Source organism: Streptomyces sp. NPDC049887, from assembly GCF_040656535.1.
Classification (GTDB): Bacteria; Actinomycetota; Actinomycetes; order Streptomycetales; family Streptomycetaceae; genus Streptomyces.
In genome coordinates this window covers 1-57671 of record NZ_JBFAMM010000024.1, presented here as the reverse complement: position 1 = coordinate 57671, position 57671 = coordinate 1, and the positions used below count along the sequence as shown (strand labels likewise).

Here is a 57671-nt window from a genome sequence, read left to right as displayed (position 1 = left end):
CCCCCGGACGGGAAAGCCGCATGTCGTACGGATTCCTGGCGATGCCCGGAGGATCCCGGACATCGACTCACCCCTTGTCCACAGAACAGTTGCCGTGGGCGGCGTGACGGCCGCGACACACGTGCCCCGGACGCACGGACACCTGGGCGTTCCGGGCGAACACGATGCCGCCGCCGCGGCCCCGGCCCGGCTCGGGCGGAACCGGGCACGGGCCGTTGCTCGTTGCAACTGATATGCAGTTACCTTTGAAACGTACGGATCCGCGCGGTTGTTCAATCGCCCGGCGGGACGATCCACGGCCATACGCATCGCCCGCGAGCGCGCCCCTCGCGGGAGTTGGGCGTCGTAGGTTGGGAACATGACGGCCACCGCATCGCAGGAAGCGTTCCTCCGGGCCTTTCACGCCGAGCGTCCAGCGGTGACGGCGGAGGCGTTCGAGGGCGGCCGCGCCCCGGACGGCCGGTCCAGCTACGAGATCCTGTGCCATCGGGTGGCCGGAAGCAGACGCGTTCTGGACCTCGGATGCGGCGACGGCCTGCTGCTGGAGCACCTGGCGCGCGGTGAGGGGAGGCGGCTCGCGGGAGTCGACCTCTCACCGGAGTCACTGGCCCTGGCGCGGCGCCGACCGTCGCTGTCCGGGGCGCGGTTGGAGGAGGGCCGGGCGCAGAGTCTCCCTTTCGACGACGACAGCTTCGACGCCTGCGTCTCGCACATGGCGCTGATGCTGATGGCCGAGGTCGATCAGGTGGCGGCCGAGGTCGCCCGGGTGCTGTCGCCCGGCGGCGTGCTGGCGTGCGTCCTGGGCGGCGGGGCCGTCGGCGGCGAGGCGTACGGGCGTTTCATCGCCATGTTGCGGTCCTTCGTCGAGGCAGCGCCCCCTTCCCGGCGCATCCCGGCACTCGGGGACAGCAGGACGCGCAGTCGCGACGGGCTCGACGGCATCCTGGGGCCGGCGGGCTTCACCGCGACGCACTGGGAGACCGTCCCCATCGATCTCGGCGGTTCGGCCGACGAGGTGTGGGAGGTCGTGTCCCGGATGTACGACCTCGGCCCGCTGGACCGGGCCGCCGTGGAGCGTCTGCGTGCGGGTTTCATGACCGAGGCGAAGGAGATGGCGGGTCCGGACGGGCGCGTGCCCTGCGGGTTCAGGATCCATGTCGCGACGGCTCGACTGCGCTGAGGCGCGGCTGGGGCCGCCCGCCGTGGGGAACCGGAGCCCGGTCTCACCGCTCCCGCGGCCGGGCGCGCGCGCCCGGGCCGTGTTCCTCGTTCCCCGGGGCGGGCGGCCGCACGGCCTCCGCACCGGGCACGGAGTGCAGGACCCGGGCCACGAGCAGCGCCACGTCGTCGTGGTCACCGGGAGGGCGCAGGGTGCGAAGCAGCACATCGCAGGTGTCGTCCGGAGAGCGCTCGGGGTCGTCCAGGAGGGCGAGCAGGTTGTCCAGGCACGCGTCGATGGGCTGGTCCCGCCTCTCGACCAGACCGTCGGTGTACAGGACGAGCTGGTCGCCCGGGTCGAGGGCGACCGTGGCGGCGTGGAAGTCGCCCCCTCCGACTCCCAGCGGGGTGCCGGTGGGCAGATCGAGCAGTTCCCGTGTCCCGTCGGCATGGAGGAGGGCGGCGGGCAGATGGCCGGCCTGGGACATGTGGCACTGGCCGGTGCGGGGGTCGTAGGCCGCGTAGACGCAGGTGGCGATGGTCTCCTGCGCGAGCTCCTCGGTGATGCGGTCGAGGTGACCGAGCACCTCCGCGGGGTCGAGGTCGAGACAGGCGAGAGTGCGGGTGGCGGTTCGGAGCTGCCCCATGGTGGCGGCGGCGCTCACGCCGCTCCCCATGACGTCACCGACGACGAGGGCGGTCTTGTCGCCGCCGAGCGCGATGACGTCGAACCAGTCCCCGCCGATCTCCACCGCGGCTCGGGCGGGCCGGTAGCGGGACGCGACCGCCAGGCCCGGTCGCGGCGGCGGTGCGAGGGGCAGCAGGCTGCGCTGGAGGGCGAGCACCGTGCGTCGTTGCTCCTGTACGGCGCGGTGCCGCTCGGTGACGTCCACGCTCGACGTCACCACGCCCAGCACCGTTCCGTTGGGGGCTTCGAGCCGGTGGAAGGAGATCGACCAGGCGTGCTCGTTCTCCGGGTCCGCCGGGGTCCTGCCGACGGTGTACTGGTCCAGGACCGGGGTGCCGGTCACCAGCACCTGGCGCATCGTCGCCGCGAAGGACGCGTCCAGGAACGGCAGCACCTCGTGGACGTGCCGGCCCACGTGCTCGGCGGCAGGAACGCCGTTCATGCGCTCCTCGGCGGGGTTCACCGAGATGTAGCGGAGGTCGGTGTCCAGCACACCCAGTCCGATCGGCGACTGCGACACCAGGCGGGCGGAGAGGGCCAGGTCCCGTTCGACCCGCCGGAGCGTCGTCTGGTCGGCGGCCAGCCCCAGGACGTAGAAGTCGCCCTGGTCGTCCATGAGCCGCATGTTGCGGAACTCCACCAGCCGAGAACCGCCGTCCTTGTGCCGTACCGGAAAGGCGCCGGCCCAGCTGTCCCCGCCCTCCATGACCTGCGCGAAGATGCCCAGCACGGATTCCAGGTCCTCCTCGTGGACCATCAGCCGGCCGGCGAACCGGCCCAGGGCCTCCTCGGCGCTGTAGCCGAACAGGCTCTCCGCCTGGGGGCTCCAGAGATCGATCCTTCCGTCGGCGTCGAGCAGCACGGCCGCCACACCCAGCAGGTCGAGCAGCCCGCCGGAGGCGGTCGGAGCCAGCTCCCCCGCCGTGGGATCGGTCCAGGACCTGGTCGCGCACATACCAGTCCTCCTCACTGCCCGCACCGCGACCTGCGCACCGGAGTGCGGCGCGGCCCCGGCCCGGGGCCACTCGGCCGCAGCCCCATCGTCCCCCTGATGGGGGCACCCCTGCAGCCTCTCGGCCGGGGCCGTCCGCTCAGCCGCGTCCCGTGACGCTCTCCCGCGCGGCGCACCGGGGACGTGCACGCGACGCGGCCTCCCCGCCACCTTCGGCACCCGGGCGGGCGGGGCACGCGGCGTCCCGGCGCTCGCCGCCGCGGGGCCCGGTTCCGCGTCGGCCGGCTGCGGCCGGTGCCCGGGGCCGCCCGCCGCGACCGGCCCCGGGACGCCACCGCGCTCGGGCCTCCTTAGTACGGACCCGTACGGCCGACATGTCATCGGCGGTGTGCCCGAGCTCCGGGGCACCCTGTGCGAGACTCGGGAGCTACGGCACCACGAAGCGACCGGTGAGGTCCGGGCCTGGGAGCAGCGGGCCCGAGCCCGTCCCACGGAGCCCGGGCCGGGGCGGGAGTCGACCCGGGCGCCGCAGCCGATGCCCGGGCCGGGGCCGCCGAGGAGGGACAGCCATGCGGGTCGCGCTCTTCGTCACCTGCGTCAACGACACGCTCTTCCCGGGCACCGGCCGGGCCGTCGTCACCCTCCTGGAGCGGCTCGGTGCGAAGGTGGACTTCCCACCGGCGCAGACCTGCTGCGGGCAGCCGCAGTTCAACACCGGCTACCGGCACCAGACCGAACCGCTGGTGCGCCGCTACGTCACCGCGTTCGACGCCTACGACTACGTCGTCACGCCCTCCGGCTCCTGCGCCGCCATGGTCCGCGACAACTACCCGCGCATCGGGGCGAAGGCCGCCGCCGAGGGCCGCGGCCGGGAGCTCGCCGAGGCCGCTGCCCGCGCGGTGCCGAAGACGTACGAGCTGACCGAGTTCCTGGTCGACGTGCTCCAGGTCGTGGACGTCGGCGCGTACTACCCGCACACCGTCACCTACCACCCCACGTGCCACGGGCTGCGGATGCTCGGCCTCGGCGACCGGCCGCGCCGGCTGCTGGAGCGGGTGGAGGGCCTGGAGCTGCGCGAGCTGCCCGGCGCCGAGGAATGCTGCGGCTTCGGCGGCACCTTCGCCGTCAAGAACGCCGCCGTCTCGGCGGCGATGGGGGCCGACAAGGCCCGCAACATCGCCTCGACGGGCGCTGACGCGGTGTGCACCGTCGACAACTCCTGCCAGATGCACATCGGCGGCACGCTCACCCGCCTCGGGTCGGCGGTCCGCCCGGTACACATCGCCGAAATCCTCGCGAGCACGCGCAAGGACCCTCGATGAGCGGCGGCACGTATCTCGGCATGCCCGCCTTCCCCGAGGCCGCGGCCCGCTCCACCCGGAACGCCACCCTGCGAGGCAATCTGCGCCACGCGACGCGCACCATCCGCGACAAACGTGCCGTGGCCGTCGCCGAACTCGACGACTGGCAGCGGTTGCGTGCCGCCGGCGCCGCGATCAAGACCCGCACGCTGCGCCACCTCGACCACTATCTGGAGCAGGTGGAGCGCGCGGTGACGGCTGCGGGTGGCCACGTCCACTGGGCGGCCGACGCCGCCGAGGCGAACGACATCGTCACCCGGCTCGTCCGCGCCACCGGCGAGACCGAGGTCGTCAAGGTCAAATCGATGACCACACAGGAGATCGGGCTCAACGACGCGCTGGCGGAGGCCGGGATCACCGCCTGCGAGACCGACCTCGCCGAGCTGATCGTGCAGCTCGGCGACGACCTCCCGTCGCACATCCTCGTCCCCGCCATCCACCGCAACCGCTCCGAGATCCGCGACATCTTCCGCGAGAGGATGGCCGACTGGGGCCGGCCCGCCCCGGACGGGCTGACCGACCGGCCCGCCGACCTCGCCGAGGCGGCCCGGCTGCACCTGAGGGAGAAGTTCCTGCGCGCCAAGGTCGCCGTCTCGGGCGCCAACTTCATGGTCGCCGAGACCGGCACCCTCGTGGTGGTCGAGTCGGAGGGCAACGGGCGGATGTGCCTCACGCTCCCCGAGACACTGATCTCCGTCGTCGGCATCGAGAAGGTCGTACCGACATGGCGGGACCTGGAGGTGTTCCTGCAGCTGCTCCCCCGCTCCTCCACGGCCGAGCGGATGAATCCGTACACCAGCATGTGGACGGGCACCACCGACGGCGACGGCCCGCGCGCGTTCCACCTCGTACTGCTCGACAACGGCCGCACCGACGCCCTCGCCGACCCGGTGGGACGCCAGGCGCTGCGCTGCATCCGCTGCTCGGCCTGCCTCAACGTCTGCCCGGTGTACGAGCGGGCCGGCGGCCATGCCTACGGATCCGCCTACCCGGGCCCTATCGGCGCCGTCCTCACGCCCCAACTGCGCGGCACGGACAGCGAGCTGGACGCCTCGCTGCCGTACGCCTCGTCGCTGTGCGGCGCCTGCTACGAGGTGTGCCCGGTCGCCATCGACATCCCGGAGGTGCTGGTGCACCTGCGGGAACGGGTCGTCGAGGGCGGCCCGGTGACCCGCGGCGGAAGGAAGGTCGTCATCCGCCCGGCGAAGGGCCACGCCGCCGAGCGTGCCGCGATGCGCGCCGCCCGCTGGACGTTCGACCACCCGGGCGTGCTGCGCGCGGCCCAGCGGCTCGCCGCGCGCACCCGTCGGCTGCACCCGGAGCACCTGCCGGGGCCCGGCCGGGCCTGGACGGACACCCGGGCGGTGCCGGAGGTGCCGGCCGAGCCGTTCCGCGACTGGTGGCAGCGCACCCGGGGGAAGGGCGCCGAGTGAGCAGCAGGGACACGGTGCTCGGCCGGGTCCGCCGCGCCCTGGCGGACGTACCGCGGGGGGAACGGCCCGGTGACGTGCCGGTCGCCCGCGACTACCTGCGCGTCCACGGCACACGCACGCCCGAGCAGAGGGCGGACCTGCTCGCCGAGAACCTGGCGGACTACCGGGCGCTCGTGCACCGCTGTTCAGCGGACGGGCTGGCGGGGCACCTCGCCCGGCTGCTGGCGGAGCGCGGGTCCGCGTCGGTGCTGGTGCCCGACGGTCTGCCACCGCGGTGGCTGGCGGCCGCGGACCCCGTGCGGATCGCCGACCGGGCGCTGGGCACTCCGCGGGAGCTCGACGCGGTGGACAGCGTCGTCACCGGCTGCGCCGTCGCCATCGCCGAGACCGGCACGATCGTGCTGGACGGCGGCCCGGCGCAGGGCCGACGCCGCATCACGCTCGTACCGGACCACCACATCTGTGTCGTACGGGTCCCGGAGCAGGTGGTCGACTCGGTGCCGCAGGCTCTCGGGCGGCTGGACCCGTCCCGTCCGCTGACGTGGATCAGCGGCCCGTCGGCGACGAGCGACATCGAGCTGGACCGGGTCGAGGGCGTCCACGGGCCCCGGACCCTGGAAGTGGTCCTCGTGGCGGACTGAGCCCGGACCCCGCCCGGGCCGTGCCGGTCGTCCGGCACCGGGCTCGACGTCGTCGAGGCGCGGTGTCGGACGCCCCGGACCGGCCGGCTGCCCTGCGCCTTGCCCCCTCTGGCTACTCGTGAGTTCCTCACGGTTCCTTGGTGGCAGTTGTGACTGTCGGGGCCCCTCTGGCCCGTGTCAGTGTTTGGGGCGTCGAAACCGGCCACAGGGGGGACGAGATGAACAAGGGGTACGCCGTCTACTGCGACGCCGACCGGACGTTCTACGACGCCCCCCACCGGCTCGCCGAGGACGGTGAAGGACCGGGCAGGCTGTACGAGGCGGCGCGGCGCGGGGCACCCGCGGGCTGGCAACGGCACCGCAAGGGCGACTGGCTCGCGTACCGTCCGATCGACAGCCACCTGCCCGCGCAGGGCTGGAAGATCCACGTCTCGGCCTGCCTCGACAACGCGGAGAAGGTGCTCGCCCAGGTCTGGGACTACTGCGTGCCCAGGGACATCGCCTTCAAGTTCGTACCGAGCCGGCATCTGCTGCACATCCGCAACGCCAAGTACGCGGACCGGGCGGGGAGCGGCAAGTTCATCACCGTCTACCCCGCCGACGACGCGCAGTGCCGGACCGTCGCCGAGGACCTCGACGCCCTCCTGGCCGGGGAGCCCGGACCGTACATCCTGAGTGATCTGCGCTGGGGAGCCGGGCCCGTCTTCGTGCGGTACGGGAGCTTCACGGAGCGCCACTGCCGCGACGACCAGGGGGAGTTACGGCCCGCCGTCGAGGACGGCTCGGGGCGGCTCGTCCCGGATGTCAGGGGGCCCTCCTTCCACGTGCCGGAGTGGGTCACGCTGCCCGGTTTCCTCCGCCCGCACGCGGCGGCACGGGCGGCCACCACCACCGACGGCATCCCCTACACCGTCGAACGTGCCCTGCACTTCTCCAACGGCGGCGGCGTCTACGTCGGCCGGGACGACCGGACGGGCAGACGGGTCGTGCTCAAGGAGGGCCGGCCGCACGCCGGGCTGGCGGCCGACGGCGCGGACGCGGTGACGCGGCTGGAACGGGAGAAGGACGCGCTGGAGCGCCTGTCCGGGCTCGACTGCACACCGGAGGTGCTGGACTGGTTCACGCTCGGTGACCATCGCTTCCTCGTCCTGGAGCACATCGAGGGCCGGCCGCTCAACAGCTTCTTCGCCCGACGCCATCCACTGATCGAGGAGAACCCGGGCGACCGCGCCCTCACCGCCTACACGGAGTGGGCGCTGCGCATCCACCGGCTGGTGGAGGACGCGGTGGCACGGGTCCACGAGCGGGGAGTGGTCTTCAACGACCTGCACCTGTTCAACATCATGGTCTCCGAGGACGAGTCGTCCGTGGTGCTGCTGGACTTCGAGGCGGCCGCGCCGATCGGTGAGAACCGCCGGCAGGTCATCGCCAACCCCGGTTTCGTGGCTCCCGCGGACCGCAGGGGCGCCGATGTCGACCGGTACGCCCTCGCCTGCCTGCGTCTCGCCCTGTTCCTTCCGCTGACCAGCCTGTTCGCCGTGGACCGGGCGAAGGCGGCCCATCTGGCGGACATCGTGGCCGAGAACTTCCCCGTGGACCGTGCCTTTTTGGACGCGGCCGTCGCGGAGATCACCCGCGGCCTCCCGCCCGCCCCGGGCTCCGGAAGCCCCTCCACGGCGCCGCCCGGGAACCAGGCCGTGACGTCGACCGCGGAACCGGCCGAGGCCCCTCCCGCTGGACCCTCCGCGGAACCGGCCGCGGTGCCCCGCGCGAAACCGGCCGGGACGCACGCGCCGGAATACCTTCCCGTCGAGCCGGGCGACTGGCCGAACAGCCGCGACTCGATGACGGAGGCCATCCGCGCCTCTGCCCGCTTCGGGCGGGAGGACCGCTGTCTGCCCGGGGACATAGCCCAGTTCGCCGGTCCCCTGGGCGGCGCCTGCTTCGCCCATGGCACGGCCGGAGTGCTGTACGCGCTGGCCGAGACCGGCTGCGGAGCCTGGCCCGAGGCCGAGGAGTGGCTGCTGCGCACCGTGCGCCGCCCGGCGTCCGGCACCCCTCTCGGCTTCTACGACGGGCTCACCGGCATCGCCTGGACGCTGGACCGCCTCGGGCACCGGGCGGCGGCCATGGACCTGGTGGACCTCGTCCTCGCCGAGGACTGGACGGCCATGGGGCCGGATCTGCACAGCGGTCTCGCGGGTATCGGCCTCGCTCTCGACGCGCTCGCCGAGTCCACCGGCGAGAGTTCGCTGCGGGACGCCGCGCTCCGCTGCGGCCGGCTCGTCGCCCGTGCCGCGGCGGCGGACGACCCCCGGCCCGCCCGGCACCGGGCCGGGCTGCTCCACGGCGCCTCCGGCCCGGCCCTGCTGCATCTTCGCCTGTACGAACGGACCGGCGATCGGGCCCTGCTCGGCCTCGCCGCCGATGCGTTGCATCGCGATCTGGACCGCTGCGTCCACGGCGCGGGCGGAGCGCTCCAGGTCGACGAGGGCTGGCGCACCATGCCCTATCTCGGTGCGGGCAGCGCGGGCATCGGCATGGTGCTCGACGACTGGCTCGTGCACGGCGACGACGACCGCTTCACCCGGGCGCGGCAGGAGATCGTACGAGCCGCGCAGGCGAAGTTCTACGCGCAGCCCGGCCTCTTCCGGGGCGCCGCCGGCATGGTGCTTCACCTGAGCCGGACGGCCGCGTCCGGGCCCGGCACCTCACGGGCCGACCTGGCTCGGCAGATCGGTGTCCTGTCCTGGCACGCCCTGCCGTACGAGGGCCGTCTCGCCTTCCCCGGCGAGCAGATGATGCGGCTCTCCATGGATCTCGCCACGGGAACGGCGGGCTGTCTGCTGGCCCTCGGCGCCGCGCTGGACGACGCCCCGGTGCAACTGCCCTTCCTTCCGCCCGTTCCGCCCGGCCGTGCGAACGGCCCCCAGAGCTGACCTCCGGTCATCGGAGGTCATGGCAAGGCACATTCCGTCCCCAAGAGAGGAAAACCATCATGTCGCTTCTCGACCTGCAGAGCATGGAGACCCCCAAGGACGAGCTCACGGACGAGATCGCCACCGGCGGCGGCAGCCGCGCGAGCCTGCTGCTCTGCGGCGACAGCAGCCTGAGCGTCACCACCTGCAACTGACCCGGTCGTCGCGCGGGCAGTCCGTGCGACGCCGGTGACACAGTCCGAACGGTCCCGGGCGGTTCCTTCGCCCGGGACCTTCCGGCTCGGACGACGAGGGAGCGCCCATGACCACCCAACGTCCGGCGGCCGTGGCCGGTGAACGCACCCGTGGCGTCGACGGGCCGTCCGGGTCCGGCGACGCCGCCCGCTCGCTGCTGACCGGCGCGGTCCGGGCATCCGCCGGACGGACCGCGGCGCTCGTCGTGACGGGCCTGCTCTCGGCGGGCGCCGCCATCGCCCTGCCCGCCCTGCTGGGCCGCTCACTGGACCTCGTCCTCGCCGGCGCGGCGGAGGCCGGACCGTGGCTGGCGCTCTGCGCGGCACTCGTCGTCGCGGACATCCTGTGCGACGCCGCCTCCGCGTACCTCACCGGCACGCTCACCGCGGTCTCCGCCGCGCGCATCCGCCGCCGTGCCCTGGGCCGGGTGCTCGCCGCCGGGCCCAGGGCGGCCGGGCGGTTCACCGGCGGGGACCTCGTGACCCGGCTGACGGCGAACGCGACGGAGGCCGCCGCGGCACCCGCGACCGCCGCGGCCGCCGTACCGGCCCTGGTACTGCCGTTCGGCGCACTGATCGCGCTCGCCGTGACCGATCTGTGGACGGGTGCCGTCTTCGTGGCGGGAGCCCCGCTGCTGCTGCTGCTCGTCCGCGCGTTCACCCGCGAGACCTCCGCCGGGGTGGCCGAGTACCAGCGGGTCCAGGGGAACATCGCCGCCCGTCTGGTCGAGGCACTCTCCGGAGCCCGCACCGTCGCCGCCGCCGGCACATGGGAGCGGGAACGCGCGCGCATACTGGCCCCACTGCCGGAACTCGCCGCCAGGGGGCGGCACATGTGGCATGTCTACGGCCGCGCCGTCGCCCGCGGCGCGGTGCTGCTGCCCTTGCTGGAGACCGGAGTGCTCGCGGTCGGCGGGCTGCGCGTGGCGGCAGGGGACATGAGCGTCGGCGAACTGCTGGCGGCACTCCGCTACGCGGCCCTGGCCGCGGGCGTCGGTGCCGTCGTCGGGCAGCTGTCGGGCCTGCTGCGCGGCCGGGCCGCGGCGCGGCGCACCGCCGAGGCAATGGCCGCACCCGTCGTCGCGTACGGAACACGGGGGCTTCCCGCCGACGGTCCGGGTCGGCTGGAGTTCCGCGATGTCTCGGTGGTGCGCGACGGCCGGACCGTGCTGAGGGGCGTCGACCTGGTCGTGCCGGGTGGTGCCACACTGGCCCTGGTGGGCCGGTCGGGCTCGGGCAAGACGGCCCTGGCCCGGCTTCCCGGACGTCTGGACGACCCGGACACCGGCACCGTCTTCCTGGACGGCGTCCCCGTGGCGGAGGTCGAACGCGAAGTCCTGCGCCGGGAGGTGGCGTACGCGTTCGAGCGGCCCGCCTTGTTCGGCACGACCGTCCGGGAGGCCATCGCCTTCGGACCCGGCGAACCGCCCGCGTCCGAGGTCGTCGCCGCCGCCCGGGCGGCGGGCGCGGACGCCTTCGTGCACCGGCTGCCGGACGGCTACGCCACACCGCTGACCCGTGCCCCGCTCTCCGGCGGCGAGGCTCAAAGACTCGGTCTCGCAAGGGCCTTCGCCCATGCCGGACGACTACTCGTCCTCGACGACGCCACGTCGAGCCTGGACAGCGTCACCGAACGCCAGGTAGCGCGGGCCCTGTTGCACCAGGTGCGGCCCGGCACCCGTCTCGTCGTCGCCCACCGGGTCTCGTCGGCGGCGCGGGCCGACCTCGTCGCATGGCTCGACGGCGGCCGCGTCAGGGCGGTCGGTCCGCATGCCGCGCTGTGGGCGCTGCCCGAGTACCGTGCCGTGTTCGCCGCACCCGGCGAAGCGCCGGACCAACTGCCCGCCACCGCGGGGGCGGACGAGGCAGGAGCGGACGACGCGCCGGGCGGCGCGTGCCCCGGCGACGGCACCTCGCGCGACGGTCGCACGACGCCGAACCACTCTCCCGAGAACCGCACGACGCCGAACGACCGGCCGGAAGGACCTGAACCGGTGAGCACGCCGGCGGAGGGCCACGAGCAGACGGGCGGGACGTCATGACGGCCGCGGGGCGGGAGCGGACGGCCGCGGGAGCGGCGCCGTCGGCGACGGGCGGTGCGATCCGGCCCGGTGCGGGGGGCACGGGACCGGACGACGGCGCCGCCGCGCACCCGCCGACCGGTCCCGTGCGGGGGGCGCTGCACAGGACACTGCGGCAGGCCGTCCCGTTCCTCGCCCGGCGGCGCGGCGTCCTCCTGCGCCTCGGCGGCTGGTCGCTGCTGGAGTCCGCGCAGACCTTCCTCGGCGGGTACGCCGTGGCGGCGGCGCTGGACCGCGGGTTCCTCGCCGGGCGTCCGGGCGTGGGGCTCGTCTGGCTGGCGGTGGCCGCAGCCGCGGTCGTCGCCGGGGGAGCCGCCACGGAACGCGTGTTCCGCCGTCTCGCCGACCTCGTGGAGCCGTTGCGCGACGGCCTCGTCCGCCGGGTCGTCTCCTCGGCCCTGTCCGCCGCGGTCGCCGGGTGGCGGAGTCCCACCGGCCATGCGGCCGTCTCACGGCTCACCCATCAGACGGAGGCGGCACGGGACGGTTTCGCCGGGCTGGTGATGGTGACCAGGTCCTTCGTCTTCACGGCCGCGGGCGTCGTGGCGGGCCTCGCGGCACTGGCGCCCGCGCTGCTGGTGGTCGTGCTGCCGCCGCTGGCAGCCGGGCTCGTGCTCTTCACCGCGGCGCTGCGTCCGATGGCGGCCCGGCAGCGGGACTTCCTGCGCACCGACGAGGAGCTCGCCGCCCGGCTCGGTTCCGACGTCGCCGGGCTCCGGGACGTCGTCGCCTGCGGTGCGGAGGCCCGCACCGAGGATGCGGCCGGCTCGCTGATCGACGCGCAGACCCGGGCCGCGGGGGCGCTCGCCCGGTGGGCCGCAGTGCGGACCCTCGCACTCGGGCTGGCCGGGCAGGCGCCCGTCGTCCTGCTCCTGGCCACCGCGCCCTGGCTGCTGGACCGGGGGGTCACGGCCGGGGAGCTGCTCGGCGCTCTCACCTACCTGACGCAGGCGCTGCTGCCGGCCCTGAACACCCTGATGACCGGCCTGGGCGCGGCCGGCACCCGGCTGCTGGTGATCCTCGACCGGCTCACCGGCCCCGGCGAGCCCCCTGCACCGGGCTCGACGTCCGCCGGGGCCGCCGAGGGCCGGGCGGCGTCCTGTGCGCCCTCGCGCGCGAGGGCGCACGGCGCGGTCGCGGTCCCCGGGCATCCGGCTCCGCCGGTGAGACCGCCAGGGGAGTCCGGGGGCACGGCACCGCGCCTGGAACTCCGGTCCCTCTCCTTCTCCTACGGCCCCGGTGCGATGCCCGTGATCGACGGTCTCGATCTGCTGGTGGAGCCGGGTGAGCACCTCGCCGTCGTCGGCCCGAGCGGTATCGGCAAGTCCACTCTCTTCGGGCTGGTCGCCGGGCTGCTGGAACCGGACCGCGGGCAGCTGCTGATCGGCGGCAGGCCCGTGCACCGTCCGGACCGGGACGTGTTCGCGGCCGGGCGGGTGCTGATCCCGCAGGAGGCCTACGTGTTCGGGGGCAGCCTGCGGGACAATCTGCTGTACCTGTGCCCCGACGGGGCGCCGACGGCCTCCGTGGAGGCCGCGGTACGCGCCGTCGGACTCGACCGCGTGGCACACGGGCCGGGCGCTCTGGACGCCCGGATCGATCCCGCGGCCCTGTCGGAGGGTGAACGCCAACTGGTCGCCCTGGCGCGGGCGTACCTCGCCCCCGCGCGCCTCGTCCTGCTGGACGAGGCGACCTGCCATCTGGACCCGGCGGCCGAGGCCCGTGCCGAACGTGCCTTCGCCGACCGGCCGGGAACGCTGCTGGTGATCGCCCACCGGCTCTCGTCGGCACGTCGCGCGGACCGCGTCCTGGTTCTCGACGGGGTGACGGCGACGGCCGGGCGCCACGAGGAACTGCTCGAACGCTCCGAGACGTATCGCGATCTGGTGGGGCACTGGCAGGCATGAGCGGCGGTGCCGCCCCGCCGGCCCGGTCGGCGACGCTCAGACCCAGCCGGCGTGCTGGGATATCCGTATGGCGTCGACCCGGTTGCGGGCTCCGGTCTTGCGGGTGATCGCGGACATGTAGTTGCGTACGGTCCCGTGGGACAGGTGCAGAGCGCGCGCGATCTCGGCGATCGTCGCGCCTTCCGCGGCCATGCGCAGGACGCTGAGTTCACGCGACGTCAGGGGCATCTCCGCAGCCTGGAGGAAGCCGAAGGCGAGCGACTCGTCGACGAACCGCTCGCCCGCTGCCACCTGCCTGATGCCGTCGAGTAATCGCTGCGGGCCCGCGTCCTTGCTGACGTACCCGAGGGCTCCGGCGTCGAAGGCGCGGCGCAGCAGACCGGGTCTGGTGCCGGTGGCGAGCACGAGGAGCGCCGCGGCCGACCCGGTCGCACGCCGGGCCAGGCCGATCAGGCTGCCCAGCATCGCCGCGCCCGGGCACTCGACGTCCACGATGCACACGTGCGGCCGCAGGGAACGGACCTGCCCGACGGCCGCCCGCCACGACGACTCGCTCACCTCCAGGTCGTGCTCCCGCCCGAGCAACGCCGTAAGCGCTGACCGCATCAGACAGCTGTCGTGCACCAGCAGTACCCGAATCACGGCTCGCCCCCCCCTCAACCGCCCTGCCGCGCAACGTGATCGGCCGGACACCAACGGTCAGTACGTACAGCCGGTGCCCCCGCATCGGATGAGTAGTCGCGCCCGGGGAGGCATAGGAGCGCTCCCCACAAGCGGAGTGCGCCCCTTACGCTCCGGAGCACGAAAAGGGCGCACGGAGGCGTGCACGGCGCACGACGCTATGACTGCGCGCGGGGGCAGGATGAGGGGTCCGGACGTCGACCGCGCGTCAGTGGAACCCGCTGTCGGTACCCGCTGACGTGGGACGCGGCGGCTCGACGCTTGTTCCGCCACGTGGCCGAGCGCATCGCCTCCGCGTCGCCCCCGGGAGGGCGACCGCTCGGACCGTGCCGACGGTGCACTTCGCGCGGCGCTCCTCCCGCTCCGCCTCTACCGCTCCTCGACCGGGTCGCCCGGCTGCCAGACGGCATCGCTCCACTGCGGCGTGGGCTCGGGCCGCGGCGGGGCCGGCGGCGGGTCGGTACCGCGGTTGGGGTTCTGCGGGACGTTCCGCTGCTCGCCCTGGGAGTCGTCCCGCTGTCCGCCCGACCCAGGACGTGACGTCTGCCCGCCGCCCGCCCCGGGCCGCTTCGCCGCCCGGCTGGGGGCGGTCGAACGCACGGGCGCCGCCGTGCGCGACGTGGAGGCGCTCGGGGACGCCGCCGAGGGGGACGGGGAAGCGGCCGGACTCACGGTCGCGGCTGCCGTCGAGGGCGAGGGCGACGGCGAGCCGGTGTCGGCCGGGGACACCGCGGCGCCGTCCGCACCAGCGCAGGCGGTGGCACCCAGAACGAGCGCCACCAGACACACGGCGCTCAACGGCGCCCGCGATCGGGCGGGCTGCCCGCCGGTGACCGCGGGAGTGCGGCCGACGGACGAGGGCCGGGGTGCGGAAGGACGACTCATCTGCAGCGACCTCTGGGGGTGAGGGGGACGGGTGGCCCGCGCAGGACGCGGCGGGAGTTGGACCGGAAGGCGGTGCGCAGGGTTGCCCGCCGGAAGATCACAGAACGGGAACCGTCCGGGCGGCGGGTGCCCGCCGGGCGGCCCATCCGCACCCTTGCGTCCCGGTGAGCGCGTCCGCGGCCCGGGATCCTGGGCGCAGCCGCCAGCCACCCGGCGTCCCGCACCCACGACGCGGATCTGCCGGGCGTTGCAGGGCGGGTTCCGCTGCGCTCGGAGGACCGGACCCCACTGCTCTCCATGGCACCACCCCGCGCCAGATGGCGCTAGAACGGCACTATGTGGCACCAAACGATGCCACCCCACCACCGGCAGCCCTGCAAAAGCAGATACGTCGCCACACGGAGCCCGACCCTCCGGCACGCCTTTCCGCAGCTCAAGGCAGCAGCGCCAGCAACCCCACCCCCACATGGCACCACCGGGCTTGCGCACTGAGCCAAAGTGGTGCCATTATTGCGCCATGGACCTCACCCCCTATGTCGACAACCTCCGCCGCGAACTCGCGGTGGCCGCCGAAGCCGGCGGCGACGAAGCACGCGAGCTGGCCGGGAGACTCACCGCCCCTCTGGAGTCGGCGACCCGGCTGACCCTGCTCAAGGTGCTCTCCGCCGCGATGGACGAGATCACCCGCGAGCTCGCCCCCGGCTCCGTCGACGTACGGCTGCGCGGGCTCGACCCCGAGTTCGTGGTGATGTCGCCCCCCACCGACGGCGGGGTCCCGGCGGAGCCGGACGCACCTGCCGAGACCTTCACACCCCCGGCACCGGCCGACGGCGACGAGGGCGGCACCGCCCGCGTCAATCTGCGCCTGCCGGCCCACCTCAAGGCCCGCGCCGAGGAGGCCGCGAACCGCGAGGGGCTCTCGGTCAACGCGTGGCTGGTGCGCGCCGTGGCGGCCGCGGTCGACAGCGGCAACCGGCCGCGTGCGACCGGAAGGACCCAGACCGTCGGACAGAGCTTCACGGGCTGGGTGCGCTGACGCGCGCCCGCCTCACCACTTCACCCGCACCACTTCACCCACACCACGTCCCACCAGCTGGGACGTCCTGGAGACCCAAGAGGACGGGACAACCATGCCTTCTTTCGCCACTCCCGACACGATCTCGGCCACGGCCCACGTGGACGCCGGTTCCATCCGGTTCACCGCGGCCGACCGCCTCGACACCGTCGTCGAGGTGCGGCCGCGTGACCCGAAGCGGGACCAGGACGTAAGGACGGCCGACCAGACCGAGGTCGTGTACGCGAGCGGCGAACTGACCGTCAGGACGCCCAAGCCCAATCTGTTCGGCCGCACCGGGACCGTCGACGTGACGGTCGAACTGCCCGAGGGATCGCGCCTCGATGTGACCGGCGCCTGGGTCCAGGTGCTCGGCGAGGGCCGGCTCGGCGATGTCCGGGTGAAGACCTCGTCCGGTGACGTCCGCCTCGATACGACCGGCCCGCTGAAGCTGACCGCGTCGCACGGCTCGATCACCGTTGACCGGGTCGAGGGCGCGGCGGAGATCACCACCAGCTCCGGCAGTCTGCGGGTAGGGCTCGTCGACGGCCCCGCGGTGCTGAAGAACTCGCACGGCAACACGACCGTCGGGGCCGTGACCGGCGAGCTGCGGGTGCGGGGCGCCAACGGCGACATCGAGGTCCGGCGCGCCGGGGACTCGGTGACCGCGACCACCGCCCACGGCGCGCTGCGCGTGGGGGAAGTGGCTCGCGGAACCGTCCAGTTGGAGACCGCCCACGGCGCCATCGAGGTCGGCGTCCGCGAGGGCACGGCCGCCTGGCTGGATGTCAGCTCCAGGTCCGGCCAGGTGCGCAACACGCTCTCCGCGTCCGAGGCCCCGGAGCAGACCGAGGGCAGCGTCGAGGTCCGTGCCCGCACCCGGCACGGCAACATCGACATCCGGCACGCCACGTCCTGACATCCGAGGAACGGCCCGACACACCGACGCACCGACGTCCCCTGACACTCCAGCCTTCGAACGGAGGGCCCCGTGCCTTCATCTGTCATGCCCACATCCAGCCAGGACCCTTCGCCCACCGCCGTCTCCGCCGTCGGCCTGCGCAAGTCCTACGGTGACAAGACCGTCCTCGACGGCATCGACCTGCGCATCCCGGCCGGGTCCGTGTTCGCGCTGCTCGGCCCGAACGGCGCCGGAAAGACCACCACCGTGAAGATCCTCTCCACGCTCGTCACGGCCGACGGCGGGCAGGCCCGGGTCGCGGGCCACGACCTCGCCGGCGACCCGCAGTCCGTGCGCGCCGCCATCGGCGTCACCGGGCAGTTCTCCGCGGTCGACGGGCTGATCACCGGAGAGGAGAACATGCTCCTCATGGCGGACCTGCACCACCTCCCCAGGCACGAGGGGCGGCGGGTCACCGCCGAGCTGCTGGAGCGCTTCGACCTCACCGAGGCCGCGACGAAGCCCGCCTCCACCTACTCCGGCGGCATGAGGCGCCGCCTCGACATCGCCATGACCCTGGTCGGCGACCCTCGGATCATCTTCCTCGACGAGCCGACCACCGGTCTCGACCCGCGCTCCCGGCACAACATGTGGAAGATCATCCGCGAGCTCGTCTCCGACGGGGTCACCGTCTTCCTCACCACCCAGTACCTGCAGGAGGCCGACGAGCTCGCCGACCGCATCGCCGTGCTCAACGACGGCAGGATCGCCGCGGAGGGCACCGCGGAGGAGCTGAAGCGGATCGTCCCCGGCGGACACGTCCGGCTCCGCTTCACCGACCCCCTGGCGTACCGGAGCGCCGCGTCCGCACTGCACGAGGCCGCCCCCGACGAGGAGTCCCTCACCCTGCGGCTCCCCAGCGACGGCAGCCAGCGCGAACTGCGCGCCGTCCTCGACCGACTGGACGCGGCCGGTGTCGAGGCCGACGAACTGACCGTGCGCACACCCGACCTCGACGACGTCTTCTTCGCCCTCACCGCAGGCGCCGAAGTCCCCCGCCAGAACGAGGAGACCCTCCGATGAACTCCCTGCCCCTCGCCCTGCGCGACTCCACCACGATGTTGCGCCGCAACCTCCTGCACGCCCGACGCTACCCGTCCCTCACCCTGAATCTGCTGCTCACGCCGGTCATGCTGCTGCTGCTCTTCGTCTACGTCTTCGGCGATGCGATGAGCGCGGGCATCGGCGGTGACGGTGCGGACCGCTCGGACTACATCGCCTACGTCGTCCCCGGCATCCTGCTGCTGACGATCGGCGGCACCACGATCGGCAGCGCGGTGTCCGTCTCCAACGACATGACCGAGGGCATCATCGCCCGGTTCCGCACGATGGCGATCCACCGCGCATCGGTGCTCGTCGGGCACGTCGTCGGCAGCGTGCTGCAGTGCGTGACGAGCGTGGTCCTCGTCGGGGCCGTCGCCGTGGCCATCGGCTTCCGCGCGGTGGACACCACGGCCCTGGAGTGGGTCCTGGCCGTGGGGCTGTTGGCGCTCGTCTCCCTGGCACTCACCTGGATCGCGGTCGGGATGGGCCTGTCGAGCCCCAACGCCGAGGCGGCCGGCAACAACGCCGTGCCGTTGATGGTCCTGCCGCTGCTCTCCAGCGCGTTCGTGCCGGTGGAGACGATGCCGGGCTGGTTCCGGCCGTTCGCCGAATACCAGCCCTTCACCCCCGCCATCGAGACCCTGCGCGGTCTGCTGCTCGGCACCGGGATCGGGCACAACGGATGGCTCGCCGTCACCTGGTGCCTGGGCCTGGCCGTGCTCGGCCACTTCTGGTCCACGTCCCTGTTCGGCCGCGACCCGAAGTAGCGCGGGCAGAGCCGGTCCCGAGCCCGACAGCCGTGGCCGCGGCCCTCCCGCGGCCGTTCCGCGACCAAGGCGGCGTACCCCGGCACCGCGTCGGCGTACGCCGCCCCGTCGGCGTTCCCGCAGCGCCCCTCGGCGTACCCCACCGCCCCGGGCCGGTGCGGGAGGACGCCCCCGGCCGTGCCGCGGAGCCGGTGGCGCTGCGCGTGGACGGCGCACCGGAGCGGGCCGGCGCGCCCTGCCGAGCGCGACGCGGGCGCCGCCACCCGGACGGGGCCGGCGGCCCGGCGGAGCAGCCGCCCTTCGCGCCCGCCGCATCACTTCCAGGTGCAACCATCGAACACCTCGGGGGCGCACGGAGCCATCGCGCACGCCCCTGGCATGCAGTGAAAGCTCCAGGCCAACAGCCTTTTCCCGACAGCCGAACGACCTTTTTCGGGCGCTCTCCGTTCCGCAACCCCGAGTTAACACTGCAAACAACTTCCCCTGGATACCGTATGCCTTGACCAGTTGTTGACCTGTCTTTTGGCCTGCCATTGGGCTGGACGCGCACGGACGAAGGGGGCGCATGAGCACACGTATGACGACCCGGACCGCGGGCTCGGCCATCGTCGTCGCCCTGCTCGTCCTGTTCGCGCCGGGTTTCCCCCTGGTCCTGCCGGCATCCCTCACCCCCCACCCTCCGCAGTCGCCGCCCCAGGCCCGGTCGATGACGGAGCATCAGCCGGCCGTCCGCGCCGAGGCCGACGCCGGCGGGCCCCTGCCCCGGCCTCCGACAGGACGACGCGCCCCGCCTGTGACGACGGCACCCCGTCCGGACGGCCGGGAGACCCCTCGCCCACCCGCGACCGCCACCGCGTCGCCGCGGGCGACTCGGCGCGCCGGGGTCCGGCACCACCACCTGGAGGTGCCGTCCGCGCGACCGGCTCGGGGGCGGGCGGCGGCAGCGCCGCGGGCACTTCGTCCAGACGCGGGAGACGCCCGACCGCCCACGCCCCCGCGGTCCTTCAGGTCTTCCGCTGCTGACAGCGGCCGAGTCCGGCACCACCCTGTCCTGACCGTCCGACGCGCCACCCCCACGGCGCGCCAGGAGGAGTACCGCCATGCAGCCCATGCAGCCCCTCATCGACAACGCCCGCACGTTCGGACAGCGCCCTGAGGAGTTCGCCGAGCTCGGCCGGGGCCAGTCCCCCCAGGTCCTGTTCATCACCTGTTCCGACTCCCGGGTCGTCCCGGCCCTGATCACCGGGGCGCGTCCGGGCGATCTCTTCGAGCTGCGCACCGCGGGCAACATCGTGCCCCCGTACGGCTCCGCCCACCCCGCGAGCGAGACCGCCACCATCGAGTACGCCGTGGAGGTCCTCGGCGTCCGTGACATCGTGGTCTGCGGCCACTCGCACTGCGGCGCCGTCGGCGCCCTGGTGCGCGGCGACGACCTCGACGGCGTGCCCGCCGTACGTGACTGGCTCGCCCACGCGGCCGGCGCACCGGACACCGCCGACCCCGGCGACCCGTGTGTGGAACGCGCGGTCACCCACCACGTCCTGTCCCAGCTGCTGCGCCTGCGTTCCTACCCGTGCGTGGAGAAGCGTCTGGCCGACGGCACCCTGACTCTCCACGGCTGGTACTACGAGGTCCACACCGGTGCCGTGCGCGAACACCGCCCGGAATCCGACGCGTTCGAGGCGCTGTGAGGCCGGTCGTGAGCACGGGCACGAGCGCCGGAACGGACGCCGCACCGGCCCGCGAGCGCAAGTATCCATATCTGAGGCATGACTTCGCCGCCTCACTGGTGGTCTTCCTGGTCGCCCTGCCGCTGTGCGTCTGTGTCGCCGTCGCCTCCGGTGTCCCGGCCGAACTCGGCCTGGTCACGGGCATCGTGGGCGGTCTGGTGACCGGCCTCATGAGGGGCAGCAGCCTCCAGGTGTCCGGCCCGGCAGCGGGCCTGACCGTCCTCGTCCTCGAGGCGGTCCAGGAGTTCGGCCTCCCCGCCCTCGGCGTCGTCGTCCTGGTCACCGGTGTGCTCCAGATGCTCATGGGCGCCCTGAAGCTGGGCCGCTGCTTCCGCGCGATCTCCCTCTCCGTGGTCGAGGGCATGCTCGCCGGGATCGGCCTGGTACTGATCGCCGGGCAGATGTACTCCGTCATCGGCGCCGAGGCTCCTGGCTCCGGCATCGGCAAGCTCGCCGGCCTGCCCTCGGCCCTCGCCGGGGTCGCCCAGGACGGCAGGGCGGCGGTCTCCCTCGGCATCGGCGCCGGCACCGTCGCCGTCCTGGTGCTGTGGCGGCGGATGCCACGGCCGGTGCGCAGGGTGCCCGGCCCGCTCGCCGCCGTCGGACTGGCGGCCCTCGTCACCCTGCTGCCCGGCGTCGACGTGACCACCGTCGAGGTCAAGGGCCTCCTCGACGCCGTCCAGCCGCCGCCGCTGGGTGAATTCGGGAGTCTCGGCACCCTCGCCCTGCTCGGCACGGTCGCCGCGTTCACCCTGATCGCGTCCGCCGAGTCCCTGTTCAGCGCGGCGGCCGTGGACCGCATGCACGACGGCCCACGCACCGCGTACGACAGGGAGCTCGTCGCCCAGGGTGCGGGCAACGCCGTGTGCGGCGTCCTCGGCGCCCTGCCCATGACCGCGGTGATCGTGCGCAGCGCGGCCAACGTCCGGTCGGGCGCGCGCACCAAGGCGTCGCGTGTCCTGCACGGTGTGTGGCTGCTGCTCTTCGCCGCGCTCCTGCCGGACGTCCTCGCCTGCATCCCGATCCCCGCTCTCGCGGGGGCCCTGGTCCATGCCGGTGCCAAGCTCGTCCCCGTTCGCGCACTCGCCGGGCTCTGGCGGGAGAATCGCGGCGAGGCCCTCGTCCTCGTCGTCACCGCCACGGCGATCGTCGCCGTCAGCATGTTCGAGGGTGTACTCATCGGCCTGGCCCTGTCGGTCGTCAAGACGGCCTGGGAGACCTCCCACGTCAGGCTGGAGGTCGTCGACAAGGGCGCCGGCCCCGTCCAGGCGTACCTCTCCGGCAACGCGACCTTCCTGCGGCTGCCGAAGATACTCGACAACCTGGAGGCCCTCCCCCGGGACCGGCCCGTCGAACTCGACGTCTCCGGCCTCCACCACCTCGACCACGCCTGCCGTTCCGCGCTGGAGAACTGGAGGCAACGGCACACCGGGACCGGCACCCCACCGGTCAGGGTCACCACGGGTACGGGCGAGGAACTCGTCAGGTCCGGCGTCTGACGCACTGTCCGAACGCGCAACGCACGCCGGAGCCGCGTCCCTCCGGAAGGGGGAGCGGCTCCGGCGCGTCGGGATCCCAAGGGCGAGGCGGGCCACCCCCTCGCCCTCGGGATCCCCTGGCCCGCGGGGAGGAGAGTGCCCGCACGGGGGGGCGGCATCACGGGCCCGGCTACGCAGCCCACGCCCCCACGAGGGGGCCGTGCGTGCCGGGCCGCCGCGGCGGCCGGTCGCCCGTCGTCAGCAGATGCGGGGCAGCTGCTCGCCGAGCGGCAGATCCACGACGCGCGTGCCTCCCAGCCCCGTACGGGCGACCACCATCCCGGGGTGGCTCTCGACCGCCTCGCCGATCACCGCCGCCTCCCTGCCGAGCGGATGCGCGCGCATGGCCGCAAGTACGGCGTCGGCGTGCTCACGGGGCACGAACGCGACCAGCTTCCCCTCGTTGGCGACGTACATCGGATCCAGGCCGAGCACGGCGCAGGCGTTGGCCACGGGGGCCGGGACGGGAACGGACCGCTCCTGGACGACGACGCCCGTGCCGGACGCCGACGCGATCTCGTTGAGCGCGGCGGCCAGTCCCCCGCGGGTCGGGTCGCGCAGGACGTGCAGATCCCCCGTGACGGCGAGCATCGCCTCGACGAGACCGGCGAGGGCCGCACAGTCGCTCTCGATCTCGACCCCGAACTCCAGCCCCTCGCGCACGCTCATGACGGCCACGCCGTGGACGCCGATCGGACCGCTCACGATCACCACGTCACCGGGCACCACGCGCTGCGGCCGCAGGTCGACGCCCCGCGGGATCAGGCCGATGCCGGAGGTGTTGATGAATACGCCGTCGCCGTGGCCCGCTTCGACGACCTTGGTGTCGCCGGTCACCACCTCCACGCCCGCGGTTCGGGCCGCCTCGCCGAGCGCCTCGGCCACCCGTCGCACGACCTCGGTCTCGACGCCCTCCTCGAGGATGAACCCGCAGGACAGGAACGCGGGCCGGGCACCGCTCATGGCGAGGTCGTTGACGGTGCCGTTGACGGCGAGGTCCCCGATGCTCCCACCGGGGAAGAACAGCGGGCGCACCACGAAGGAGTCGGTCGAGAACGCCAGCCGCGCGCCGCCCAGTTCGACCGTCGCGGAGTCCCCCATGGCGGACAGCGCGGGTCCGCCGTAGGCGGGGGCGAACACCTCGCGAACCAGTTCGGCGGAGAGGGCCCCGCCGCCGCCGTGGCCCATCACCACCCGGGACCGGTCGCGATGCGGCAGCGGGCACGTCCACGCGAGGACGTCCGGGGCTTCGGTGGTCTCAGACAACGGGACTGCCCTCCGGGGAACGCGTGACGGCGGCCGGCAGGTCGAGCCGCCGGTAGAGGTAGTAGGCCGCGCAGGCGCCCTCGCTGGAGACCATGGTGGCGCCGAGCGGGGTGCGCGGCGTGCAGACGGTGCCGAACGCCTCGCACTCGTGGGGTTTCAGCAGGCCCTGCAGGACCTCGCCGCTGCGACAGGCGGCCGGTTCGCGGGTGTCGATGCCGGTGACCTGGAAACGGTGCTCCGCGTCGTACTCCCGGTACCGGGACGACAGGCGCCACCCGCTGTCCGGGATGACGCCGATACCGCGCCAGGCGCGGTCGGTGACCTCGAAGACGTCGGCGAGCATCGCGCGGGCCGCGGGGTTCCCCTCCGGCCGGACCGCCCGCGGGTAGGCGTTGTCCACGGTGTGTTCGCCGCGCTCCAGTTGCAGGACGGTCCGCCGTACGCCCTCGAGGATGTCCAGCGGCTCGAAACCCGTGACGACGATGGGGACCCGGTAGCGCTCGGCGAGGCCGGGGTACTCGTCGGTGCCCATCACGCTGCACACGTGTCCGGCCGCGAGGAATGCCTGGACACGGCAGTTCGGGGACCGCATGATCGCCTCGATCGCGGGCGGCACCCGCACATGGGACACCAGCAGGCTGAAGTTCGGGATTCCGAGTCTGCGGGCCTGATACACCGTCATCGCGTTGGGGGGCGCGGTGGTCTCGAAGCCGATGCCGAAGAACACGACCTCCCGGTCCGGGTTCTGCCGGGCGACGCGGAGCGCGTCGAGCGGCGAGTACACCACCCGGACGTCACCGCCCTCGCCGCGCACCTGGAACAGATCGCGTCCGGTGCCCGGCACCCGGAGCATGTCGCCGAAGGAACAGAAGATCACCCCGGGGCGGGACGCGATCTCCAGGGCCTTGTCGATGACCTCCAGCGGGGTGACGCAGACGGGGCAGCCGGGGCCGTGGATCAGCTCGACCTCGTCCGGGAGGAGCTGGTCGATGCCGTGCCGGATGATGGTGTGGGTCTGGCCCCCGCACACCTCCATCAGCGCCCACGGCCGCGTCACGGCGGCGCGGATCTCGTCGAGCAGGCGCTCGGCCAGGGCCGGGTCCTGGAACTCCTCGATGTACTTCATCGCCGGGCCTCCTCGAGGGAGTCGCCGGACCCGTCGGGCCCGTCCGGGTCGCCGAACTCCTCCTGGAGCAGCCCGAGGTTCTCGAACAGCTCCAGGGTCCGCCGCGCCGACTCCTCGTCCAGCCGCTGCAGGGCGAATCCCACGTGGACGATGGCGTATTCACCGACCCTCAGATCGGGCAGGTACTCCAGGCACACCTCCTTGACCACCCCGCCGAAGTCGACGTTGGCCATGCGGGTGCCGTCCCGGTCCTCGATGTCCAGCACCCTGCCGGGTACCGCCAGGCACATGCGTCTCTCCTCGCTGTTGTACTGTCTGCCGCCGCGTCATCCGGTGTCTCCCGCGGCATGGGCGGCCACGACGAGCTGGCCGAGTGCCAGCCCTCCGTCGTTCGGCGGGATCCGGTGGTGGCGCAGTACGGTGAAACCGTCCTCCCGCAGCCCGGCCGCGCACGCCGAGGAGAGCACCGCGTTGGCGAACACTCCCCCGGTCAGCGCCACGGTCTCCATCCCGTGCCGCTCCCGGGCCGTGGCGCAGATCCTGCGGACGAGTGCGGCGACCGCGCCGTGGAAGCGCCCCGCGATCACGGACGCCGGTGTGCCGGCGCGCACGTCGGCGACGACCGCGGCCAGGACGGGTGCGGGGTCGGCGGTCATCGCGGCGGCGGGACCCCGGCCCGCCGGACGCAGCCCGAACGCGTAGGGCTCACCGCACACGCCGCCCGCCAGGACCGCGGCCGCTTCGAGTTCGATCGCGGCCTGGGCCTCGTACCCCGCCATGTGGCACACGCCCGCGAGGGAGGAGACCGCGTCGAAGAGCCGGCCCATGCTGGAGGTCGGGACGCAGTTGAGGCCACGCTCCAACTGCCGGCGCAACAGCGGTAGCTCCTGCTCCGGGCAGGCGACGGTGCACGGCAGGTCGCCGCTCCAGCCGATACCGGCCGCGCGCAGATGGGCGAGTGCCATGCGGTAGGGGCGCCGCACGGCCGCGTCGCCGCCGGGGAGCGGGACGTAGCCGAGGTGGGCGTAGCGGTGGAAGCCGTCGTAGTCGGCGAGCAGGACCTCGCCGCCCCACACGGCGCCGTCGTCCCCGTAGCCGGTTCCGTCGAAGGCGACGCCGATCACGGGGCGGCTGCCGTCGAGGCCGTGCTCGGCCATGGCGGAGGCGATGTGCGCGTGGTGGTGCTGGACGTGCACGACGGGCCGGCCCCCGGCGTTGTGCCGGGCCCACCGGGCGGAGCGGTAGCCGGGATGACGGTCGGCGGCGTACAGCTGCGGCCGCACCCCCGTGATCTCCTCCAGTTGCTCCTCCGCGCAGGCGAAGGCGTGCTGGGTGGCGAGGTCGTCCATGTCGCCGATGTGCGCCGACAGCCAGGCTCTGCGGTCGCTGCCCAGGCAGAACGTGTTCTTGAGGTCTCCGCCGACCGCGAGCAGTGGCGGGACCGGCAGCGGCAGGGTGACCGGCAGCGGGGCGTGCCCCCGGGAGCGGCGCAGGGTGAGGAGTTCCCCGTCGCAGACGCGCACCACCGAGTCGTCGCAGGGGACGTGGATGGGCCGGTCGTGCAGCAGCCATGCGTCCGCCAGGTCCGCCAGCCGTTCCAGCGCCTCCTCGTCGTCGGTGACGATCGGTTCCCCGGCCAGGTTCCCGCTGGTCATGACGAGCAGCCGGGGGCCGGTGCGTTCCTCTCCGGGAAGACCGAGCAGCAGCTGGTGCAGGGGGGTGTACGGCAGCATCACACCGAGGTCGGGGCTGCCCGGGGCCACCCCCTCCACCGGCCGCGGGGCTCCGGGCGGGGCGTCGGCGGGAGGTACGCGGCGGCGCACGAGGACGATCGGCCGGACCGGGCCGGTGAGCAGCTCACGCTCCTCGGCACCGAGGTGGACCAGGTGCTCGATGTCCTCGACGTCCCTGGCCATGAGCGCGAACGGCTTGTCGCCGCGGGCCTTGCGACGGCGCAGCAGCGCCACGGCTCCCTTGTTGCCGGCGTCGCAGGCGAGGTGGTAGCCGCCGAGGCCCTTGACGGCGAGGATCGCCCCGTCCGACAGCAGTTCGCGGGCCTCCCGCAGCGGGTCGGCGACGACGGGCCCGCCGAGGCTGCGGTCGTTGGGGTCCGGAGCGACCACGTGCCGTGGACGGAGGCCGGGGGCGGCGGGGGCCACGATCATCCGCAGCCGCGGTCCGCAGGAGGGGCAGGCCACGGGCTGCGCGTGGAAGCGCCGGTCGCCCGGGTCGGTGTACTCCCGGGCGCAGTCGGCGCACATGGGGAAGCCCGCCATCGTCGTGTGTTCGCGGTCGTAGGGCAGGCCCGTGACGATGGTGAAGCGCGGGCCGCAGTGCGTACAGGTGATGAAGGGGTGCCGGTGGCGGCGGTCGGCCGGGTCGGCGAGTTCACGCAGGCAGTCCGCGCAGGTGGCGGTGTCCGGGGAGACCAGGGTGCGCACGGGCCCGTCCCTGTCCGAGGCGACGATGCGGAACTGGCTGCCCCCGGTGACTGGGACCTCCCTGTCGTGGACCGACTCGACGAGTGCGAGGGGCGGGGCCTCCTCGGCGATCCTGGCGCAGAAGCGGGCCACCGCGACCGGGGCCCCCTCCACCTCGGCGACGACTCCGTCACCGGTGTTCGTCACATGGCCCGTCAGTTCCAGCTCCGTGGCGAGTTTGTGGAGGAACGGACGGAAGCCGACCCCCTGCACCACGCCCCGCACGGTGACCCGACGCCGCTGGGCGGACGCGGGGCCGACGGGCCCGGTCCGGGATGCGGCCGGGCCCGGCGCGGAGGTGGTCACGCCCGGGCCTGTGCCATCACCGGCATGTGGACCGCGGTGCCGTCCGCCGCCGCCAGCGCCCGGTCGAGGAGCGCTCCCGTCCCGGCGCCGGTACGGGCGGAGGTGAGGACCACGTCCACGCCCGGGTTGACCTGCTCGACGTTGGCGCGGAAGGCGGCCTCGTCGAAACCGACGGCCTCCGCGATGTCGGTCTTGGTGATGATCACGAGGTGGGCGAGGCCGAAGGCCGTGGGGTACTTCAGCGGCTTGTCCTCGCCCTCGGTGACGGAGGCCAGCACCACCCTGAGTGCCTCGCCGAGGTCGTACGAGGCGGGGCAGACCAGGTTGCCGACGTTCTCGACGAAGACCAGCCGGGTGTCCTCGGCCAGCCAGCCGTGGAGGTGCCCGGCGAGCATGTCCGCTTCGAGGTGGCAGAGCCCGTCGGTGAGCACCTGCTTGACGGGCAGTCCGGAACGGGCGAGGCGTACGGCGTCGTTCTCGGTGGCCAGATCGGCCGTGAGGGCCGCGGCCGTGACGCCCCGTTCCCGGGCCAGCAGGAGTTCGGCCTCGAGCAGGGCCGTCTTGCCGCTGCCGGGGCTGGACAGCACGTTCACGACGGTCGTCCCGCGCGCGGCCAGCTCCCTGCGCAGGACGCCGGCGGTCGCGTCGTTCTTGGCGAGCACCGCCTGCTGCAGATCGACAACACGGCACATGGGTCAGCCCTCCTCGGAGATCGGTTCGCGAACCCGGGGGTCCGCGGGGTCGTCTCGCCACTCCACGGCGGCGATCCGCAGTTCGCGGCCGGAGACCAGGTCCGCGGCGGCCCGGTCGCACACCGGGCAGGTCAGCCGCGGCGGCATGCCCACCGCCCACTCGTCGCCGCACGGGGCGCAGCGGGCGAGACCGGGCACGGTCTCGGTGACGAGTTCTGCTCCCTCGACGAGGGTGCCCGCACAGGCCAGTTGGAAGGAGAAGGCGAGCGCGTCGGGGACGACTCCGGCCAGCTCGCCGATCCGCAGGCGCACGGTGCGCACCGCGGAGGCGCCGTGCGAGCGTGCCGCCTCCTCGACCTGGTCGACGACGGCGAGCGCGATGGACATCTCGTGCATCGGTCTCCGTCCTGCGCGGCGGTGGCCCGTTGTGCCCGGGGACGGGCGTGGCCGTGCCCATTACAGGGGCGCCCGCCGGGCCGCTCCGACCGGCGCGCCGAGGGTGCCCGGTCGCGTCCGCCGTTCGGTGCAGCGGCCGCGGGACGGCACTCGCGCGGGTCGTACCGAGCGACCCGGGGACCGCCCCCGTGGGGGCGGTCCCCGTGGCACTGCACGCTGGTCGGATCCCGCGAGTCAGGCGGTGCGGGTCACATCCTGCGGATGCGCAGATAGCGCCTGATGTCCGGGAGGAGTCCCTTGACGAGCGCGACGACCGCGGTGGCGGCGGCCGCGCCGCCGATGACCTTCTTGTTCATGGGTGTGCTCCTCGGGTGAGACCGGTCGGTGCCGGGGCTGTCTGGTGCACCAGGTCCGTGATCATGCGAACGGCTCCCGGTACGGCGGCGGCGACCTGCGGGCTGAGTCCGATCCCCTCCTCGACACAGGCGGGTTCGCAACCGACGACGAGGACGCGGCCCGGCGCCGCGGCGCCGGTACCGGCACAGAGCGTGTCCAGCAGGGCAAGTACGGCGTCGGGGGACATCCGGTGGCCGTCGAGGGCGACGGCGTCCGTGGGGGCGACGGCACCGCCGCCGGGTTCCGGCTCGATGAGGTAGAGCGTTCCCGGCTCGCCGCCGCGGGCCGTCGCGTCGACCAGGACGAGGGCGTCGTACCCGTCCAGCAGCTGGTAGGCGAGGTGGACGCCGCGGATGCCGATGTCGGCGAGCTCGACGTGGGCCGGCAGCGGTTGCCCGGCCAGCGCGCGCACGGTCTCGACGCCGAAGCCGTCGTCGCCGAGGAAGATGTTGCCGACGCCGGCGACGAGGGTCCGGGGGCGGTCCTGCGCGGGGGCGTTCACACGGTCTCCAGGGGCTCGACCTCGTCGGGCTGGAAGTAGAGGAACCGGCCCTGTTCGCGGCGGATGTCGGCGCCGGGGTCGCCCTCGACGGTGACCGCGATGTGCACACCGCCGTCCACATCGTGCAGCACGGCCTCGACCAGCGCGGTGCGGCCGTGCAGGAAGAGGTCCTGCGCGTCGCTGTGGCGCCGGCCGGGCCGCAGCACGACCCGGCTTCCCGCGCCGACGGGGACGCCGTCCACCGTCACCCGGTCGTGCCCGGGGTCGACGCTCGTGTCGCCGCCCGGGTCCCACCAGGGGGTGTCGGGTCGGGCGGTGCCGTGACCGTCGGCGAAGGGGTCCTCGTGCGGCGCGGGGCCGGTGACCTCCCGCAGGCTGCGCACGGCGCCGTGAAGCCGTTCCAGGACCTCCGCGGGCATGGTGTCGGCCAGCTCGATGACCGCGGCGGCCCGCTCGTCTGTGCCCCTGGCCTCACGCTTCTCCTCGTCCGTGAGGGCCGCGGTGCGCAGGGCGAGGATCTCGTCGATCTCGGTGGCGTCGTAGAGGGCACCGGGACTCTCCGGTGCGATGGCCGCATGGTCCTCGAGGATGATCGGCGACGACAGCACCAGGTCCGTCCGGCCGGGCTCGCCCGCGAGCACGGGCCAGGTGTGGAGGTTCCGGCACGCCGCGACGGCTCCCTTCGCCCACTCCGGCGGGTCGGTCATGGACAGGAACGAACCGCGGTCGAGGCAGAGCAGCAGATGGCTGGCGACGAGCGAGTACGGCAGGGCCGCGTCGCGATCACCGCCGGGCTGCGGCATCCAGTCGCCCGTGTTCTCCACGACGGCCGTGAGCCGCATCGCCCGGTAGGGGCCTTCGAGTTCGGCGGCGGAGAGCCGCACCACGCCGGTGATCTCCTCACGGCGGCGCAGGAGACGGCCGACGGTGCGCCCCTCCCGGTCCAGGACCGGTTCGGTCTCCTCCCGGGAGGGCCGGGCGAAGGGGACGGCGACGCCCTCACCCGCCAGCTCGGCGACGGGCACGGTCAGTTCGACGCGTTCCTCGACACCCTCGTCCCAGGGGACCAGGACCCGGTCCTCCAGGTCGAGTTCGCGGACCGTCTCGAAGCCGCCGTCCATGGTGGCCCGCTGGACGGTGCGCCGCTGGGCGTGGAGGAAGCGGACCTCCACCGCGAGGGCCGCACCGGCCCGGGGCTCCATCAGGCACTCGGTGCGCTGGAAGTCGTGCTCCTCGCAGCGGGCGCTCCAGGCGGGCGGCACGAGCACCCCGAACTGCCAGCGCAGCCGGTTCTTGGCCGCCGAGGCCCGGTACGGGTAGAGGACGTAGCCCTCGAAGAGGACCGCGTCGGCGACGTGACGCGCGGCGGCGAGCCGGGACACGGTCTCGGGCGTGAAGACGGCGGTGGTCACGGGGCCGACCTCCCGCCGGACGCGTCGAGCAGGGCTTCGACCGTGGACTCCCAGGAGGGCAGGGCGCGCCGCGAACGGAAGGCGAGGAGCCCGTCCATGGTCTCGCGCGGCAGACGGATCCAGCCGCAGCCCGGGAAGTGCTGGTCGACCATCTCCTGCCAGACCTTCACGGGCATCCGGAACGCGGCCTCCCGGTCCCACGGCACCGGTTCGACGTGGAACCCGCCGGAGCCGGTGAAGGCGGTGCCGGAGAAGAGCAGCAGCAGCGGCACCTCGCCCTCGGACAGGGCGTGGGCGTAGCGGGTCGCGGCCACGTCCATGTCGTAGGTGCACGGCACGGGCAGATCGGTCTCGGTCTCGCCGGTGAAGCCGGGCACCATGTGGGAGACCTGCGCGAACTGCAGCGGATGCATCGAGGTGCCCCAGCGTGAACGCTCGCCGAACAGGTCTTTCAGGCCCTCGGCCTCGGAGTCGGCGTAGCCGCGCCGGGCCGGTTCGATGCGCAACTGGCAGCGCAGGGCGAGGGCGTGGACGCGGGTCCCGGGCGACGCGGTGACGCGCAGCCGGAAGACGAGCGTCGGGCCGGCGGCGTACGGATCGGCCCGTACGTCCGTGCAGTGGAAGGTGAATTCGGTCATGTCCGGCTCCCCCGGAGCGGTGTGGCCCGCTGTCGTACGCGGTCGAAGAAGGCGTCGAGCTCGGCGCGGGCCCGGGGACCGCCGTCGAAACCGTGCCAGGTGAGCCGCATCCGGCCAACGAGTTCGTAGGCGGCGTCGACCGGGACCAGATGGCACTCGGTGCGGCCGCCGGAGCGGCGCAGCAGCAGTGCCTCCACGTCGGGTTCGAGCATGCCGGCCAGTTCGGTCGCGGCCAGCACCGTCTCCCAGGACGACGGTTCCGGCTCGCTCTCGGTGGCGCCCGCCGGGCTCGGGTAGAGCGCGACGGGCCGTCCGAGCGCGGAGTTGTGGAAGAAGAAGGCGACGCCCACCGGGATCCGCAGCAGGTCCCAGGTCGTGTCGTCGACGCGGTGTCCGGGGTCGGTGAGATGGCGCGCGGGCACGGCCCGGAATCGGCCCTGGGACGAGCCGGGCCGGTGGAGGAGCTGGGTGCACGGACCGCAGGCACAGGCCAGGGCCCGCTTCTCGGTGTCCACCAGATGCCGGTGACTCGCGTCCGGGAGCGCGGCACCGCACAGTTCGCAGCGCTCCTCGCGGGGTGGCCGGGGCGCCGTGAACCGGCGCAGTCCGCGCGGCCCCGGGGCGGGCCGCTGCCGCCCCGGACCCGTCGGGACCGCGCTCACGTCGCCGTGGCCGGCGTCCGGCCCGCGGCGGAACCACCGCCGGGCGGCCCTGCGCCGATCTGCAGGAGAGCCGGTTCGCGGGTGACGGGGTGGAGTTCCACGGCCGTCACCTCGGGCGCGAAGCAGGCGAGTGCCTCGACGGCCGCCTGCCGCGCGACTTCCTGGGTGCTCGGGCAGCCGCATCCGGTGGAGCCGGTGAGGCGGAGCCGCAGAACGCCGGTGCTTTCGTCGTACCCGGCCGATTCGAGGGAGTGCCGCACCCCGCGCAGCGCACGTGCGATCCGCGTGGGCACGTCCTCGGGGTGCAGGTCGTGCAGGACCAGCAGGCTGCTGACGAGTTCGTCGCCGAGCAGCCCGTCGAGCGGGGCGGGGGGACGCCCTTCGCCGGCCTCGTCGCCGCCGGGGCGGGCGAGCAGTTCGACGGTCCTGGCCAGTGCGGCGCCGTAGAAGTCCATGAGGACCCGGACGAGTTCCTCGGCGGCGGTGCACGCCTGCTCGTCGCCTCCGGCGGCCAGCCGGTCGAGGATCTCCTCGACCCGCCTGCCCGCCCGCTCGGCGCTGACCGTGCCGGTGACCGGGCTCATCCGGCGAGGCCGCTCAGTCCGGTGGGCACGTGCATCGACTTCACGGTCCGGCCGTCGCCGACGTACATGTGGACGCCGCACGGCAGACACGGGTCGAAGCTGCGGACGGCCCGCATGATGTCGATGCCCTTGAAGTTCTCCGGGGAGTTCTCCTCGAAGATGGGCGTGTTCTGCACGGCGTCCTCGTACGGGCCGGGGGTGCCGTAGGTGTCGCGGGTACTCGCGTTCCACGGGGTCGGCGGGTAGGGGTGGTAGTTGGCGATCTTGCCGTCCCGGATGACCATGTGGTGGGAGAGGACGCCCCTGACGGCCTCGGTGAAACCGACTCCGATGGACTCGTCGGGGACGTCGAACTTCTCCCAGGTCTGGCTGCGACCGGCGCGGACCTCCTCGAGGCCCTTCTCGGCGAAGTGCAGCGCGACGGCGGCGGAGTAGGCCTGGAAGTAGGTGCGGGCGCGGTTGCGCTCCAGCGCGTTGCTCCACTGCGGGATCTTCCACTCGAAGGTGGTCTCCGGCTTGGTGAGCGAGCGCGGCAGGTTGATGACGACGCTGTGTCCGGTGGCCTTGACGTAGCCGATGTCGACGAGGCCGGAGAGCGCGGTGGACCACAGCCTGGCGATGGGGCCGCCGCCGGTGTCGAGGGGCAGGTACTCCTTGCCGTCGTACCAGCGCGGGGACATGACCCAGCTGTACTTGTCGCCGAAGTCCCGCTTCTGGGGGGCGGGGATGGTGTGCTGGTTCCACGGGTGGCGCGGGTCGACGGGGTTGCCGAGCGGGTCGTGGGTGACGAACTGCTCCTGGCCCTCCCAGTCCTCGTAGTACGAGCTGCCGAGCAGGATCCGGATGCCGAGGTTGATCTGCGTGAGGTCGTTGGTGACCAGCTTGCCGTCCACGACGACACCGGGGGTGACGAACATCTTCCGTCCCCAGTCGGTCATGTTGGCGTAGGTGAAGTCGCAGTACTCGGGGTCGTTCAGGGCGCCCCAGCAGCCGAGCAGCACCCGGCGGCGGCCGACCTCCTCGTAGCCGGGCAGGGCTTCGTAGAAGAAGTCGAACAGGTCGTCGTGGAGCGGGACGACGCGCTTCATGAACTCCACGTAGCGCATGAGGCGGGACATGTAGTCCGTGAAGAGCTGGACGGAGGCGACCGTGCCGACACCGCCCGGGTAGAGCGTGGAGGGGTGCACATGGCGGCCCTCCATCAGGCAGAACATCTCCCGGGTGTAGCGGCTGACCTGGAGGGCCTCGCGGTAGAACTCGCCCTCGAGCGGGTTCAGCGAGGTCATGATGTCGGCGATCGTGCGGTAGCCGTGCTCGGCGGCGTGCGGGGCCTCGGTGCGCTGCGCCATCTCCCAGACGCCCGGGTTGGTCTCGCGGACCATCTTCTCGCAGTAGTCGACCCCGACCAGGTTCTCCTGGAAGATGTTGTGGTCGAACATGTACTCGGCCGACTCGCCGAGGTTGATGATCCATTCGCCGAGGTGCGGCGGCTTCACCCCGTACGCCATGTTCTGCGTGTAGACGGAGCACGTGGCGTGGTTGTCACCGCAGATGCCGCAGATGCGGCTGGTGATGAAGTGCGCGTCGCGCGGGTCCTTGCCGCGCATGAAGACGCTGTAGCCGCGGAAGACCGACGAGGTGCTGTAGCACTCGGCGACCCGCTTCTGCTTGAAGTCGATCTTGGTGTGGATGCCGAGACTGCCCACGATCCGGGTGATCGGATCCCAGGACATCTCCACCAGGCCGTCGCCGGCCGCTTGTGTCTTCGGTGCCATCGTGTGTGCGGTGCCCTTCTTCACGTCATCACGTCGTCGAGCGGGAGGGGGGTGTCGCTGTCCCGGAGGGGGTCACGCCGACCACGGTGGCCGGTAACCGGTGGTGATCTTGTCGCCCGTGTGCCGCCACTTGGGCTCCTTGTCCACGGTCCTGGCCGTGATGTTGCGGAGCCTGCGGATCACGGCGCCGTAGGCGCCGCTCGCCGTGCTGGAGAGCTTGCCGCCGGGCGGCTCGTCCATGAACGGCATGAACTTGTCGGGGAAGCCCGGCATGGTGCAGGCGATGCAGATGCCGCCCACGTTCGGGCAGCCGCCGATCCCGTTCATCCAGCCGCGCTTGGGCACGTTGCACTTGACGACGGGCCCCCAGCAGCCGATCTTCACCAGGCACTCGGGCGAGTCGTACGTCTCGGCGAACTGGCCCTGCTCGTAGTAGCCGGCCCGGTCGCAGCCCTCGTGGACGGTCTGGCCGAACAACCAGGTGGGGCGGAGCTTGTCGTCGAGCGGGATCATCGGCGCGGAGCCGGCCGCCTGGTAGAGCAGGTACGTCAGTGTCTCCGCGAAGTTGTCCGGCTGGATCGGACAGCCGGGGACGCACACGATCGGGATGCCCGCCTTGGACTTCCAGTCCCAGCCGAGGTAGTCGGGCACGCCCATGGCGCCGGTGGGGTTGCCGGCCATCGCGTGGATGCCGCCGTACGTGGCGCAGGTGCCGATCGCCACCACGGCGAGCGCGTTGGGGGCCAGCCGGTCGATCCACTCGCTGGTCGTGATGGGCTGGCCGGTCTCGGGATCGTCGCCGAAGCCGCACCAGTACCCCTCCTGCTTGATCGACTCATTGGGCACGGAGCCCTCGACGACGAGCACGAACGGGTCGATCTCCCCGCGCTCCCCCTTGAAGAACCACTCGATGAAGGTGTCCGCGCCGCCCACCGGACCGCACTCGAAGTCGATCAGCGGCCAGTGGACCTGGATCTTCGGCAGACCCGGCAGGGCACCGAGGGCGATCTCCTCGATGCTCGGCTGCATGGCGGCGGTCAGCGCGACCGAGTCTCCGTCGCAGCTCAGTCCGGCGTTGATCCAGAGGATATGGATCGGTTTGTCCTCGGCCGCGGCCGCGCCGGACGAGGCCGCGGCGTCGACCGTGGTCGGCGTTCCTGCATCCATGAGGCGTCTCCTGGGGGATATTGCTAGAAAAAGACCCGAAATCGGGCCTTCGTCCCTTGCTAACAGGCGGCCGTCCCGGCTGCCACCGGGGCCTCCTCCGGCCGGGCGTCCCGCGGTGACTCCTTGCGGACGAAGGCCCTCCGCAGCCGGTGGTAGGGGGCGGTCGGGTCCGAGAAGGTCCGCAGCATCCGGGCGAGCTCGTCCGCGCGGTACGCGGCCAGCGGCCGCACGGCCTCGTCGCGCTCCCGCTGCGCCTTCTTGGCGGCGATCCGGGACTGGGTCGAGGGATTCGGGGCGAGGCGTGCCGCCATCCGGGTGACCTCGCCCGAGAACTCCTCCGGGCCGCACTCGACGACCCGCTCGACCAGGCCGTGGCGGAGTGCGGCGGTCGCCGTCACCGGCAGGGCCTGGGAGGTGAGGCGTTCGGCCATGGGGCCGCCCACCCGCCGGGGCAGGGAGTAGGTCCAGTACTCCGAGCCGTACAGACCCATGAGCCGGTAGTGGGGGTTGAGGATCGACCCCGCACGGCACCAGACCTCGTCGGCGGCCAGCGCGAGCATGACCCCGCCCGCGGCCGCGTTGCCGCCGACGGCGGCCACCACGAGCCGGTCCGTGGTGGTGAGCACGGCCTCCACGAGATCGTCCATCGCGTTGATGTTGGCCCAGGACTCCGCCGCGGGGTCCGCTGCAGCCTCGATGACGTTGAGGTGGATGCCGTTGGAGAAGAAGTCCCGTGCCGCACCGAGGACCAGTACCGAGGTGGGCCGGGAGCAGGCCACCCGGTAGGCGTCGAGCAGCCGCCGGCAGTGCTCCGTGCTCATCGCGCCGCCGGGGAAGGAGAACGACAGCACCCCGACGGGCCCCTCCTCCCGGTAGCGGATGTCGCTCCAGGTACGGCGGTGTTCGCCGAGGCCGAGGGGCGCGGGGAGATCGGGCAGCAGCGGCAGCCGGTCCCCGAGCGCCAGGGTGGCGGGCAGCTTCACACCGGCCCGCCCCTCGGCGTCGCGGCGGTGGCGCAGTTCGGGGATCCACACGGCGCCGTCCACGGTCGCCCGGCACAGGGCGCCGGCCCGGGTGGCGAGCAGCTCGCCGGGGCGGCCCCGCAGCTGGTCCTCCGGGTGACCGCCGTGGAGGAACCACTCGCCGTCCAGCAGTTCGTCGAGCACGCCCGGCTGCGAGTCCGCGGCGCGCAGCTTGCGCAGCACGGTCTCGGTGGGGTCGTCCTCCCAGGAGATGCGCCGGAGCTCCTGGCGGACGTACGGCCGGACGCTCACCTGGCCGTACCCGGCGCTCTGCGGCCTGGGCTCGTACGTCCCGGAGGAGAAGCGGTCGACGGCGAGCAGGACGGCGGTGAGGGCGGCGTCGGAGACCTCACCCCGATAGAGATCGCTCTTGGCGAGGGGCGGGAGGGCGACGTTCGCGGCGGCCCACACGTCTCCGGCGTCCATCTCCCCGTCGGCCTGCAGAACGGTGACACCCCAGACCCCGGCGTCCTCCTGGACCGCGTAGTCCAGCGACGACGGCCCCCGGTCGCCGACCGGGCCGGGGTGGACGACGAGACAGGTGTGCCGCGTCCATACGTCGGCCGGGATGACGGTCCTCAGCATGGGGGCGAGCACGAGACGGGGCTCGTGCCGGCGGACGGCCTCGCGCACGGCGTCCCCGTCCGGGGTGCGCTCGACGGCGACGCTGTGGCCCCGGTCCCTCAGCTCCGCGTGTACGCGCTGGGTGAGGCTGTTGTAGGCGCTGGCGATGAGCAGGATGTGCATGACGGCCTTCCACCGGATCCGGCGGCTGGGCCGTGTCGGCGTCGGTGACGCCGTCCGCCGGCGGGCGGGGCGGGGCTTCGCGACACGGTCCAGGGCCGGCGGAGTCCGGCCGACTGCGATGCTCCGGTACGGCGGAGCGCCTCCTGCGGTACGGAGCCGCCGGGGTCACTCGAAAGCGACCACCGGCGGGACCGATCGGCGGCGCTCAGAACGCGGTGTACCGCTCCGGCATGTGCAGTTCCACACCGTCCAGCTCCAGGGTGCAGCCGGGCTTCATCCGCACCAGGTGCGGTTGGTGGACCCGGACGACGAACTCCCGGGCCGGGTCGTCGGGGAGCAGTCCGTTGAGCACCGTCGTGCCCGTCCCGTGCTCCCGCCGGTACGCGATCACCTTGCCGTCGACCAGGAGTTCGATGCCGCCGGTCCTGCCGGGGCCGACGTTGACGGTGATCGAGTGGTCGCCCCGGTCGAGGTGGAAGTGGTGGTTACGCGACATGGGCACACCTCCACGGTGAACAGCCAGTCCAGCCTAAGTCCGCCGCCCGGCGGGTGCGCGGGGGCGCGCCTGCCGACGGCCCGGAACGGGACCGGGCCACGAGCCCGAGCGCCCGGCGACCCGCGGTACGCGGTGGCGGCCGGCCGGCGCGGCCCGCCCGGACGACTCCGCCGCGGACCGGCGGCCCGACGGCCGAGGGGTGCCGTTTGGGACGCGCCGCACCCGGCGGGGACGCCGCCCGGTCCGGCGGTACCGCCGGAGCCGCCCGCGACGGCCCCGCGCGGCGGGGGCGCCGCCCGGAGGCACCCTTGTCGCTTCGCCGAATCTCGCGGACAGTACCGGGATGGCGATCGTCGTCCTTCTGGGCACCCTGGACACCAAGGGCCTCGAGTACGCGTGGCTTCGGGACCGACTGCTGCGGCACGGTGTCGGGGTGGTGGTCGTCGACGCCGGCGTCGCCGGCGAGCCGCGGCTGCGCGCGGACGTGCCGCGTTCCGAGGTGGCCAGGGCGGCGGGCGCCGACCTGGAGCGGCTGCGGGCGGAGGGGGACCGCGGCGCCGCCGTGACCACGATGGCCCGGGGTGCGGCCGCCACCCTCCTGCGGTTGTACGAGGCCGGGCGGCTGCACGGAGTTCTGGCCCTCGGCGGCAGCGGCGGGACGTCCATCGCGACCCGTGCGATGCGCGGCCTGCCGCTCGGCGTACCGAAGCTGATGGTGTCGTCGATGGCGTCGGGAGATGTGTCCGCCTACGTCGGATCCGCGGACATCGCGATGATGTACAGCGTCGTCGACATCGCCGGCGTCAACTCCGTCTCGGCCCCGGTCCTGGCCAACGCCGTCGACGCCGTCTGCGGCATGGCGAAGGGGTTCGCCGGGAGCGCCCGGGCGGTGCGGCCGGAGCGGATGGGGGCGGGCGGCAGGCCGCTGGTGGCGGCGAGCATGGCGGGCGTCACGACCCCCGGTGTCGACGCGGCCCGCGAGCGCCTGACCGAACTCGGCTACGAGGTGCTCGTGTTCCACGCCAGCGGCACCGGCGGTCGCACCCTGGAGGCCCTGGCGGAACGGGGGCTGTTCGCCGGCGTGCTCGACCTGACGCTCAGTGAGCTGGCGGACGAACTGGTGGGCGGCACCCTGACCGCCGGTCCCGACCGGCTGCTCGCCGCGGGCCGCCGGGGCACGCCCCAGGTCGTGAGCCCCGGCGCCCTGGACATGGTGAAGTTCGGTCCTCCCCACACCGTCCCGGAGCGGCTGCGGGACCGGGACGTGCGGGTGCACAACCCGTCCGTGACCGTGGTCCGCACGACCGCGCGGGAGTGCTCCGAGCTCGGCCGCGGCGTCGCGGAGAAACTGCGCGGCGCCAGGGGACCGGCCGAGGTGTGCCTCCCCCTGCGCGGGCTGTCGACGCTCGGCGCGCCGGGCGGCCCGTACCACGACCCGGACGCCGACGCGGCCCTGTTCGCGGCGCTGCGGGAGGGGCTGCGGGGCAGCCCGGTGGAGACCGTGGACTTCCCCACCCACATCAACGACCCCTCCTTCGGCCGGGCGGCCGCCGAGCGGCTGCACGCACTGATCACCCGCGCCGGCCGGACACCGGCCGCGGAACGCCCATGACCCGGACAGCCGGGAACCGGCCGGTACCGTACAGGTGTCCCTTGTGGGGACGACGGCGCACGCGGCGCCGGCGGTGCGCTCCGGCCGCGTCCGCCGAGGGGGTGGGATGAACACATGGACGGTCCCGGGATACACCGAGACCAGGGAAATCGGTTCGGGCGGCAGCGGACGGGTCGTGCTCGCCGTCCACGACGCCACCGGCACACCGGTGGCCGTGAAGTACCTCGCCGAGCGGCTGCGCCGGGACACCGCCTTCGTCCGCGCCTTCCGCTCGGAGGCACGGCTGCTGAGCGGGCTCGACACCCCGCACGTGGTCCGGTTGTACGAGTACGTCGAGTGCCCCGACGGCGCGGCCATCGTGATGGAGCTGGTGGACGGGATGGCGCTGCGCGCCCTGCTGGCCAGGGAGGGCGCGACCGGCGTCGCACCGGCCCTCGTGGTGCTCAAGGGCTCGCTGCTGGGGCTCGCGGCGGCACACCGGGCGGGAGTCGTGCACCGCGACTACAAGCCGGAGAACGTGCTGGTGGCGCGGGACGGGTCGTCGAAGCTCGTCGACTTCGGGATCGCGGCGGGGCGGGGCACGACGCCCGGGGTCGCGGGCACGCCCTCGTACATGGCCCCGGAGCAGTGGACCGGCGGACCGGCCTCGCCCGCCGCCGATGTGTACGCGGCCACGGCGACGTTCTACGAGTGCGTCACGGGACGCAAGCCGTACACCGGCGAGAACTTCGCGGAGCTCGCGCTCCGGCACACGACCGCGCCGGTGCCGGTCGACGGGGTGCCCGAGGAACTGCGGCCGCTGATCCGGCGCGGGATGGCGAAGTCGCCGCAGGAGCGGCCGGAGACCGCGGAGGCGTTCGTCGCGGAGCTGGAGGCGATCGCGGGCGAGGCCGTCGGACCCGACTGGGAGGAGCGCGGACGGGGGGAACTCGCCGCGTTGGCCGCTCTGCTGCCGCTGCTGCTGCTTCCCTCGGCCGGCGCCCCGCCCGTCTCGGTGGCGGCGCGGGCGTCGACCTCGCTGGGGCGCGGCCACCGGCCCTGGGGTCTGTGGCCGGACCGGCAGGGACTGTTCGCCGCGTCGCTCGCGCTCGTCCTGGGACTGCTGCTGGTGATCGCGGCGCAGGCAGCCGGTGACGCTCCGGGGAGTCCGGCGGCGCGGGCGGTCGCCACCACGAGCGCCGTGCCTCCGGCGCCGGACGCGGCCACCGGCCCGGCCTCCGCCGCGCCCTCGTCTTCCGCCGCCTCCGCGTCCCCCGGCTCCTCGCCCTCGCCCACGTCCTCGGCGACCGGGCCGACGGCGACCGCCGGCCCGTCCGGTGCTGCCGCCCCGTCCACCGCCCCCGGGACTTCGACGGCCCCGCCGGTGATCTCACCGGAGCCCCCGCCGGTCACCTCCGAACCACCGGTGACCCCGGAGCCTCCGCAGGTCCCGGTGGCGACCGTGTCGATCGGTTCCCTGCGGCAGACGGGCCCGGCGACGGCCAGCGCGACCGTCGAGGTCGTCACGGACGGCACCGGCCCGGTGCGCATCGTCCTGGACTGGGCGACCGCCGCGGCCAAGGGCGGCCCGGGAACCCCCGACGGCACAGCCGACACCTTCGAGCGCAGTGGCGCGATGAGGTACACGCTCACCGTCGAGCACGTCTTCCAGAACGCCAGGGCCTGTTACTGGCGGCTCACCGCGGACAGCCCGCCGGGCGCAGCGAACGGCGGCTCGCGGCAGGAGATCGTGACGCAGAGGTGCACGCTCGGATGAACGATCCGCGCCTCCCCTTCCTCAGCCCTCCTCCGTCGCCGGACGGCGAGGGGCACGGCCCGCCTGTGCCCGAGGACTACAGCGCCACCGCGCTCGCCAGTCACTGGTCCGAGCTGCCGGACACGCCCCCGGACGCGATCGAGGGCACCGTGCTGCGCTTCGGCCCGGGAGTCACCGCGGCGGCACGGGAGAGACACGAGGGGGACCGAACGACGGCCGTGTGGCACACGGGCACGCCGCCGGGTGCCGAGGGCCCGCGGACCCTCGGCACCGGCCGGTCGTGGGCGTCCGGACTGCGCCGCTACTCCCTGGCGGCCCTGATCCTGCTCGCCGTGCTCCTCGTCCTGGGTTGGCAGCGGTACGGCCCCGGGCCCACGGTCCGGGGCGTCGCGGTGGACACCGACCCCGGCGGCCCGGGCTGCGACGGCACCGCCGTCGTCACGGCCGTGGTGCGCACCGACGGCAGGCCGGGGACCCTGAGCTACCGCTGGGTGCGCAGCGACGGCACCGCCTCCGAGGTGCTGACGGAGCGGCTGGCCCGCGGCCAGGACACGGCGCGGCTGCGTCTTCTGTGGACCTTCCACGGCGAGGGCACCCTCCGCGCCCGTGCCGAGCTGCGTCTCAGCTCCCCCTCGCGGCACGACGCGTCGGCGGAATTCCTCTACGCCTGTCCGTGACGGGCTTCCCCACTTCGGGGCCTCCGGGGTCAAAGGTTGCCGGACGCGTATGGCCCGATGGGGTCAAGCGGTGCTAGAAAGGACAGCGTGATCAGGCGCTTCGACCGATTGCGGGGCGTGTCGGTTCGGCCACTGATCGGCAGACGCCCCAGGAGCGTCGCCGGGCAGGTGTTCATCCTCCAGGTGGCGGTCGTGGTCCTGCTCGTTCTCGGGACGATCCTCGCCCTGGTCCTCCAGACCCGGCACGACACCGACCGTGAGGCCCGCAACCGGTCGGTCGCGGTCGCCGAATCCTTTGCCCACTCCCCCGGACTGCTCGCCGCGCTGGACTCCCCCGACCCGTCCAGCGTCCTGCAGCCGATCACCGAGGAGGCGCGGAAGCGCGCGGGCGTCGACTTCATCGTCGTCATGGACACCAACGGGATCCGCTACACCCATCCCCTGCCGGAGCGGATCGGGCACCGCTTCGTCGGCACGATCGAACCCTCCCTGCAGGGCGAGGTGCTCCTCGAGAGCGTGGACGGCCCCCTGGGCAAGGAGGTCCAGGCGGTCGTCCCCGTCACCGGCCCGGACGGCAAGGTCGAGGCGCTGGTGTCGGCCGGACTGACCGTCCGCAACGTCACGGGCGCGGTGAACCGGCAGCTGCCGGTCATCCTCGGCACGGGAGCCGCGGGCCTCGCCCTGGCCACCGCGGGCACGGCCCTGGCGACCAGACGCCTGAAACGCCAGACCCACGGGCTCGGCCCGGCCGAGATGACCCGTATGTACGAGCATCACGACGCCGTCCTCCACGCGGTACGGGAAGGCGTCGTCATCGTCGGCGGGGACGGAAAGCTGCTGCTCGCCAACGACGAGGCCCGCCGGCTGCTGGGCCTGGGCCCCGACTCCGAGGGGCGGCCCGTACGCGACCTGGCCGGTCTCGAACCCTCGACGGCGGAACTGCTCGCCTCGGGCACGGCGGCCACGGACGAGGTGCTGACCGCAGGGGACCGAATGCTCGTGGTCAACCAGCGGTCCACCGACGGTCCGGGCGGTCCGCTGGGCACCGTCGCCACCATCCGCGACTCCACGGAGCTGCAGGCGCTGACGGGCCGGGCCGAGGTGGCGCGCAAGCGCCTCCAGCTGCTGTACGACGCCGGCGTGGGGATCGGGACGACGCTGGACGTGGCCCGGACCGCGGAGGAGCTGGCCGAGGTCGCGGTCCCCTCGTTCGCCGACTACGTCACCGTCGACCTCGCGGACCCCGTACTCAACGGGGAGGAGCCGAACGGCTCCGCGGGCGAGATGCGCCGCACCGCCGTCAGCGGGATCCGCGGCGACCACCCGCTGTACGAACGCGGCAGGCTGATCGCGTTCCTGCCCTCCACACCGCAGGCCCGCGGGATGGGCACCGGACGGGCCGAGGTGGTACCGGACCTGTCCAGGGCGCTGGGCTGGCGCGCACAGGACCCCGAGCGGACGAAGGCGATCGTCGAGTACGGCATCCACTCGCTCATCACCGTGCCGCTGCAGGCCCGCGGAGTCGTGCTGGGGGTCGCCAACTTCTGGCGTTCGGAGAAGCCCGGCCCCTTCGAGCAGGACGATCTGTCCCTCGCCGAGGAGCTGGTCGCCCGGGCCGCGGTGTCGGTGGACAATGCCCGCCGGTACACGCGTGAGCACGCGCTCGCCGTGACGCTCCAGCGAAGCCTCCTGCCGAGGGCGCTGCCGGAGCACAGCGCCGTGGAGGTGGCGCACCGCTATCTGCCGGCCCAGTCCGGAGTGGGCGGCGACTGGTTCGACGTGATCCCGCTGCCGGGCAGCCGGGTCGCCCTGGTCGTCGGCGACGTGGTGGGGCACGGGCTGCACGCCGCGGCGACGATGGGACGGCTGCGGACCGCGGTGCACAACTTCTCCACGCTCGATCTGCCGCCCGACGAGCTCCTCGGCCATCTGGACGACCTGGTGGGCCGAATCGACCAGGACGAGATGGGCCCCGGCGGCAGTCCCGACGGCCCGGCGATGACCGGCGCCACCTGCCTCTACGCCATCTACGACCCGGTGTCGCGGCACTGCACCATGGCCCGGGCCGGGCATCCGCTGCCGGCGCTGGTCCGCCCCGACGGCAGCGTCGAGTTCCCGGAGCTCCCGGCGGGCCCGCCACTCGGGCTCGGCGGGATGCCGTTCGAGAGCGCGGTGCTCGAGATCCCCGAAGGCACCAGACTCGTCTTCTACACGGACGGGCTCATCGAGGACCGCAGCCGCGACATCGACGTGGGCATCGAGCTGCTGCGCCGCGCCCTCGCGCGCACGGACGGCACACCGGAGCAGACATGCCAGGGCGTCCTGGATGCGCTGCTGCCCGCCCGCCCGAAGGACGATGTGGCCCTGCTCATCGCCTGTACGCGCGCCCTCGGCCCGGACCGGGTCGCCGAGTGGGACGTGCCGTCGGACCCGAGCGCGGTGGCCGGGATGCGCGCAGCCGCCGTCGCGAAGCTCGCGGAGTGGGGCCTGGAGGGGATGGCGTTCGGCACCGAGCTGATCCTCAGCGAACTGCTCACCAACGCGATCCGCTACGGCACCCAGCCCATTCGGGTACGGCTGCTGTACGACCAGGGCCTGACCTGCGAGGTCGCCGACGGCAGCAGCACCTCACCGCACCTTCGCTACGCCGCGACGACGGACGAGGGCGGCCGCGGGCTGTTCCTGGTGGCTCAGCTGTCCGAGCGCTGGGGCACGCGGTACACGTCCGAAGGCAAGATCATCTGGGCCGAGCAGCCCCTCCCGGGTGACACACCGGACACGGAGGCGGACGGGGAGGCCCTGCTGCGGCTGTTCGACTCCGAACTGCTCTGAGGCTCCCCGGGCCTCTCACCTCCGCAGGGGAACCTTGGGCAGCTTCGGGTCCGGTCGGCCGGCGGCTGGGCTGGTCGTCCCGGCCGATCAGCCCGATCAACGGATGGAGCATGTCCTGCGGCCCGTCATGTACGAGATCCCGAGCCGCAGCGACGTGACCACGGTGATCATCGGCGAACGCACGGTCCGCGAGGACGTCGCCCCCCTGCTGGTGACCGGGCAGCCGCCCCCGGAGGAGCCGGGGCCGCGGCCCGCCGGGGAGACGCGGCAGGCACCGGCCGCACCACCGGCTCCCACCCCGACGGCGGCGACCCCGGGCGGACGGTCCGGCTCAGGCCACCGCGCTGAGGGTGTCCACCAGCCGGCGGCGCGCGGCCCGGGCCGCCGGCAGGGCCGCGAGCGCGATCGCGCCGAGGACCGCGGCGGTGGCGAGCAGCACCAGATGGAGCGGCGAAGGGGTCTGCGCGATGCCGGCTCCGATGCCGCTGGAGCGGCCCTCGGCGTCGATCAGCCAGTGGGCCAGAGGCACCCCGAGCCCCGCCCCCACGACCGCGGCGGCCAGCGCGGTGCAGCCGACCGCGGTGACGGTGACCGCCGTGATCTGCCGGGGCGACAGCCCGATCGCCTTCAGGGCGAGGAGGTCGCGCTCCCCGTCCCGTACGCTCCCGCCGATCGCCGTCGACAGTTCCGTGAGCCCGATCAGGGCGAGCACACCGATCAGCCCGGCGACGACACCCCGCATGGTGGAGAGCCGGTCGGCCGGGCTGGTGACCTCGTGGATGTCGAGTCTCCCCGCCGACGCACCGCTCAGTTCGGCGCGTACGCGGGCAGGGTCGGCTCCCGGCCGCAGTTGGATCTGGTACAGCGTCGCACGCAGGGCCGGGTCGTTCTCGCGGAGTGTGTCGAGCGAGGTGGAGACGGTCCGTCCGCCGTTCTCCGGTTCGATGCTCCGGCCGACGATATGGAGGATCTGCGGATGGCCCCCGACGGTCATGCGCACCCAGTCGCCGACCTCCACGCCCAGCAGATCGAGCAGGCCCTGCCCGGCCACCGCCTCGTCGGGGCCTTCGGCGGCCCGGCCCTCTGCCACGGTGTACGGGTACGGCCGCTCGCGGGTGCCGAGGCCGCGCAGTGCGATGGTGCCTGTCTGGCCGGGGACGAGCGCCGCGACCTCGACACCGGGGTGGGCCGCCACGACCTGCGGGTGGCCGCCGAGCAGCGCCGCGGCCTCCCTTTCGGCGAGGCCGCCGTCCGCGCGTGCGGTCAGCGCGGAGGGCAGTCCCAGTTCCGCCGGTCTGCTGTCGAAGCGCGCGATGGTGGTCCAGGCACTGAGCGCCACGGTGATCAGCAGCAGCGGCAGGGCCAGCCGGACGATGGTGGCGGGGCTCTGGGGGCCGCGGGCGAAGGCCCGGTGCCAGCCGAGGACGAGGGCCGGGGGCAGCCCGAGCCCGAGGGCCCTCCTGGCCGGTCCGGACAGCCGGCCGCCCGGGGCCTTCCCGGCCGGGAGCACCGGGACCGGGGGCACCCGGCCGGCCCGCCAGGCGGCGAGGCAGGTGGTGGCGCCGATGAACAGCACCGCGGCGACGGGTACGGCGAGCAGGGCGGCGGTGTGCCCGGGCAACCCCTGCCAGACCGCGACCGCCTCGCCGAGCCGTCCGGGCAGGGCGCTGCCCAGGGTCTGGATGAGCAGCGTGGCGACCAGGGCGCCGAGAACGGCGAAGGCCAGGTGCTGGACCAGGAACACCCGCACCACCTGCCCCGGGGTGAAGCCGACGGCCTTGAGCACGGAGATGTCCCTGAGGTGACCGCGGACCCGGGTGCTGATCGCGCCGAAGACGGCGAGCGCGGCGGCCAGCAGCGCGCCGAGCCCGAAGAGCCCGAGGACCTGGCCGAGCAGCCGGGTGTCCCCCTGGGCCTCCGACCTGGCCTGCTGCCAGTGGGAGACGTCGGTGACCGCCCCGGCTCCGAGCACGGTGACGGCGCGCTGCACGGCGTAGTCGGTGTCGGCGGGGTCGGTGAGCAGCAGACCGACGACGTGGCCGGGGCTCTCGCCCGTGTCCCGCACCTGGCCGGGCAGGGCCCAGACGGTGCCGGGCCGTTCGCCGGGACGGTAGCGCGGTTCGGCGCTGTCGGCGACGCCGACGACGGTCAGGGTGCGGCCGGTGCCGGGGAGGGTGAGGGTGTCGCCGGGGCCCGCGACGAGGGCCCGGGCGAGGCTGCTCTCCAGGACCACGCCGTCGGGGGTCGCCGTGGTGAGCCAGCGGCCGGAGGTGAGGAGCGGACGCCCGGTGACGGGCGGCTCTGCTCCGGCACCGCGGAGTTCGACGGACGCGCGGGCGCCCCGTGAGGCCACGGCCGCCGACGCGGTGCGGAACGGGCCGGACACGGCTTCGACCCCGTCGAGGGCGGCGAGGCGGCCGGGGTCGGCGGCGGGGCCGGTGTGGATCCAGACGTGGGCGCCGTGCGACTGGGCGAAGACGCGCTGCCAGGGGTTGGTGGCGTAGCCGAAGAGTGCCGCGGCGAGCAGCAGGGCCGCGACGATGCCCGCGGTGGCGGAGACGATGAACAGCGCCTCGCCCCGATGGGTGCGCAGGTCGGCGTGCGCCCAGCGCAGTGTGGCCCGCACCGTCAGTCCTTCAGTTCGAGGACGCCGGAGAGCCCGGTGCCCCGGGCGGGGGTGCCGCCCAGCTCGGCGTCGTCGGCTATGCGGCCGTCGAAGAAGCTGATGACCCGGTCGGCGGCGCTGGCGAGCCGCGCGTCATGGGTGACGAGCAGGATGGTCTGGCCGCGCTGGTGGAAGCGGGACAGCAGGCGCATCACCTCGCGGGTGCCCTTGCTGTCGAGGCTGCCGGCGGGCTCGTCGGCCAGCAGCAGCCGGGGATGGTTGACCAGTGCGCGGGCCAGTGCGACCCGCTGCTGCTCTCCGCCGGACAGCTCGCCCGGCATGCTGCGGGCCTTGCCCTCCAGGCCGAGCTCGGCCAGCAGCTTCTCGCGCTCGGCCCGCGCCTGCCGGGGGCCGGTGCCGGCCAGTAGGGCGGGCAGCTCGACGTTGTCGGCGACGGTGAGGTTGGACACGAGGTTGAAGAACTGGAAGACGATGCCGATCCGGCGCCGCCGCTCGGTCGCCCACCGGGCCTCGCTGTAGGAGTCGGTGCACTCGCCGTCGAGCCAGATGCTTCCGCCGTCGGGCCGCTGCAGTCCGCCGAGCAGGTGGAGGAGGGTCGACTTGCCGGCTCCGGAGGGGCCGCTGACGGCGACGAACTCCCCGTGGCTCACGGACAGGTCCACCCCTCGCACGGCATGGGCGGGGGCACCCTCGCCGTGGTGGGTCTTGACGAGTCCCTCGGCGCGCAGGAGCGGGGTCCGGCCGGTGCCGTCCGGGTCGGGGGTGCGGCTCATTCCAGCCCCTCCAGCTCCTCCTGGCAGCGCTCCAGCCAGTCGAGGTCGGCCTGCAGGTGCAGCATGGCTCCCTCGATCAGGAGATGGGCGATGCGGTTGTCCCGGTCCTCGGTCGCGGACAGCTTCGACAGGTTGCGCATGGTGTTGAGGTACTCGCGTCGCTGTTTGTTGATGAGGGCGATCTGGTCGGCGAGCCCGGTCCTGGGGGCGAGGGCGAGCTTCATGAAGAACTCGTCCCGTACCCGCGGCTCGTCCGCCGTCTCCTCGAACCAGGCGCGCAGCGCCTCCGTCCCGGCGTCGGTGAGGCGGTAGATCTTCTTGTTGGGCCGGCTCGACTGGGCGACTTCCTCGCCCTGGATCAGCCCCGACTTCTCCAGGCGCCCGAGCGTCACGTAGATCTGGCCGACGTTCGGCTGAGGGTACGCCGAGCCCAGCAGTTGCTCAAGGTCCTGCTTGAGCTCGTAGCCGTGGGCGGGCCCCCGGGACAGCAGCGCCAGGAGGGGCAGACGCACGCGCGCTCCCCTCCTCCCTGTTCGTCCGCCGGCCGGCCGAGGACGGTCCGCTACCGTGTCCGGTGTGGCCCGGATCGCTCTCGTCATTCGATACGGGCCCTAGTATCGCCCATGCCTAACGGGTATACATGCCCTGGACGCGGTCGAAGAAGCCCACGCCGGTGCACCAGGAGGAACCTATGCGGTGGATGCGTGCCGCCGGTAGGGGGCTCCTGATCGCGGCGGTGGTGCTCGCGGGATACGTCTCGGCGGGCACCGGGACCGGCGCGGACTCCGCCGGCGCGGCCCGGGGCGAGGGGCGCGGCCCCATGACGCTGGCCACCGCCGGGGATCTCACGGGGTACCTGGGGCCGCTGCTGGAGGGCTGGAACCGCAGCCACCCGGACGAGAGGGTCACCCTGGTCGAGCTGCCGGACTCCGCGGACGAGACCCGGGCGCAGCTGACCACGGGTCTGCGCTCCGGCCGCGGCCGGTACGACATCCTCAACATGGACGTGGCGTGGACCTCGGAGTTCGCCGCCGCGGGCTGGATAGCCCCGCTGGAGGCGGACCGCTTCCCACTCGGCGGCTTCCTGCCGCCGGTGCTCGACACGGCGACGTACGAGGGAAGGCTGTACGCCGTCCCGTACGTCACGAACGCCGGGATGCTCTACTACCGCAAGGACGTCCTCGACCGCGAGGGCCTGGCTCCGCCGCGCACCTGGGCGGAGCTGGAGCACCAGGCGCGGACGCTGGCCCCCCGGTACGGCCTCGGCGGTTACGCGGGGCAGTTCCTGCCCTACGAGGGCCTCACGGTCAACGCGACGGAGGCGGTGTACTCGGCCGGGGGCACGATCCTCGGCGACGATGGCCGGGTCACGGTGGACTCCCCGGCGGCCCGCGCCGGCCTCGGCTTCCTCACCCGCGGGGTGCGCGACGGCTGGATCCCCGGGGAGGCGCTGACCTACAAGGAGGAGGAGTCCCGGCAGGCCTTCCAGGACGGCAGGCTGCTGTTCCTGCGCAACTGGCCCTACGCCTACGCCGGGGCCTCCGGTGCCGACTCGCGGGTGGCGGGGAAATTCGGCGCGGTGCCGCTGCCCGGACCCGACGGCCCGGGGACCAGTGTGCTGGGCGGGTCGAACCTCGCGGTCAGTGCCCGGGCCCGGCACCCGGAGTCGGCGAACGACCTCATCGCCTATCTGACCAGCGCCCCCGTACAGCGGAAGGTGCTGACGGAGGGCGCGCTGCCGCCCGTGCGTGCGGAGCTCTACCAGGACCCCGGACTGATCCGGCGGTTCCCCTATCTGCCCGCCCTGCGGGCCAGTGTCCTGTCCGCGGCGCCGCGACCCAAGAGCGCGCGGTACGGACAGGTGAGCCTGGCCGTTCAGGCCGTCGTGCACGACGCGATGGCCCAGCACCAGAACCCCGACGAGGCCGTGCGCCGCCTCTTCCGGGAGCTCTCCGCGGTCGCCCGCCGGGGCTGAGCGCCCGGCTCTTCCTCTGCACCCACCCCACTTACCTACCTGTTAGGTAACAGCATCACATCACCCTGGGCTCGAGCGGCAGGGACATACAGGGACATAAACCCCAACTGCCTTGGCTTTCCTGCACAACCGTTGACACCTTCTCGACACCCCTACTTAACATGCATGCATAACCGCTGACCTTCTGGTCGCGGGCACCCCTTCACGAAGAAACAGGTCAACGGGTGACGCTCACAGCCACGGCCGACCACGGCCTCTCGCACCGCCCCTCGCACCGCTGGTGGCGCGACGCGGTGATCTACCAGGTGTACGTCCGCAGCTTCCTGGACAGCACGGGTGACGGGATCGGCGACCTCGCCGGGGTCCGCACCGGACTCCCGTACCTGAAGAAGCTCGGCGTCGACGGCATATGGCTGAGCCCCTTCTACCCCTCGCCGCAGCACGACCACGGCTACGACGTCGCCGACTACTGCGACGTCGACCCGGTATACGGCGACCTGGCCGAGTTCGAGCTGCTGATCGCCGCCGCGCAGCGGCTCGACATGAAAGTGCTGCTCGACATCGTCCCCAACCACTGCTCCAGCGAGCACGCGTGGTTCCGCGAGGCCATCGCCGCCGGCCCCGGCAGTGCGGCCCGCGCCCGGTTCCACTTCGCCGAGGGCCGCGGCCCCGGCGGTGATGTGCCACCGAACAACTGGCACGCGATGTTCGGCGGCCCCGCCTGGAGCCGGGTGACCGAGGCGGACGGCAGCCCCGGCCAGTGGTACCTGCACATGTTCACGCCCGAGCAACCCGATCTGAACTGGCGCAACCCCGAGACCGGCGCCCACTTCGAGCAGGTCCTGCGCTTCTGGCTGGACCGGGGCGTCGACGGCTTCCGGATCGACGTCGCCGCCGGGCTCTTCAAGCACCCGGAGCTGCCCGACTCCTCCGACCCCGAGGCCGACGCCCGCACCCGCGACTCCGTCAACCCCCTCGCCTGGAACCAGCCCGAGGTGCACGACGTGTGGCGCCACTGGCGTTCCGTGTGCGAGGAGTACACCCTCCGCGACGGACGGGAGCGCCTTCTGGTGGGGGAGGTCTCCGTACCGACCGCGCGCGAGCACGCCCGCTACGTACGGCCGGACGAACTCCACCAGGCATTCTTCTTCGACCTGCTGAGCGCGCCGTGGGACGCCGCGGCGTTCCGGAAGGTCGTCTCCGAGGCGATGCAGGACATCGCCGGCACCGGCTCCACCGTCACCTGGGTGCTGAACAACCACGACCAGGTCCGCACCGTGACCCGGTACGGGGAGTCCGGCACCGAGGGCAGCGGGCTCGGCTCGGCCCGTGCCCGGGCGGCCGCGCTGCTGATGCTGGCACTGCCCGGCGCCGCCTACATCTACCAGGGCGAGGAGCTGGGTCTGCCGGAGGTCGTGGACCTGCCCGACGAGGTGCTCACCGACCCGATCTTCCGGCGCACCGGCAGCCGGGCGCGGATCCGCGACGGATGCCGGGTGCCGCTGCCCTGGTCGGGCCATGCCTCGCCGTTCGGCTTCACCTCCGGAGCCGAAGGGGCCAAGCCCTGGCTGCCGCAGCCCGGCTGGTTCGCCGAGCACGCCACCGACCGCGCGCTCGCCGACACCCGCTCGTTCTGGCACCTGTACCGCGACGGTCTCCAGTTGCGCCGCGGGCTGCCGCAGCTCGGCGAGGGCGACCTGCGCTGGCTCGACTCCCCGCCGGACGTGCTCGCCTTCGTCCGCGGTGACGGGCTGGTGTGCGCCGTCAACTTCGGCACCGCTCCCGTGCCCGCCCCCGTCTCCGGTGCGCCGCTGCTGTCCAGCGGCCCCTGCCCGACCGGTGCGCTGCCGGGCTCCACCGCCGCCTGGTGGATCGGCGACGGCACCACCCTCTGAGCCGCGCCCCTCCCCTGAACCGCACCACCGCCAGAACCCCCGTCCCCGCAACCCGCCCACCCGTGAACCACGCTCTGCGACGCTCCGCCCGTTTCCCCGACCGGTAAGGAAGTTCTGCCATGAACCCACGACGCACGATGCTCGCCGGATGCACCGCCCTGGCCCTCGCCCTCGGTGCGACCGCCTGCGGCGGCGGCCCCGTCACGCCGGCCGGCGGTGGCGACAAGTCCCTCGACGGCCAGACGATCACGGTCGCCGGCGTCTGGTCCGGCGCGGAACAGAAGAACTTCCAGAAGGTGCTGGACGCCTTCACCGAGAAGACCGGCGCCAAGACGCAGTTCGTCTCCACCGGTGACAACGTCTCCACCGTCGTCGGCAGCAAGATCGAGGGCGGCAACGCCCCCGACGTGGTGATGGTCCCGCAGGTCGGTGTGCTCCAGCAGTTCGCGAAGAGCGGCTGGCTCACGCCGCTGTCGAAGACCGCCGAGCAGTCCGTCGACGACAACTTCGCGCCCGTGTGGAAGAACTACGGCAGCGTGGACGGCTCCCTCTACGGCCTGTACTTCAAGGCCGCCCACAAGTCGACCGTCTGGTACAGCCCGGAGGCACTGGACCAGGCGGGCGTCAAGCCGCCGTCCACGTACGCGGACATGCTGAAGGCCGGCCAGGCGGTCTCCGACTCGGGTCTGCCCGCCTTCGCGGTCGCCGGTGAGGACGGCTGGACGCTCACCGACTGGTTCGAGAACATCTACCTCTCCCAGGCCGGTCCCGAGAAGTACGACCAGCTCGCCGCGCACAAGCTCCCGTGGACCGACGCCAGCGTGGTGAACGCGCTGACCACGCTCGGCAAGGTCTTCTCCGACAAGGAGCTCGTCGCCGGCGGCCAGAAGGGCGCGCTCGCCACCGACTTCCCCGGCTCGGTCGAGAAGGTCTTCGGCCCCGAGCCCGAGGCGGGCATGGTCTACGAGGGCGACTTCGTCGCCGGTGTCGCCAAGGACCAGTTCGGCAGGAAGATCGGCGAGGACGCCTCCTTCTTCCCCTTCCCCGCGGTCGACGGCGGCAAGGCGCCGGTCGTCAGCGGCGGTGACGCCGCGGTCGTGCTGAAGGACGGCAAGAACCGGAAGGCGGCGATGGCGTTCCTGGAGTACCTGGCGACCCCGGAGTCAGCGGCGGTCTGGGCCGAGGCGGGCGGCTTCCTCTCCCCCAACAAGAAGCTCGACCTCGCCTCGTACGGCGACGACACCACCCGCGAGACGGCCAAGTCGCTGATCGACGCCGGCGACTCCGTCCGCTTCGACATGTCCGACCAGGCACCCGCGGCCTTCGGCGGCACCAAGGGCGCGGGCGAGTGGAAGCTGCTCCAGGACTTCCTGCGCGACCCGTCCGACCCGAAGGCCACCGCGGCCCGTCTCGAGGACGCCGCGGCCAAGGCGTACAAGGACTGACGACCCATGACCGCAGTCACCACACCACCGGCCGCCCCGACCTCGGGGCGGCCCCGGCCGACGAGGGCCGGGGACCTCCGGCAGCGCGCCCGGCGGCGCCGGCGGATCGTCGCCCTGGCCTTCGTGCTCCCGGCGCTGCTGCTGCTCGGCGCGCTCGTCGTCTACCCGGTGCTGTTCTCGGTGGGGCGCAGCTTCTTCGACGCCTCCGGCACCCGGTTCGTCGGCGCAGGCAACTACGCCGAGATGTTCCGCGATCCGGCCACGCTCAAGGCAGTCCGCAACAGCGCCATCTGGGTCGTCGTCGCGCCGACCCTGCTCACCGGGCTCGGGCTGATCCTGGCCGTCCTGGTGGAGAAGGTGCGCTGGGCCACGGCGTTCAAGCTGCTGCTGTTCATGCCGATGGCCGTCTCCTTCCTCGCCGCCGGCATCATCTTCCGGCTCGCCTACGAGGAGGACCCGGACAAGGGCGTGCTCAACGCGGCCGTGGTCGGTGTGCACGACGCCTTCGAGGGCTCGTCGCCGTACCCGACCGCACGCGCCAGGGACGGACAGGGGCTCGCCAAGGGGCCGGACGGGTCCTACGCCACGACCGCGGCGGCGTCACCGGGGGACGTGCTCACGCTCGGGCTCGTCGGGGTGAAGCCCGCGGAGATCCCCCGGGAGGCGCGCCCCGCGCACGGGGCGGCGCAGAAGCAGGCGGGCACCGGTGAGCTGTCGGGCGTCGTCTATCTGGACTTCACCCCCGGCGGAGGCGGCGAGCAGGGCAGGGTCGACCGTACCGAGAGCGGGCTGCCGCGGATGACCGTCGAGGCGGTCCGCGACGGCAGGACCGTCGCCTCGTCCACCACCGCGGCCGACGGTTCCTTCGCCTTCCGGGACCTGGAGGCGGGCTCCTACACGGTGCGGCTGCCCGCGGCGAACTTCGCGCCGCCCTACGAGGGGGTCTCATGGCTCGGGCCCGCGCTGGTCACCCCGGCCATCATCGGCGCCTACCTGTGGATCTGGACGGGTTTCGCGATGGTGCTCATCGGCGCCGGGCTGTCCTCGCTGCCGCGTGACGCGCTCGAGGCGGCCCGGATGGACGGGGCCAACGAGTGGCAGGTGTTCCGCCGGATCACCGTCCCGCTCCTCGCGCCGATCCTGACCGTGGTCTTCGTGACGCTGGTGATCAATGTGATGAAGGTCTTCGACCTCGTCTACATCATCGCGCCCGGGCCGGTGCAGGAGGACGCCACGGTACTGGCGACCCAGATGTGGCTGGTGTCCTTCGGCGGCGGCAACGACCAGGGGCTCGGCAGCGCGCTCGGCGTCCTGCTCCTGCTGCTGGTGATCCCCGCCATGGTCTTCAACGTCCGCCGTTTCCGCAGGAGTCAGTCATGAGCGCCACCCTCACCGACCCCGCCGCCGCGCAGGAGCCGGCCGCCGCCGACCGGACGGCAGGGGCGAAGTCCGGCAGCCGGCTCGGCCGCTGGCTCGGCAACGGCGTGGTCCAGGCCCTCCTGGTGGTGATCGGCCTGGTCTGGATCACCCCGCTCGCCGGTCTGCTGCTGTCCTCGCTGCGTACGCCCCAGGACAACGCGAGCAGCGGCTGGTGGACCACGCTGACCAGTCCCGGGCAGCTGTCCTTCGACAACTACACGGAGCTGCTGGGGAACGCGGGCATCACCCAGGCGTTCTGGAACACCGTACTGATCTCGGTGCCGGCGACCGCCCTGGTCATCGTCCTCGCGGCGCTCGCCGGATACGCCTTCGCCTGGCTGGAGTTCCCGGGCCGGGACTGGATCTTCCTGCTCGTGGTGGCACTGCTGGTGGTACCGGTCCAGGTGGGCCTGCTGCCGGTCGCCAAACTCTTCGGCCAGCTGGGGCTGTTCGGGACGATTCCCGGTGTGGTGCTGTTCCACGTGGCCTACGGGCTGCCGTTCGCCGTCTTCCTGCTGCGGAACTACTTCGCGGACATCCCCCGGGAGATGCTGGAGGCGGCGCGGATGGACGGCGGCAGCGAGTGGCGGATCTTCACCCGGCTGGTTCTGCCGGTGGGACGCCCGGCGATCGCGAGTCTGGCGATCTTCCAGTTCCTGTGGGTCTGGAACGACATGCTCGTGGCACTGCTCTTCGCGGACAGTTCGTCGCAGCCGCTCACGGTGGAACTCCAGTCGCAGGTGAGGCAGTTCGGCAGCAACATCGACGTGCTGGCACCTGGCGCGTTCCTGTCGCTGGTCGTGCCTGTGGTCGTGTTCTTCGCCTTCCAGCGGCACTTCGTCCAGGGAGTGATGGCCGGCTCGGTCAAGTGAGCCGGACCTCCGGGCGCGGCCGGTCCTCGCACGCACGGCGTGCGGAGGCCGGCCGCGCCCGTGCGTGTCGTCCGTGGCCGACCGGCCCGTGGCGACGCGCACCCGCCGCTCCGGGCACGGGGGCAACGGCGAGCCGGCCCGGCAGCTCCGGCACCGGGTGTCCGCAGCCGACTCCGACGCCGTACGCGGCACGCCGGAACCGCGGGCACGCCGGAACCGCGGGGCGGCGGACGGCGGGGCATCCGCGGCTCCTGCACGTCACCGACCCCGGCGGTCGCACCCCCGACACACTCGTGCGGAGTAGGTACCGCGGCCGGGCACCCCTTTCCGCGTTCCACTGGAGGCATGCCACACCCCCAGCTGACGGTCGTCGTCCCCTGCTTCGACGAGAGCGAGGTGCTCGACGCCTTCCACACGGCGCTGGTCGCCGCGCTGGAGCGGACCGGGGAGCACTTCGAGATCTGCTACGTCGACGACGGGAGCGGCGACGGGACCGCCGACCGGCTGAGGGCCCTCGCCGCGGCTTCGCCGTACGTGCGCTACTCCTCCTTCAGCCGCAACTTCGGCAAGGAGGCCGCTCTGCTCGCCGGCATGCGGATGGCCCGGGGCGACGCGGTGGTGCTCATGGACGCCGACCTGCAGCATCCCCCCGAGCTGGTGCCCCGGATGCTGGAGCTGTACCGGCACGGCTACGACCAGGTCGTCGCCCGTCGTGACCGCACGGGCGAGGGCGCCGTGCGCTCGGCCCTGAGCCGGGCGTACTACCGGCTGGTGCGGCACTTCATGGACGTGGAGATCGCGGACGGGGAGGGCGACTTCCGGCTGCTGTCGCGCCGCGCCGTCGAGGCCGTGCTGTCCCTTCCCGAGAGCAACCGCTTCTCCAAGGGGCTCTTCTCCTGGATCGGGTTCCCGACGGCCGGCTTCACCTACCGCAACGTCGAACGGGCCGCGGGCAGTTCCAAGTGGGGCGGCAGACGCCTACTCGACTACGGGATCGACGGGCTGCTGTCCTTCAACACCCGTCCGCTGCGCCTGGCGATCCACACCGGGCTCTGGCTCTTCCTGTCCGCCCTCGGCTACGCGGTGTGGATCGTCGCGAACGCGGTGCTCGACGGCGTCGAGACACCCGGGTACGCGACGCTCATCACCGCCATCGTCGGCCTGAGCGGCGTCCAGCTCGCGACCCTCGGCGTCATCGGCGAGTACGTCGGCCGGATCTACCACGAGGCGAAGCGGCGGCCGCACTACGTCGTGGCCGAGAGCGACGCCGCTCCACCCCGGCCCGCGGACGGAGTCCCCCCGGCGGCCGCGGCGCAGTCCCGGCCCCGCCGGTGAACACCGCCCTCCTGCGGCAGTTCGCCGTCTTCGCCGTGATCGGGGTGGTCAACACCGGGGTGTACTACGGGGTGTACGCCCTGCTCCTGCTGTGGCTGCCGTACCTGGCCGCGCACGCCCTGGCGTACGGGGTTGGCGTCACGGGCTCGTTCCTGCTGAACTCGTACGTCACCCTCCGCACCCGGCCGACGTGGCGCGGCTTCGTGCGCTATCCGCTGTCGGGGGCGGCCGGTCTCGTGGGCAGCGGAGTGCTGCTCCATCTGGCCGTCAGCCGGCTGGGCATGGACGAGCATCTCGCGGCGGTCGCCGCCGGGGTTCTCGTCACCCCGTTGTCGTTCCTGGTCGCACGCTGGGCGATCACGTCCGGCGCTCGACGGACGGTCACGGAACCCGCGTCGAGCGAGTGATCCGCTCCAGCCCGTAGTACTCGGCGACACACCGGGCCGGCCAGGAGATGCGGCCCCCGTTGCGGAACGGTTCGAGCATCCCGGCGACCGGGGTCGGGGTGTACGGCGCGACCTCCGCCCCGCGCGCCGCCGCCGCGCGCAGCGCCGTGTCCTGACGGTCCCACTGCCCGGCCCGTACCCGCATGTCCTGGCCCAGTCGGTGCAGCGGCTGGGCCATCCCCACCACGGACGCCGCGCAGAGCGCCGCGGCGGCCGCCGCGGCCGCCACCACCGCCCCCAGCCCGGCGCCGCGCCCGCGCCGCCCCCAGCCCAGCAGCGCGCCGATGC

The 57671-nt window shown here is 73.3% G+C and carries 47 protein-coding genes and 1 pseudogene; 26 read left to right on the top strand and 22 right to left on the bottom strand.

Annotation, left to right across the window (positions count from 1 at the left end; all coding sequences use genetic code 11):
- The first annotated feature begins 358 nt into the window (after positions 1-358).
- Complete coding sequence (locus AB0J10_RS25755) at positions 359-1180, top strand: class I SAM-dependent methyltransferase (protein WP_363064830.1); 822 nt, start codon at positions 359-361, stop codon at positions 1178-1180.
- A 43-nt stretch (positions 1181-1223) separates the two neighbouring features.
- Here the strand turns inward: AB0J10_RS25755 and AB0J10_RS25750 are convergent, their stop codons facing one another.
- Entirely contained in the window at positions 1224-2801 is a 1578-nt protein-coding gene (locus tag AB0J10_RS25750; protein WP_363064829.1) for a SpoIIE family protein phosphatase, read from the bottom strand.
- Between the two features lie 566 nt (positions 2802-3367).
- Here AB0J10_RS25750 and AB0J10_RS25745 point away from each other — a divergent pair.
- From AB0J10_RS25745 to AB0J10_RS25715, 7 genes are all read left to right on the top strand, one after another.
- Positions 3368-4120 (top strand): (Fe-S)-binding protein, encoded by a 753-nt coding sequence (locus AB0J10_RS25745; RefSeq protein WP_363064828.1) that lies wholly within the window; start codon positions 3368-3370, stop codon positions 4118-4120.
- On the top strand, positions 4117-5592 hold the full coding sequence (locus tag AB0J10_RS25740) for a lactate utilization protein B (protein ID WP_363064827.1): 1476 nt from the start codon (positions 4117-4119) through the stop codon (positions 5590-5592). The genes AB0J10_RS25745 and AB0J10_RS25740 overlap by 4 nt, the downstream gene beginning before the upstream one ends.
- Positions 5589-6233 (top strand): lactate utilization protein C, encoded by a 645-nt coding sequence (locus tag AB0J10_RS25735; protein WP_363064826.1) that lies wholly within the window; start codon positions 5589-5591, stop codon positions 6231-6233. The genes AB0J10_RS25740 and AB0J10_RS25735 overlap by 4 nt, the downstream gene beginning before the upstream one ends.
- A 218-nt stretch (positions 6234-6451) precedes the next feature.
- Entirely contained in the window at positions 6452-9172 is a 2721-nt protein-coding gene (gene lanKC / locus AB0J10_RS25730; RefSeq protein WP_363064825.1) for a class III lanthionine synthetase LanKC, read from the top strand.
- Between the two features lie 59 nt (positions 9173-9231).
- On the top strand, positions 9232-9366 hold the full coding sequence (locus AB0J10_RS25725; RefSeq protein WP_093652864.1) for a SapB/AmfS family lanthipeptide: 135 nt from the start codon (positions 9232-9234) through the stop codon (positions 9364-9366).
- Between the two features lie 107 nt (positions 9367-9473).
- Positions 9474-11447: an ABC transporter ATP-binding protein gene (locus AB0J10_RS25720; RefSeq protein ID WP_363064824.1), complete on the top strand. Its 1974-nt coding sequence runs from the start codon at positions 9474-9476 to the stop codon at positions 11445-11447.
- Positions 11444-13393, top strand: coding sequence for an ABC transporter ATP-binding protein (locus AB0J10_RS25715; RefSeq protein ID WP_363064823.1), 1950 nt, complete (start codon positions 11444-11446; stop codon positions 13391-13393). Before AB0J10_RS25720 ends, AB0J10_RS25715 begins: the two co-directional genes overlap by 4 nt.
- Positions 13394-13429: 36 nt before the next feature.
- Here the strand turns inward: AB0J10_RS25715 and AB0J10_RS25710 are convergent, their stop codons facing one another.
- Together AB0J10_RS25710 and AB0J10_RS25705 are read right to left on the bottom strand one after the other, a co-directional pair.
- Positions 13430-14035 carry a response regulator transcription factor gene (locus AB0J10_RS25710; RefSeq protein WP_363064822.1) on the bottom strand — a complete coding sequence of 202 codons (606 nt, stop codon included), beginning with the start codon at positions 14033-14035 and terminating at the stop codon, positions 13430-13432.
- A gap of 408 nt (positions 14036-14443) precedes the next feature.
- Entirely contained in the window at positions 14444-14674 is a 231-nt protein-coding gene (locus AB0J10_RS25705) for a hypothetical protein (RefSeq protein WP_363064821.1), read from the bottom strand.
- Positions 14675-14684: 10 nt separating this feature from the next.
- Here AB0J10_RS25705 and AB0J10_RS25700 point away from each other — a divergent pair, with 10 nt between their 5' ends.
- From AB0J10_RS25700 to AB0J10_RS25670, 7 genes are all read left to right on the top strand, one after another.
- Positions 14685-14981 carry a hypothetical protein gene (locus AB0J10_RS25700; protein WP_363064820.1) on the top strand — a complete coding sequence of 99 codons (297 nt, stop codon included), beginning with the start codon at positions 14685-14687 and terminating at the stop codon, positions 14979-14981.
- A gap of 495 nt (positions 14982-15476) precedes the next feature.
- Entirely contained in the window at positions 15477-15995 is a 519-nt protein-coding gene (locus AB0J10_RS25695) for a hypothetical protein (protein WP_363064819.1), read from the top strand.
- A gap of 94 nt (positions 15996-16089) precedes the next feature.
- On the top strand, positions 16090-16932 hold the full coding sequence (locus AB0J10_RS25690; protein WP_363064818.1) for a DUF4097 family beta strand repeat-containing protein: 843 nt from the start codon (positions 16090-16092) through the stop codon (positions 16930-16932).
- 87 nt (positions 16933-17019) lie between these two features.
- Complete coding sequence (locus AB0J10_RS25685) at positions 17020-17997, top strand: ATP-binding cassette domain-containing protein (RefSeq protein ID WP_363064888.1); 978 nt, start codon at positions 17020-17022, stop codon at positions 17995-17997.
- Positions 17994-18785 carry an ABC transporter permease gene (locus AB0J10_RS25680; RefSeq protein ID WP_363064817.1) on the top strand — a complete coding sequence of 264 codons (792 nt, stop codon included), beginning with the start codon at positions 17994-17996 and terminating at the stop codon, positions 18783-18785. The genes AB0J10_RS25685 and AB0J10_RS25680 overlap by 4 nt, the downstream gene beginning before the upstream one ends.
- Before the next feature lie 1109 nt (positions 18786-19894).
- Positions 19895-20476, top strand: a complete 582-nt coding sequence (locus tag AB0J10_RS25675) for a carbonic anhydrase (RefSeq protein WP_363064887.1) — start codon at positions 19895-19897, stop codon at positions 20474-20476.
- A gap of 8 nt (positions 20477-20484) precedes the next feature.
- Positions 20485-22014, top strand: a complete 1530-nt coding sequence (locus tag AB0J10_RS25670) for a SulP family inorganic anion transporter (protein ID WP_363064816.1) — start codon at positions 20485-20487, stop codon at positions 22012-22014.
- 237 nt (positions 22015-22251) lie between these two features.
- On the opposite strand, the gene hypE is transcribed toward AB0J10_RS25670, so the two are convergent.
- The 15 genes from hypE to AB0J10_RS25595 all read right to left on the bottom strand — a co-directional run bounded on the left by hypE (position 22252) and on the right by AB0J10_RS25595 (position 37720).
- On the bottom strand, positions 22252-23319 hold the full coding sequence (hypE, locus tag AB0J10_RS25665; RefSeq protein WP_363064815.1) for a hydrogenase expression/formation protein HypE: 1068 nt from the start codon (positions 23317-23319) through the stop codon (positions 22252-22254).
- Positions 23312-24445: a hydrogenase formation protein HypD gene (gene hypD, locus AB0J10_RS25660; protein ID WP_363064814.1), complete on the bottom strand. Its 1134-nt coding sequence runs from the start codon at positions 24443-24445 to the stop codon at positions 23312-23314. Before hypD ends, hypE begins: the two co-directional genes overlap by 8 nt.
- Entirely contained in the window at positions 24442-24735 is a 294-nt protein-coding gene (locus tag AB0J10_RS25655) for a HypC/HybG/HupF family hydrogenase formation chaperone (RefSeq protein ID WP_363064813.1), read from the bottom strand. Before AB0J10_RS25655 ends, hypD begins: the two co-directional genes overlap by 4 nt.
- Before the next feature lie 36 nt (positions 24736-24771).
- Entirely contained in the window at positions 24772-27231 is a 2460-nt protein-coding gene (gene hypF / locus AB0J10_RS25650) for a carbamoyltransferase HypF (RefSeq protein ID WP_363064812.1), read from the bottom strand.
- Entirely contained in the window at positions 27228-27923 is a 696-nt protein-coding gene (gene hypB, locus AB0J10_RS25645) for a hydrogenase nickel incorporation protein HypB (protein ID WP_363064811.1), read from the bottom strand. Before hypB ends, hypF begins: the two co-directional genes overlap by 4 nt.
- Positions 27924-27926: 3 nt before the next feature.
- A complete protein-coding gene (gene hypA / locus AB0J10_RS25640) occupies positions 27927-28319 on the bottom strand; it encodes a hydrogenase maturation nickel metallochaperone HypA (protein ID WP_363064810.1) in 393 nt (130 codons plus the stop codon).
- Between the two features lie 352 nt (positions 28320-28671).
- A complete protein-coding gene (locus AB0J10_RS25635) occupies positions 28672-29217 on the bottom strand; it encodes a hydrogenase maturation protease (protein ID WP_363064809.1) in 546 nt (181 codons plus the stop codon).
- Entirely contained in the window at positions 29214-30629 is a 1416-nt protein-coding gene (locus AB0J10_RS25630) for a hypothetical protein (protein ID WP_363064808.1), read from the bottom strand. Before AB0J10_RS25630 ends, AB0J10_RS25635 begins: the two co-directional genes overlap by 4 nt.
- A complete protein-coding gene (locus tag AB0J10_RS25625) occupies positions 30626-31267 on the bottom strand; it encodes a DUF6084 family protein (RefSeq protein WP_363064807.1) in 642 nt (213 codons plus the stop codon). Before AB0J10_RS25625 ends, AB0J10_RS25630 begins: the two co-directional genes overlap by 4 nt.
- Positions 31264-31929: a DUF5947 family protein gene (locus AB0J10_RS25620; protein ID WP_363064806.1), complete on the bottom strand. Its 666-nt coding sequence runs from the start codon at positions 31927-31929 to the stop codon at positions 31264-31266. Before AB0J10_RS25620 ends, AB0J10_RS25625 begins: the two co-directional genes overlap by 4 nt.
- Complete coding sequence (locus AB0J10_RS25615; RefSeq protein WP_363064805.1) at positions 31926-32513, bottom strand: hypothetical protein; 588 nt, start codon at positions 32511-32513, stop codon at positions 31926-31928. The genes AB0J10_RS25620 and AB0J10_RS25615 overlap by 4 nt, the downstream gene beginning before the upstream one ends.
- Positions 32510-34288, bottom strand: coding sequence for a nickel-dependent hydrogenase large subunit (locus AB0J10_RS25610; protein WP_363064804.1), 1779 nt, complete (start codon positions 34286-34288; stop codon positions 32510-32512). The genes AB0J10_RS25615 and AB0J10_RS25610 overlap by 4 nt, the downstream gene beginning before the upstream one ends.
- Before the next feature lie 72 nt (positions 34289-34360).
- Positions 34361-35455, bottom strand: coding sequence for a hydrogenase expression protein HypE (locus AB0J10_RS25605; protein ID WP_363064803.1), 1095 nt, complete (start codon positions 35453-35455; stop codon positions 34361-34363).
- A gap of 59 nt (positions 35456-35514) precedes the next feature.
- Entirely contained in the window at positions 35515-37224 is a 1710-nt protein-coding gene (locus AB0J10_RS25600; protein WP_363064802.1) for a hydrogenase maturation protein, read from the bottom strand.
- Positions 37225-37429: 205 nt separating this feature from the next.
- On the bottom strand, positions 37430-37720 hold the full coding sequence (locus AB0J10_RS25595) for a hypothetical protein (RefSeq protein ID WP_363064801.1): 291 nt from the start codon (positions 37718-37720) through the stop codon (positions 37430-37432).
- 343 nt (positions 37721-38063) lie between these two features.
- Between AB0J10_RS25595 and AB0J10_RS25590 the strand changes: the two genes are divergently transcribed.
- From AB0J10_RS25590 to AB0J10_RS25575, 4 genes are all read left to right on the top strand, one after another.
- Positions 38064-39332 (top strand): Tm-1-like ATP-binding domain-containing protein, encoded by a 1269-nt coding sequence (locus AB0J10_RS25590; RefSeq protein WP_363064800.1) that lies wholly within the window; start codon positions 38064-38066, stop codon positions 39330-39332.
- Between the two features lie 106 nt (positions 39333-39438).
- A complete protein-coding gene (locus AB0J10_RS25585) occupies positions 39439-41088 on the top strand; it encodes a protein kinase (protein ID WP_363064799.1) in 1650 nt (549 codons plus the stop codon).
- The gene (locus tag AB0J10_RS25580; protein ID WP_363064798.1) at positions 41085-41765 is read left to right on the top strand and encodes a hypothetical protein; all 681 of its coding nucleotides are present in this window, start codon (positions 41085-41087) and stop codon (positions 41763-41765) included. The genes AB0J10_RS25585 and AB0J10_RS25580 overlap by 4 nt, the downstream gene beginning before the upstream one ends.
- 117 nt (positions 41766-41882) lie before the next feature.
- The gene (locus AB0J10_RS25575; RefSeq protein WP_363064886.1) at positions 41883-44597 is read left to right on the top strand and encodes a SpoIIE family protein phosphatase; all 2715 of its coding nucleotides are present in this window, start codon (positions 41883-41885) and stop codon (positions 44595-44597) included.
- Positions 44598-44928: 331 nt separating this feature from the next.
- On the opposite strand, the gene AB0J10_RS25570 is transcribed toward AB0J10_RS25575, so the two are convergent.
- The 3 genes from AB0J10_RS25570 to AB0J10_RS25560 are packed head-to-tail and all read right to left on the bottom strand — an operon-like array spanning position 44929 to position 48508.
- A complete protein-coding gene (locus AB0J10_RS25570) occupies positions 44929-47223 on the bottom strand; it encodes an FtsX-like permease family protein (RefSeq protein WP_363064797.1) in 2295 nt (764 codons plus the stop codon).
- A gap of 2 nt (positions 47224-47225) precedes the next feature.
- Complete coding sequence (locus tag AB0J10_RS25565; protein WP_363064796.1) at positions 47226-47996, bottom strand: ABC transporter ATP-binding protein; 771 nt, start codon at positions 47994-47996, stop codon at positions 47226-47228.
- Entirely contained in the window at positions 47993-48508 is a 516-nt protein-coding gene (locus AB0J10_RS25560; RefSeq protein ID WP_363064795.1) for a PadR family transcriptional regulator, read from the bottom strand. The genes AB0J10_RS25565 and AB0J10_RS25560 overlap by 4 nt, the downstream gene beginning before the upstream one ends.
- A gap of 179 nt (positions 48509-48687) precedes the next feature.
- Here AB0J10_RS25560 and AB0J10_RS25555 point away from each other — a divergent pair, with 179 nt between their 5' ends.
- From AB0J10_RS25555 to AB0J10_RS25525, 7 genes are all read left to right on the top strand, one after another.
- Positions 48688-49971: an ABC transporter substrate-binding protein gene (locus AB0J10_RS25555; protein WP_363064794.1), complete on the top strand. Its 1284-nt coding sequence runs from the start codon at positions 48688-48690 to the stop codon at positions 49969-49971.
- 224 nt (positions 49972-50195) lie between these two features.
- On the top strand, positions 50196-51866 hold the full coding sequence (locus AB0J10_RS25550) for a glycoside hydrolase family 13 protein (protein ID WP_363064793.1): 1671 nt from the start codon (positions 50196-50198) through the stop codon (positions 51864-51866).
- Between the two features lie 119 nt (positions 51867-51985).
- Positions 51986-53311 (top strand): ABC transporter substrate-binding protein, encoded by a 1326-nt coding sequence (locus AB0J10_RS25545; protein ID WP_363064792.1) that lies wholly within the window; start codon positions 51986-51988, stop codon positions 53309-53311.
- A gap of 6 nt (positions 53312-53317) precedes the next feature.
- Positions 53318-54691, top strand: a complete 1374-nt coding sequence (locus AB0J10_RS25540) for an ABC transporter permease subunit (protein WP_363064791.1) — start codon at positions 53318-53320, stop codon at positions 54689-54691.
- Positions 54688-55602, top strand: a complete 915-nt coding sequence (locus tag AB0J10_RS25535; RefSeq protein WP_363064790.1) for a carbohydrate ABC transporter permease — start codon at positions 54688-54690, stop codon at positions 55600-55602. Before AB0J10_RS25540 ends, AB0J10_RS25535 begins: the two co-directional genes overlap by 4 nt.
- A 345-nt stretch (positions 55603-55947) precedes the next feature.
- On the top strand, positions 55948-56937 hold the full coding sequence (locus AB0J10_RS25530) for a glycosyltransferase family 2 protein (protein WP_363064789.1): 990 nt from the start codon (positions 55948-55950) through the stop codon (positions 56935-56937).
- The gene (locus AB0J10_RS25525; RefSeq protein WP_363064788.1) at positions 56934-57344 is read left to right on the top strand and encodes a GtrA family protein; all 411 of its coding nucleotides are present in this window, start codon (positions 56934-56936) and stop codon (positions 57342-57344) included. The genes AB0J10_RS25530 and AB0J10_RS25525 overlap by 4 nt, the downstream gene beginning before the upstream one ends.
- Here the strand turns inward: AB0J10_RS25525 and AB0J10_RS25520 are convergent.
- A pseudogene (locus AB0J10_RS25520) lies at positions 57319-57671 on the bottom strand (hypothetical protein); the annotation flags it as partial. The gene AB0J10_RS25525 and the pseudogene AB0J10_RS25520 overlap by 26 nt on opposite strands.

What these genes read in the sequence shown, in the direction of transcription:
- AB0J10_RS25755 (WP_363064830.1), top strand. Translation starts at nt 359, where the DNA reads ATGACGGCCACCGCATCGCAGGAAGCGTTCCTCCGGGCCTTTCACGCC.
- AB0J10_RS25750 (WP_363064829.1), bottom strand. Translation starts at nt 2,801, where the DNA reads ATGTGCGCGACCAGGTCCTGGACCGATCCCACGGCGGGGGAGCTGGCT.
- AB0J10_RS25745 (WP_363064828.1), top strand. Translation starts at nt 3,368, where the DNA reads ATGCGGGTCGCGCTCTTCGTCACCTGCGTCAACGACACGCTCTTCCCG.
- AB0J10_RS25740 (WP_363064827.1), top strand. Translation starts at nt 4,117, where the DNA reads ATGAGCGGCGGCACGTATCTCGGCATGCCCGCCTTCCCCGAGGCCGCG.
- lanKC (WP_363064825.1), top strand. Translation starts at nt 6,452, where the DNA reads ATGAACAAGGGGTACGCCGTCTACTGCGACGCCGACCGGACGTTCTAC.
- AB0J10_RS25725 (WP_093652864.1), top strand. Translation starts at nt 9,232, where the DNA reads ATGTCGCTTCTCGACCTGCAGAGCATGGAGACCCCCAAGGACGAGCTC.
- AB0J10_RS25720 (WP_363064824.1), top strand. Translation starts at nt 9,474, where the DNA reads ATGACCACCCAACGTCCGGCGGCCGTGGCCGGTGAACGCACCCGTGGC.
- AB0J10_RS25715 (WP_363064823.1), top strand. Translation starts at nt 11,444, where the DNA reads ATGACGGCCGCGGGGCGGGAGCGGACGGCCGCGGGAGCGGCGCCGTCG.
- AB0J10_RS25695 (WP_363064819.1), top strand. Translation starts at nt 15,477, where the DNA reads ATGGACCTCACCCCCTATGTCGACAACCTCCGCCGCGAACTCGCGGTG.
- AB0J10_RS25690 (WP_363064818.1), top strand. Translation starts at nt 16,090, where the DNA reads ATGCCTTCTTTCGCCACTCCCGACACGATCTCGGCCACGGCCCACGTG.
- AB0J10_RS25685 (WP_363064888.1), top strand. Translation starts at nt 17,020, where the DNA reads ATGCCCACATCCAGCCAGGACCCTTCGCCCACCGCCGTCTCCGCCGTC.
- AB0J10_RS25680 (WP_363064817.1), top strand. Translation starts at nt 17,994, where the DNA reads ATGAACTCCCTGCCCCTCGCCCTGCGCGACTCCACCACGATGTTGCGC.
- AB0J10_RS25675 (WP_363064887.1), top strand. Translation starts at nt 19,895, where the DNA reads ATGCAGCCCCTCATCGACAACGCCCGCACGTTCGGACAGCGCCCTGAG.
- hypD (WP_363064814.1), bottom strand. Translation starts at nt 24,445, where the DNA reads ATGAAGTACATCGAGGAGTTCCAGGACCCGGCCCTGGCCGAGCGCCTG.
- AB0J10_RS25655 (WP_363064813.1), bottom strand. Translation starts at nt 24,735, where the DNA reads ATGTGCCTGGCGGTACCCGGCAGGGTGCTGGACATCGAGGACCGGGAC.
- hypB (WP_363064811.1), bottom strand. Translation starts at nt 27,923, where the DNA reads ATGTGCCGTGTTGTCGATCTGCAGCAGGCGGTGCTCGCCAAGAACGAC.
- hypA (WP_363064810.1), bottom strand. Translation starts at nt 28,319, where the DNA reads ATGCACGAGATGTCCATCGCGCTCGCCGTCGTCGACCAGGTCGAGGAG.
- AB0J10_RS25625 (WP_363064807.1), bottom strand. Translation starts at nt 31,267, where the DNA reads ATGACCGAATTCACCTTCCACTGCACGGACGTACGGGCCGATCCGTAC.
- AB0J10_RS25615 (WP_363064805.1), bottom strand. Translation starts at nt 32,513, where the DNA reads ATGAGCCCGGTCACCGGCACGGTCAGCGCCGAGCGGGCGGGCAGGCGG.
- AB0J10_RS25610 (WP_363064804.1), bottom strand. Translation starts at nt 34,288, where the DNA reads ATGGCACCGAAGACACAAGCGGCCGGCGACGGCCTGGTGGAGATGTCC.
- AB0J10_RS25605 (WP_363064803.1), bottom strand. Translation starts at nt 35,455, where the DNA reads ATGGATGCAGGAACGCCGACCACGGTCGACGCCGCGGCCTCGTCCGGC.
- AB0J10_RS25600 (WP_363064802.1), bottom strand. Translation starts at nt 37,224, where the DNA reads ATGCACATCCTGCTCATCGCCAGCGCCTACAACAGCCTCACCCAGCGC.
- AB0J10_RS25595 (WP_363064801.1), bottom strand. Translation starts at nt 37,720, where the DNA reads ATGTCGCGTAACCACCACTTCCACCTCGACCGGGGCGACCACTCGATC.
- AB0J10_RS25590 (WP_363064800.1), top strand. Translation starts at nt 38,064, where the DNA reads ATGGCGATCGTCGTCCTTCTGGGCACCCTGGACACCAAGGGCCTCGAG.
- AB0J10_RS25585 (WP_363064799.1), top strand. Translation starts at nt 39,439, where the DNA reads ATGAACACATGGACGGTCCCGGGATACACCGAGACCAGGGAAATCGGT.
- AB0J10_RS25580 (WP_363064798.1), top strand. Translation starts at nt 41,085, where the DNA reads ATGAACGATCCGCGCCTCCCCTTCCTCAGCCCTCCTCCGTCGCCGGAC.
- AB0J10_RS25565 (WP_363064796.1), bottom strand. Translation starts at nt 47,996, where the DNA reads ATGAGCCGCACCCCCGACCCGGACGGCACCGGCCGGACCCCGCTCCTG.
- AB0J10_RS25555 (WP_363064794.1), top strand. Translation starts at nt 48,688, where the DNA reads ATGCGGTGGATGCGTGCCGCCGGTAGGGGGCTCCTGATCGCGGCGGTG.
- AB0J10_RS25545 (WP_363064792.1), top strand. Translation starts at nt 51,986, where the DNA reads ATGAACCCACGACGCACGATGCTCGCCGGATGCACCGCCCTGGCCCTC.
- AB0J10_RS25540 (WP_363064791.1), top strand. Translation starts at nt 53,318, where the DNA reads ATGACCGCAGTCACCACACCACCGGCCGCCCCGACCTCGGGGCGGCCC.
- AB0J10_RS25535 (WP_363064790.1), top strand. Translation starts at nt 54,688, where the DNA reads ATGAGCGCCACCCTCACCGACCCCGCCGCCGCGCAGGAGCCGGCCGCC.
- AB0J10_RS25530 (WP_363064789.1), top strand. Translation starts at nt 55,948, where the DNA reads ATGCCACACCCCCAGCTGACGGTCGTCGTCCCCTGCTTCGACGAGAGC.